Below are 56,998 nucleotides of genomic sequence, written 5' to 3'. Positions count from 1 at the left end.
GCTGCTGCTGATCGGGCAGGATTCTGGTTTGGTCAGTGCCACGGCGGACTATCTTCTGTGGATGGCGCCGGGCATGTTCCCTTGTTTCTGGTTCTATTGTTACCGGGGGATCTCGGTGGGGGAACGCCAGACCGGCATTTTGCTCACGATCACCCTGGTCTCCGTGCTGGTGAATGGCGTGCTGAACTATGTCTTCATCAAGGGCTTGTTCGGCCTGCCTCCGCTGGGGCTGTCCGGGATTGCCTTTGCCAGCAGCCTGGTTTTCCTGTTCTCCTTTGTTGCCATGGCACTGTTGGTGCATCGAGCCAAGACCATTCATCTCGCACGCGCCTTTGCCGATGGTATCGGCGATCCGATGCGTAAGCTATTGAAACTGGGCTTCCCGACGGCGGCCTCTTATGGATCGGAAGCCGGTTTCTTCGTGGTGGTCGCCCTTTTGATGGGGATGATTGGCACCGAGGCGCTGGCGGCCCATACCCTGGTCAATCAGATCATTTATATCATCTTCATGATCTCAATCGGTCTGTCGCATGCCACATCGGTCGGGATCAGTGAGGCCCGCGGTGGAAAATCAACGGCATCCCTGGCCATAGCCGGACGGACCGGCTTCCTGGTTGGTCTCGTCCTTATGATGGTGATTGGGGTCGCTTATTGGATCCGGCCCGATGTGGCGGTGCATTTGATCATGTTGAAAAGCGGGGATCAAAATCCAGCTGTTTTGACACTGGCGATCCAATTGATGGCTGTGGCGGCCTATCTGCAGATTTTCGATTGTTTGCAGAATATTGGTGTCGGGGCTATGCGTGGTTTGGGCCGGGCCGGGATATCCTTTTGGTTCACGATCGCGGGCTATTGGCTGATTGGTCTGCCGGCGGCCTATGGCATGGGTATCGCCAATGCGGGTGGTGCGGTTGGCATCTGGCAGGGGCTGGCCATAGGATTGGCGGCAACGGCGGTTCTGCAAATGGCCGGATTTGAGTTTTTCCAGCGTCGGATTACCGGGAGGCTGGCTGTTGAATAGCCCTTCCGCCCGACCTCTAATATGGGGGCCGCTGCCGGTTACCGTCGTCATCCTGGCCGTCATGGCCGGGGTGGCGGTGATCAGCCTGGGGGCAGGGGCCCAGCCCATTCCGGTTTCGGATGTGATATCAGTGCTGGCCAGGCCGGATGACAGCCTGGCCAGTATTATTCTCTGGAAACTGCGCCTGCCCCGTATTTGCATCGCGATCTTGGCGGGGGCCGCATTGGCCGCGTCCGGATTTGTTTTGCAATCGGTCACCCGGAACCCGCTGGCCTCTCCCTCGCTGACCGGGGTGACCGCAGGTGCGTCGCTTTTCATTGTCGCCTGTATTGTCCTTTTCCCATCGGTTTCGCCGCTTTTCTATCCGGTTGTCGGATTTGCAGGCGGTGCAGTCGCGGCCCTGATCACGCTGGCCCTGTGCGGAAAGGGCGGGAGATCCCCAATGCGCCTGGCCCTGGCAGGGGTGACGGTTTCTTTCCTGGCGGCGGCTTTGACCACGCTGTTGATGCTGGAAAGCGGTTCCCAGTCCGGCACATTGTTTTTCTGGCTCTCCGGCGGTCTTCAGGGCCGCAGCTGGAACCATTTCTGGATGCTCATGCCCTGGGGGGTGGGTGGCATTTTGGGGGTTTTATGCTGTCTTCGGCCGATGATCCTAATGTCATTGGGGGATGATGCGGCCCAGGCCATGGGGGCACATGTCGGGCTATGGCGCTATCTCCTGGTCGGGCTTTCGGTCTGTTTGGCCGGCGCGGTTGTCTCGGTGGCCGGGCCGATTGGCTTTATCGGGTTATGCATTCCCCATCTGGCCCGCCTGATGGTACCCAACAATGTGTTGTTGTCCCTGATTATGGCAATGGCGTTGGGCGCTTGTTTGCTGTTGGGGGCCGATCTCCTGGCCCGCAGCCTGGCCCCGCCCCGGGAATTGCCGGTGGGAGTGCTGACCGCCCTGATTGGTGGGCCGGTGCTGATCGCCCTGATCTATCGGCAGGCCCGGTAAGATGCGTGAATATGAAACAACAGCGCGGTCCTGGCGCCCCTGGCTGATGCTGGCCGGTCTTCTAACAGCGGTGACACTGGCAGTATTCCTCGGCGCGGCAGGTCTAACCGCCGGTGAGGTTTGGACAGCCCTGATGGGAGAGGGCGATCGGCGTACGGACACGATTATCTCACATATCCGCCTGCCCCGGGTGCTGACGGGTATGGTGATCGGGCTGCATTTCGCACTGTCCGGCGCCCTGCTGCAGGCGGTGACAAGAAACCCTCTGGCCGATCCGACGATCCTGGGTGTATCCCAGGGCGCGACGCTCGCTGTGATGATCTTCTTGTTGATCACCGTTTATTGGGACAGCACAGATGGCAGCATCTTATTCGCCATTCCCGTGGAGTATCTGTCGCTGGTAGGCTGTGCCGGTGGTCTGGTCGCGGGCCTGGCGGTCTTTCTGCTATCCATGAGAGGGGGCCTGTCTCCCATGCGGCTCACCTTAATGGGGATTGCGTTGGGGGCGGTATTGCATGCGCTGGCGCTTGGCATCCTGGCGGGCTGGGGGTCCACACGGGTGGAAAGCCTTTTGATGTGGATGTCCGGCAGTCTTTACGCGAGGGGCTGGCAGCATCTGCTTTATCTGTTGCCCTGGACGGTTTTGGCTTTTGGTTGCCTGCCCCTTCTGCGGCGTCCGATTGGCCTGTTGCAATTGGACGATGCTGCGGCGGCCTCCTTTGGGCTTTCCGTCCAGGCCTATCGCAGCCTGGTGTTGGCAGTGGCCGCCGGGTTGGCAGCCAGCGCGGTCGGTGTCGTGGGACCTGTCGGTTTTGTCGGTCTGGTGGTCCCCCATCTGGCCCGTTTCCTGGCCGGGCCGGACGGTCGATTCTATTTGGCTATGGTGGCCCTGCTGGGGGCCGGACTGACAGTTGGTGCGGATTTGCTGGGCCGGACGATCATGGCGCCGGGCGAGGTGCCGGTCGGGGTCGTGACCACCTTGCTGGGCGCACCGTTTTTTCTCTTTTTGCTACGCCGATACGGATGAGGGAGTTTGCCATGACAATCACCTGTGATGCCCTGGTTGCCGGATACGGAGAGCAAAAGGTGCTCAAAGGGCTTTCTTTGGCACTGAGCCCGGGGGCGATCAATGTTCTGATTGGCCCGAACGGGTGTGGGAAAAGCACTCTGCTGCGCACCGCGGCAGGTTTGCTAAAGCCGGTCAGTGGTGAGGTTCAGCTGGACAACAAGCCGATCGGCCAATGGCCGCGCCGAAAGCTGGCGCGTCAGATTTCCTTTCTGCCCCAGGCTCCGGTCGTGCCGGAAAATATGACGGTTGCACAGTTGGTCGAACAGGGACGCTTTGCCCATCGGGGTTTGCTGGGCGGGATGCGGGGAGAGGATCGGGATGCGGTCGATTGGGCTCTGGAACAGACTGGTTTGACGGCGTTTCGTGCACGGTCCGTGGCTGGCTTATCGGGTGGTGAGCGGCAAAGGGTTTGGATTGCTGCCGCCCTTGCCCAGCAGACACAAATCGTGCTGTTGGATGAGCCAACCACTTATCTGGATATCGGCCATCAGCTGGAGGTTCTGGAGCTGTTGCAGGATTTGAGCCGCAATCGCGCCCTAACGGTTCTGATATCCCTGCATGAAATCAGCCATGCACTGATGTTTGGCGACCGGATTTTCCTGATGGAAAACGGACATCTCCGGTTTGAAGGATCGCCCGCTGCACTGGCGGAGACGGATTTGCTGCAGACCGTGTTTGCGGTGGAAGGCAGTTTCCGCAGGCTTGACCGGGGGGTACTTGCTTTCCTGGGTGAGCGGTCCCGGGGACGGGATGCCCCCGGGGTTACGCTGGCAGCGGAATAATTCGCCAAGATCGGTCATCGGGGCGGGAAGAAACGATCGAGCTCGTCGAACAGACTGTCATTGGTCAGGCCGCGTGCGGCCATCCAGTCATCATCGAAAATAGTGTCGAGATATTTTTCGCCGCCATCGGGAATAATCACCGTGATGCAACCGGTCAGTTCTTCTTTCCGGATCGCGTCAATGGCGGCATAGACCGCGCCACCGGCAGAACCGCCGATTAAAACACCGAACCGGCGGGCCAGATAACGCGCGGTGGCAAAGGCCTCCACATCACCGACCTTGACCCCTTTGTCGATCAGGGAGAAATCTACGCATTCGCCGATCTCGGCACCTTCCGGGGTGCCGGTACCCGATTGGTAATAAGCGCCGCCAGGACCGCCAAACGCGATAGACCCAACCGGCTCAACGCCGATCATTTTTAGTTCGGGGATGCGCCGCTTTAGTATCCTTGCAGTGCCACAGGATGAACCGCCGGTACCAACAGCGGCCACCAGACTAGAGATATTAGGTCCCAATGCGGCGATCAATTCTTCCGCAAGAGCGGTGTAGCCATCATTATTGGCCGGATTGTTATGCTGTTCGGTCCAGAAGGCTTCTGGGTCTTCTTTGGCCAGTGTTTCCGCCAATTCCTCACGCGCGGCGGTGGATAGCTCTTCTCCGTCGCACCCCTCATCAACAAAGATCAATTCAGCGCCAAGGGCCTTCATGGCCCGCAGCTTGTCCTTGGCGGCATGGGAATCGACAATGGCGGTGAAGCGGTAGCCCCGCTCGGCGGCAATGGTGGCCAGGCCGAGACCCGTATTGCCGGAGGTGGATTCAATGATCCGCCCGCCGGGTTTTAACAATCCGTCACGCTCTGCGGCATCCACCATCGAGAGCGCCATGCGGAATTTCATATTCCCCATGGGGTTGAACGGTTCCAGTTTTAAAAACAGTGAAGCGTCATAGCCATTCGTTGGCAATTGCATCAACGGGGTGTATCCGACCGTATGGGTGTAATGATACACGATGGCCGGTCGGTTTGGCAGGGTTTGGTGTTCCATGATTAATCTCATCCTTGAATGTCGATGCCGGCGGTGGCGGCACAATAGGTTTCATCCAGGCACCAGGTGAAATCCGGTGCATTCAGTCCCACGGCAATTTTCCGGGGCAGGGGCAGTCCGTGAAATTCGCTTTCGTTGGAATCCATTTGATAACCGGCGGTGTTCGGGTAACAGAGGATGTCGCCGCGCCGTGGTTTTTGCGGAAAGGAAATTTTGCGCCAGGTCAGCATGTCGGAATCCAGGCAACTGACACCCCCGATCGAGGCCGGGTACGGTGATGGCGCCTCTGGTCTGGCAGGCAGCAGCAGCGGGTCGGGCAGAAACTCACTGTCGAACCATTGTTCGGACAGGCTAAAGCTGGTGCCATCGGCGGTGATGATGCCGTAATCGCCCCGATCCTTGACGCCCTGGACAGAGAATAGCGTGATCCCAGCCTGGTCGAGCAGCGCCCGGCCCGGTTCCAGCAATAGCTCGATCCCGGTTTCTTTCAAAAGCGCGGCCAGGCTATGGGTTTGACCGGACGGCTTTGTATCGAGGATGGCGGCCAGGGCGGATGGGCCATCATGGGGCTGGTGGTAGGGGTAATAGCCTGAGAAACGTTTGTTGCCGTGGAAATCCCCGGGCTGTTCCCGATCCAGGAAGGTCTGCCAGTCAGTTTCACGACAGTAGGAAACCGGCAATCCGCCGCCGATATCAAGTTTGCGGCAGTTTGGGAAATCCTGCCGGAGTTTTAGAAGCAACCGGGCTGTGGTAAAAGCCGCCTCGGCACGTTCCGGGATGGAATAGCCGGATAGATGGAAAGACAAGCCTTCCAGTTGAATCCCATCATCCAGTCTGTCCAGCATAAGGGACAGCCGAGCGGCGGCGATGCCGAAACGGGATTTTTCCTGGCTTTCGGGAGTCAGCCTTATGAGCGCGCGCAGCGGCCTGCCAACCCGCCTGGCGATAAACGAGGCCCGGTCCAGTTCATCCGGACTGTCTAGGGCGATGAGAAATCCCTGCTGGGCGGCCAGCGCCAGCAGGATATCACTTTTGGCCGGACCGCTGATGCCGATATGGTCGGGACGGATCCCGTTGGCCATGGCATTGGCGGCTTCTTCCACAGTCGCTGCATCCAGGCCAATCCCGGCCAGGGCGCTTTCCTGGACAAAGCTTTCGGCCTTGTTGGCCTTCTTGGCGAACATCAGATGATAGTGAAGGGCTCGCTGGTCCAGCACGTCTTCGAAGCGGGAAATGGTGTCCCTGAAAATTTCCGGGAAGAGCAAATGGACCGGTCCGCCAAAGCCCGATTTCAGGGCCCGGATAAAGCCTGTCTCCCGGAGCAGCCGGGTGATCCGCGGATCAATCTGGGCGGGGAGGGAGAGAGGCTCTCCCTCCGCTGGGCTTGATTGCGCCAGATTTACCATAAGGAAATCTTCCGTCCCAGGCCCTGCGCCACAGCGGCGTTGTAAAGCGCGCGGCCAACGGCCACATCGGTGATCACCAGGCCGCTGTTATAGGCAAAGACCTTCTGTTCATCATGGATCCGCGCTGGTTTGTTCCCAGCCAGGATATCCGGCAGTTCCGCATTGATCTTGGGGAAAGAACCGTCAGGCAGCGCGAAATCGGTGCCGGTCACGTGCATCTGTTCTTCCGATGTGGCGATCCGGTAATCAGCCTTGTGGAAGCAATCTGCGTTTAACCCATATCCAACCAACAGGCTCAGCGCGCCGGGTTTCAGCCAATCGGCCTGGACCTGATCCAGGGAGGCCGGGCCGGAAACCCCGATGAGGATGTCGGCCTCGCGGGCCGCCATTTCCAGATCCGGTGCGATTTTCAGGCTTTGGCCCGGATGGCATTGAGTGAAAAAGGCCTGAGCCTTTTCCAAACCGGTTTCATAGCGGCCAAAAAGGGCGATTTCCTCCAGCTGTGGAATCGCTTCCAGCAGCATCGGGCCGGCATATTGCGCTTGCATGCCCGACCCGACGATCAAGGCTTTTTTCGCATGGCGGGGCATGGCGGCCCTTGCCATCAGCGCGGATACGGCGGGAGTCCTGGCGGCGGTGATCCAGGAACAATCCGCCAAAGCCAGCGGTTGGCCGGTGGCATCATCAAATATCAGCAGGGTGGTGTAATAGCGCTGCATCTGGCGCTTGGGCCCACCGAAGAATTTGTAAGACAGTTTCATGCCCACCGTTGCGGGGTCGCTTTGCGCGCCCAGCATGGCATAAGCCATGGCTTTCTGGCCTGGGGATTCCATTTCGATCTTGGTCGGGTTCAACGCCTGGCCGCGACCAAGATCACCAAGGGCCGTTTCAATGGTGGAGAGCAGGGTTTTGTGGTCGAGCGCGATCTTGGCAATATCCTCGCGGCTGAGCAGGGTGACGGAATGATCGAGATCGTCTGCTTTATGCAGGTCTTCGGGGATGACAACAGTGGTCATGGGGTAAGCCTCTTTGATTTTTGTTTGGGAATTCTGACAGCGCGATCAATAAAGCTGTCGCGAACGCGTATTGGCGCGGTAATCCTGGGTCTTGCGGATATCTGCGGTGACATTCACCCGGCGGATCCAACGCTGGCGGGGGCCGTAATTGGGCTTGTATTTCGAGCGGCCGTGAACAGCTTTGTCATTGTCGATGATGACAAGATCGCCCGGCTGCATGACGATTTCAGCCTTATGCCGGTCGAATTTCTCATAAAGCCCGTCGATGGCCGCCTTTGTGGCGGGGTCATTGTCCACCACCTCCATAAAGGCCTGGTCCACCTGGATGAAACGTTCCCAGGCGGGACCGTAGATGGCCGGAATCACTGGCGGGTTTTCCATATGGGATTTAATCAGGGAGAATTGCTCGTCACTCAGCTGCCAATGCTGGCTGTCATTCTGCTCCGGCAGGTGGGCCTTGTCCGGCTGGATGACAAAACGCTTCTGGCGCAGGAGGTTTTCCTGGCTGGGATCAAGCTCGAAATCATCGATGGAACAGGTAATGGTCCGGGCCTGTTCCTCATTGCGGTAACAAAGCAGCGAGAGGAAGGTGGCGCGCCGCTCATGGAAGGCCTCTTCATTATGCCAGACCAGATCGACCGCACTGCCCGCGCCCAGTTGTTCATAGGCATCTTTCTTGATCGGTACGATATGGCGCATGAAGCGGCCATTTTCCTGGGTGACCCAACCGAAGATGTCGCCCACCAGGGCGGTGATCAAGCATTGATAGATTTCTTCGCGCAGAACCTTGGGGTTTTCCCAGGGCATGTCCCAATGGGACGGGGTGTCACCGATGCGGTGATCCTGCATCTGATAACCCCGGATCAGAGCGGTTCCCTTGCGTAACTGCAAGGTTTTGAAATGATACAGGAAGCGCCGCAGGCCAATGGGCAGTTCCTGGGCATGAATGGCGCATTCCTCGGCAAAATCCGAACTTTCCACCATGGAAAACCGGGGGGCCAGCATGTCGATCAATCGTTCGATCGCGGCTTTTTCAGACCGGTCCAGTTCATAGAGGGCAACGGTCTGAGGGACCGGTGCTTCAACAGGATAGTGAGGGGCGAGTGTGTTTTCTTCCAAGGCCAACATGGCATACCTCTGGGCTTTTTAATGGAAAACTCAACATTGTCCCCTCAACCGGTCACGGCCCGCATTTTTCTATGTTCTGGGCGCAGCAAACGGTTTGAATAATTCTGGTCGAATTTTGTGATGTGGATTAGGCGGCTTGCCGGATGGTGTCGGCTGGCTGGCGAAGAAGGGTGATTGGGACCTGGCAGGCGACAAGCCCTGCTGGAAACAGATGCCGGGTGGTTTTGTAGGGATAGAGCAGACCTTTGGCTGCGCGTTCCCGCAGTTGGTCCGGGGTGACGTTGAAACCGCTTTTTCGGCTGATCACTGGAATATCGTTATAGCTGAGGCGCAGCACCGGCACCCGCAACAGACCCAGCATTTTTGCCACCTCCAGCCGATGATGACCATCCATGACAAACAGGCTTTCCGCTTCAATGCAGATCGGACATCGCCAGATACCGGACGATTCTATTGTATGGGCCAAGCGCGCCGCACGGCGTTTCTTGATCCATTCTGTAGGCCGTAGATCATCGACGGCCATAAGCTCAACGGAAGACAAAGTAACCTCCTCTTTAAAATCTTGGCAGATCGTTTACTTCCGGTAGTTGTTAATATTGAGAATCATTCTCACCGTCAATGGGATTTCATTGCTGAAATGTGATTTTTTGAGGCAGTATAATTAGTTACAAAAATATTGATTATGGTTGCGATAGAAATTGGACTGTCGGGAAAAGAGACGATTGCGCCGGTCCGGGCTTTTGTCTATCGGTTCAAAAGGTCGCAATGTTGATACCTTGATCGCGTCGGATCATGGTAAGAAATATTGTTTCCGGGCCTTGTCAAATATCTGACACCAAATCACGGCATAACGGGGCGCGACAGGCAAAAGGATATTCCAGATGAAACGGGTATTGTTGATCACCATCGACCAGACGCGGGCGGATAGTCTGGCCTGCATGGGCCATCCTGCTGTGAAGACGCCGCATATGGATGCGCTGGCCGCTGATGGGGTTCTGTTCCGGAAACATTACAATAATGCGGTACCTTGCGGGCCGTCGCGGGCCAGCCTGCTGACGGGTATGTATCCGACCAATCACCGGATGATCACCAATGGTACGCCGTTGGACGCATCTTTCACCAATATTGCGTTGGAAATGCGCAAGGCGGGCTATGACCCGATGTTGTTTGGCTATACGGATACCACACCCGATCCGCGCTATCTGCCGCCCGATGATCCGAGCCTGACCACCTATGAAGGGCCGCTACCGGGTTTTACCGTGGCACAGGCCTTTCCGGAACATAGCCTGGACTGGGCGGCTTATTTGAAGCGCATGGGCTATGATGTGACGGAACCGGGCTATGGCATTTACGCGCCGGCAAACCCTGATGACGGCAAGGGGCTTTCCGCCCAGCCTTCGGTGTTCAAAGCCGAGGATAGCGAGACCGCCTGGTTGATGGATAAGGTGATCGATCATCTGGAATTTGCAGGCGATGCCCCGTTTTTTGTGCATGCCAGTTTCCTTCGCCCTCATCCGCCTTTTATCGCGCCGGAGCCTTATTGTGACCTTTATAGGGATGTGACGCTGCCAAAGCCAGTTGGCGCGAAGACGGTGGCCGATGAACGGGCGCAGCATCCGGCTATCGGTTTCTTCCAGGAATATGTCAGCCTGTCGAATTTCCTGAAAGGGGTCGAGGACCGGCCCCTGCGTGACCTGACGGAAGAGGATTTCCAGCAGATCAAGGCAACCTATCTGGCCCTGATCACGGAGGTGGATCATCATATCGGACGCCTTGTTCAATCCCTCAAAGAGAAAGGGATTTACGAAGATACCACCATTATCCTGACCTCGGACCATGGCGAGCAGATGGGCGATCACGGGCTTTTGGGCAAGGCCAGCATTTTCGAAAAGAGCTTCCATATCCCGCTGATGATCAAGGGCGGGCGGCGTGCTGCCCGGGGCGTGCAGGTGGATCACTTCACCGAGGCTGTGGATATCATGCCGACGATCCTGGATCTCTGCGGCCTTGAAATTCCGCATCAATGTGACGGGCGTTCCCTGGTGCCATTCCTCAAAGGGGTAGAGGCTGATGGCTGGCGCGATCATGCCTGCGGCCAGATTGATTTCCGCAATGTGATCACCAAGAAGGCGGAACGGAAGTTTGGCCTGCGTTCGGATCAATGCGCGGCATTATGGATCCGGGATGAACACTATAAATACATACATTTCAGCGGCCTTACAGCCATTCTTTATGATTTGGTTGAGGACCCGGATGAGACCAGGAATCTTGCCGGTGATCCGGCTTATGCACCGGTGATGCTGAAATATGCGCAGAAATTGCTGACCTGGCGGATGGTGCATGCTTATGGCGCGCTTGATGGGATGATGGTGTCGCTAGGCGGCGTGGTAGTCGACCCTGACCGCTGACAGGGGCGGCTAGAGAAGACAGCCGACGGTGAGGTTGGGGCTGACCCGGATGTTGGGCATGCGCAGGCGGGTTGCCCCCTCCATATCCGTGCGGAGATTGTCGCCGATCATGACCGCATTGGCCGGTGCTACATTTTCCAACGCGGCCAGGAATAAATCCGGTTCCGGTTTACCGATTACGGCTTTTGGTTTCAGGGCGGTTGCCATCTGTACCATCTGCAGGATCAGGCCGGTTTCAATGACTGGCAGGCCGTCCCTGCCGGGATGGGTCAAATCCGGATTGGCGGCGTAATAAGGAATGCCCCGGCTGACCAGTTCGATCACTGTCTGCACACTTTCATAGCTGAAGGCGGTATCCCGGCAGATCAGCACCAAGTCCGGCAATTCATCGGCATCGGCAGGTGCAATTGGTCTCAACCCTTGTTTTTTTGCGTAATCTTCAATGGCCGGGCTGGCCAGCAATAAAATGCGCGCACCTGGATAATCCTTTGCCAACAGATCTACGGCAGCGCTACCGGCCAGGATGATCTGGACCGGATCGATCTCAATGCCATAACCGTCCAGCTTTCGGGCCAGAGTTTGCGGCGTGTCGGTAGAATTATTGGAAAGAATGCGGAATTTCTGGCGGTAACGATCCACCAATGCCGCAGCACCGTCTATGGCTTTTCCGTCCTGGATCAGGCAACCGTCCAAGTCACACAGGATGCGTTCCTGACGGTCCAGGAGAAGACGGTAATCCTCAAGCTTGTCGGGTCTTATGCCCATGGGGCTCGGTTGATTGTCATTCATGGTGATCGAACCCGGTGGTGGCATAGTCATATTCGCTCAGCCCTTCCGGCGGGTCGCCCAGGTAAATCTCGTCATCATAGAGATAGTCATGCTCGTGTATCAGGGTGATTGTCTGATCTATGAGAACCACGCCATAAGCCGGCCGCTCGTAGGACATGGGCAGGTTGCCATCGGCCCGCCCTTCCAGATCCATCCAGACCTGATGGTTGGTGCCGCGCAGGGTGCTGAACGGGATGCCGAGCCATTCGCCGTGAATTGGCCGGTGGATATGGCCGAAGAAAATCTGACGGATGCGGGATTTGTACGGATGGATCACCGCTTTAAATTCCTCCTTCTGGATCAAGCCATATTGGTCCATGCCGGGCATGCCGATATCAAAGGGGGGATGGTGCATGAAGAGATAGACCGGCCCGCCGGTTTCTTTCAGGCGCGCACCAAGCCAATTGAGTCTTTCTTCGCAGAGCCAGCCCGCATGAGTGCCTTCCATCAGGGTATCCAGAAAAATCATCCGGCCGAAATCTGTGTCTGTCACGTCTTGGACATAGCCGTTTTCATCAGCCATGGCGTCTGGAAAGGCATTTCGGAACCGGGCGCGATGATCATGATTGCCAAGGATTAAGCGAACCGGCAGGCGCGATAACGCCAGGGCATCGGCCAGGGCCTGATATTCGTCTTCCCCGCCCCAATTGGTGAGATCCCCGGTAATCACGATGGAATGGGCATCCCCGTGATGTTTATTGATATCCGCCAGTGCCTGTTTCAGGCGCTGATGCGGATCCAGGCCATAGAGGCGGACTCCTTGCCCCACCAGATGGGTATCGGTCAGATGGATGAATTTCAACATGGTTCGGTTCCGGATTTGCCTTCTCTTCCTGTCTTTCTTATATCAATATTCGTTTCAGTTTGACTTATCATTCTAAGAATTTCTTATACCGCCATTGGATTTTGCATCATCCTGGTGGTCAGCAAGCGGGATTGGGCAGTTATGGCCAAGTTTAATTATTCCCAGATCCGGGCCTTCAATGCGGTAGCCAGGCTCTCCAATATTTCCGCGGCGGCCAATCGGCTGGGGGTGACTCAGCCGGCAATCACCGCGCAGATCCGCACCCTGGAAAAATCCTATGGAGTGATGCTGTTTGAACGGTCCAATACCGGCGTGCGCCTGACCAAGCTCGGCCGGCAGCTTTATCGTGAGACCGCCAGCCTGGATGAGCAGGAAGAGGTGATCGATCATATCCTGGGGGAATCGGCGGAGTTGAAAACCGGAGAATTGCGCATTGTTTCCGGTGCGCCGTCGCTTTGTGTGGAGCTGCTGTCTGAGTTTAATCGGCTTTATCCACAGGTCCGTCTGGATGTGCGTTTCGGCAATTGGGGGCGGGTGACTAGTGCGATTTTTGAGCGCCAGGCCGATTTGGCGATCCTGACCAACCCACCGGAAGATGAGAAGCTGCATATGGTGCACCTCATTGATCAACGGCTGGACTGCCTGGTGCCGGAACATCATCCGCTGGCGCAACAGGCAAGTGTCAGTTTTCGGGAGTTAGCTGATTATCCTGTGATTTTCCGCAATGGGGCGTCAATTACGCAAAGGACGGTCGATGATTGTCTGGCGCGGGCGGGATTGCGTTTGGAGCCGATGGTATCCCTGGAAACCCGTGAAGCCGTTTATGAGGCGGTCGCCGAAGGCATGGGGGTTGGGTTCATGCTTTCCGCCGCCAGCAAGCGCCAGGAAAAAGTGCGCCGAGTGCCCATTCTGGAAGCCCCGGAAAACCATCCTGAAAAGCTGTTTTGCCTGAGGCCTAATCTGCGTCGCCGGGTGGTGCAGGCGTTTTTTGATGTGGCTGAGGAATGGGCCCACGGGCAAAGGCCCGTTTAAGAACTATTGGCATCAATTGCCCTCATATTTATGCCACATTCCAGTGGGAGTTTGGTGCCATGAAATGGTTGGGATTTTTGATCCATGCGGCGGTTTTTCTGGCCCTGACCCTGCTGACCCAGATTGGCGGGCTGGTCTATCTGTTGGCATGGGCGCTAACCTTCAATATCCGGCGCTTCCTGCCCCGCCAATTCTGGCGGGTGGTTTTGTTCCTGACACTCTATGTCGGGGCATTATTTGCGGCGCGTGAAATGGCACCCGTTTACGGCCGCGTGCCATTGCCCTGCCTGGAGGGTGAGCAGCGGGAATTCCGGATGCAATCGCCGATTTACTGTTTGTTGAACCGGAATTACGTCCGGCCGGAAGTCCGGTCGATGATTCTCGATCTGGCCATCCATATGAACCGGGAATTTCCAGGGACCATCACCCTGGGACTGGATGCAAACTTCCCGTTCTTTGACGGTTTTCCGCTGTTTCCCCATCTGAGTCATGATGATGGCCGCAAGCTGGATCTCGCTTTCTATTACCGCGATGACAAAGGGTATCTGCCCGGTGTTAGCGCATCGCCGGTCGGATATTGGGCTTTTGCGGCAGCACCTGATCATTTGCTCTGCCCGGCACAGCGCCCTTGGCATTCTCCGCGCTGGGATATGGCATGGTTTCAGCAGTACAACCGGGGTCTTTCTGTTGATCTAGACCGGACTAAGGCAGCGTTGAACTGGCTGTTGGCAGCTGGAGAGGCGCATGGGCTTGAAAAGATTTTCCTGGAGCCGTCGTTGCAAAAAAAATGGGGTATCTCGGGAGGGGTTGTCCGGTTTCAGGGTTGCAATGCCGCGCGGCATGATGACCATATTCACCTACAGTTGGGCGACTGACAGAAAGCGGAAATCTGTCAAAACTGAAAGGCTGCGTTACACTCCCGATACTTCAGGGATCTTTAACGGCTTTTCGGGATAATGGGATTGCCCGGAATAACACGGGGTGACGGATCAAATGGTGCATGATGGAAAATATGCCGGTGAGGTGAGCGAGATCGCGGATGTGCTGCGCGTTGAATTCGCGGATGAGGCGCGCGACCGGCTACAATCCATAGATCTTCAAATGACCGAAATACGCCGTGGCGAGGGCGAACTGGCCGACCTGATCAAGACGGTGCGGGAAATGGCCTTGCGGTTTCGCGGCAGCGCCTCAAATTTTGGTCTCTGGCAACTGGGGTTGATCGCGCATCGTCTCGAAGATTTCCTGGCCAATGTGAAAAAACCGCCGCTCGCCATCATCGATGACATCCAGAAATTCATTGACGCCATGGTAGATGTGGTCGACGGCCGGACTGACCAGGATGCTGATGCAACCTTGCTGGTGCGGGGGTTACCGGCCAAGGTGCGCCTTGATGCCGGGGCGATTGAGGTGCGCGATGTGGAGGTCCTGTTGGTTATGCTGCATGGCACTGGGACCCATTTTGTCGAACGGGAGATGCAGGCCTGCGGTTATCGGGTGTCCACCTGCACATCGGCGTTTGAGGCGCTGCCGATGATTGTCCGGACCCAGCCGGATATGGTGATCATATCGGCAGTCATGCCGGAATTGTCGGGGATTGATCTGGCGGCGGCGTTGATTGCCATGCCGGCCACGCGCAATGTGCCGTGTGCCTTGATTACCAGTCTGGATCCGAATGATGATTATCTGGCTTTCCTGCCGGATCGGGTGCCGGTCATTCACAAGGGGCCGTCTTTTGCTGATGATCTGGCCGAGGCTTTGAGCAGCCTATTCCTGATTTAGCCCCTCTTCCTCGGATGCCCCATAGTGTTTTCGCGGGCATCCATACAGATATACTATCGATATAAATGGCTTTGCTGCCCGCTTTGTGAGAAGACCTCCTAAAAAACAGGCGGTCGTCGGTGTTTTATCCGTGTCCAGTCCAATGGGATGGGATGCGGGGGCCGTGGTCCGTTAAGACTATCTTTGGGAAAAAAGAATAGACTGTCGTGAAGTTACCGGACGCGGACCGGCCATGGCAGATGTTGACGGGAAAACGGTATTCATGAACGGGTCAAGAGTCGCGAGAGCATGTCTCGTCATTCTGGGGATGATTTACGGCATGGCCGCGCAGGCGGCGGATCAATCCATTCTTATAGGAACCGGCGGGCAAACTGGGGTTTATTACCGGGTTGGCGGCGCGCTCTGCCGGTTGATCAATAAATCCCCGCTGGGCGCGCAGGTGAAATGCTCCTATGCCACCAGTGGCGGGTCGGTCGCCAATATCGATGATTTGCGGGCGGGACGCATTCAGGTCGGGATCGTGCAGTCGGACTGGCAGTATCACGCTTTTCATGGCAGCGCCCCAGAGGTATTGGGGGCCGGTGAATTCGGCAATATGCGGGCGTTATTCTCGCTCTATTCCGAGCCTTTCACGGTGCTGGCCCGGCGTGATGCAGGGATCGAACGGTTTGAGGATCTCAAAGGGCATGTGGTGAATGTGGGGAATCCGGGATCTGGACAGCGCGCCACCTTGGAAATCCTGATGCGGCGCATGGGCTGGACCATGGCGGATTTTTCCGAAATCCGCGAATTGAAATCGGCGGAACAATCAAGCGCCCTATGCGCCGGCCTGGTGGATGCCATCGTTTTTACCGTCGGCCATCCCAACCCGTCTATTTCCGAGGCGACCACGGCCTGTGACACCAATCTGGTTTCGGTCGAAAATCAGGCGGTGGATGCATTGGTTAGAACCACGGACTATTATGCCCGTGCCGTGATCCCGGGCGGGACCTATAAAGGCAATCCGGATGATATTGGCACCTTCGGGGTCGGTGCGACTGTTGTGACGGTTAAGGGTCTGGACCCGGATCTGGTCTATGGTTTGATGCAGGCGGTGTTTGGCAATCTGGGGCGGTTCAAGAAGATGCATCCCTCCTTCGGGCGCCTGAATCCCTTGACGATGCTGGGCAATAACAGCGCGCCGTTTCATGAAGGCGCGCTTCGTTATTACCGCAAACATGGTTGGATGTGATGATGTTTGCCTTTTTTCTTGGTCACGATCCCAAAAAGTTTGTGCAAGGTTTCGTCATCCTTTTGTCTTTGGTGCCCTGGGCGGCCAAAGCTCAGGAGCCGCTCTCGATCACGGCCTTTGATCTGCCGCCTTACATCTCTTCTCAGGCAGAAGGTGGTGGGCCGGTGCTGGATGTTCTTGACCGGATTCTGAGGCGGCTGAATATAGCTTACAGCATTGACTTCCTGCCCAATAACCGCGCGGTACGCTCGGTGATGGAAGGCAGCCATGATATGATCGCCTTGGTTCCCATGGTCGGACCCCATGCGGTGGATCTGGATTTCACCGATGTTTTGGTCGTATCAAAAAACTATGTTTTCTTTCGCGCCGATGGGCCGGTTTACAGCGGTAATCTCAAGCAACTGGCGGCCAAACGGGTCGGTGGATTGCAGGCCTGGCGCCATGACCGGGATTTCCAGGAATTCGCCGCAGCCAACAATGTCACCCTGCTGGAGAGCCGCAGCCCGCTCACTATTGTAAAGCTGCTGCAATTGCAGAGGGTCGATGCCGCCATCATGCCGGAAGATGTCGGCCGCTGGGCCGCAGTGGCCGGGCCCGGCGAATTTCGCGCCATCGCCCGGTCCCAGCATTATATGGATATCTCGCATCTGGCCATGGGGATGAATTGGGATTCGCCCTTTGCGGAATATCTATGGGATATCAATGCGGAGATCGACAATCTGAAGCGCAGCGGTGAATTGCGGCTGATCCTGGAAACGGGGATGGCACAGTTTCTCGCGGCACAATCCGATGATTGAACAGCGGGCCTTGCCAATGTCTTGCGGGAACTGGCAAAACGGGGCTGAAGCCAGTCGGGGTCCTTGGATTTTGGCGGATAAGTGTAAGGATTAAATGCATATGTCAGATATTCACCAGCGCCGTGTGCTGATCATCTATACCGGCGGCACGATCGGCATGCGCAAGACCGCCCAGGGATTTGCGCCGGCAGCCAGTGTTCTTGAAGAATTTCTGGAAGATAGTCTGGCGAAATTTTCGGAGCAATTGCCGCAATGTGATATCGAAGCCGTTCTACCCTTGATCGACAGTTCCAACATCACCATTGATGACTGGAACGGGATCATTGAGCGGATTGCACGCAACTATGAACGGTATGACGGTTTTGTGGTGGTGCATGGCACGGATACCATGGCGTATACGGCCTCCGCTTTGTCCTTTGCGCTGGAAGGATTGAGCAAGCCGGTGGTTTTGACCGGATCCCAGGTGCCGCTGAGTGAAGTTCCCAGCGATGGGCCTTCGAACCTGTTGGGGGCGGTGAAAGCCGCGGGTGAGGGGCGCTATGGTGAGGTGTCTCTTTTCTTCAATGGCAAGCTGATGCGTGGCAACCGGGTTTCCAAGACCTCGATGGATTCCTTTGATGCTTTTGAAACCCCCAATTACCGGCCATTCGGGGCGAACAATATCCTCGGGCCGGTGCTAAATGACCCGGCCTTCGTGGCGCGGCCTTACAAGCAATCAAAGATTGCCGTCCTGTCTCTGGTGCCGGGTCTGTCAGCGGATATCATGCGCAACCTGCTAAGCCCGCCGCTGCAGGCTGCGGTGATCCAATGTTACGGTGCGGGTAATGCGCCCCATCTGGATGAGGGGCTGATGGAGGCTTTCCGCAAGGTCAATGGCGACGGTGTTATCCTGGTTGGGGTCAGCCAATGCCGGGAAGGCTCCACCAGTTTCACCCGATATGAAGCGGGTGGCCTGCTGCAGGAGGCGGGATTTGTCTCGGGCCTGGATATGACCTTGGAGGCCTGCGTGACCAAACTCTATTACCTGTTGGGTCTGGGATTGCCGAAGCAGGAGGTGAAACGGCTTTTCCAGGAAAGCCTGCGCGGGGAGCTGACCCTGTCAATCTAGTCATGCCGGCGGCCGGCAATATTTTTTGGAATAATCGTTCAAATATCTTAACATCGGTGCCGGGCATGCCCATATGGGGGTGAATTCAATCAATCCCACCGGAGGCTCACGATGAACAAACCCCTATTTGCCACGCATTGGCCTGCCGCCAATCCGGACATTTTGCAGCTCTATTCCTTGGCTACACCAAATGGCCAGAAAGTCTCTGTGATGCTGGAGGAGCTGGGGCTCGAGTATGAGCCTCATACCGTTAATATCCTGCAGGATGACCAATTCACGGAAGAGTTCAAACAATATAACCCTAACAGCAAGATCCCTGCGATCAAGGACCCCAATGGTCCCGGCGGTCAAACAGTGGTTATGATGGAGTCCGGGGCGATCCTGTTGTATCTGGCGGAGAAAACCGGGAAGTTCATCCCCGCTGACCCGGTTGCACGGAACGAGTGTATCCAATGGCTGTTCTTCCAGATGGCATCGATCGGCCCGATGTTCGGACAGTTCGGGCATTTTCACAAATTTGCGCGTGAGGCCTGCCTGGATCCCTATCCTCTGGAACGCTACAGCAAGGAAGCAAGGCGCCTGCTTGGGGTGCTTGAGACCCGCCTGGCGGATCATGATTACATCATGGGATCTGACTATTCTATTGCTGATATCGCGACTTTTCCCTGGGTACGCATTCTGGGCGGCTATTATGAAGGGGCAGAGCAACTGCAGCTGTCCGAATTTAAGGTGGTGAATAGCTGGCTGGAGCGCTGTCTCGCCCGACCGGCGGTGCAGCGCGGCCTGGTGGTTTGCGGCCTGGATTGACAACAATATCCGGGCCGGCCTGCGGATATGTGTGATTTATGGTACTCTGGGCTTGTTTGTAAAAATGAGTCCAGGTGCCGGTTCTATGCACGTTCGCCAGTTCTTACAGCCGATATCTCTGATCCTGTTGGCCATTGCCAGTCTGGCCTGGGCGGTGACGGGGCGGTCAGAGACCTTGATTGTCGGGATTGACCATTCTTTTCCACCATTCACCTACCAGGATGATCAAGGCGCTTATAGGGGGCTGCATGTGGAAATTATTTCCAGGGCGCTGGAAGATGCCGGGATGGCATATGAAGTGCGAGGCTATCCTTGGAAGCGCCTGGTATTGTTGGCGGATCTGGCGGAATTGGATTTGGCGCTGCCCTTCAGACATAAGCCGGAACGGTTTGAGAAATACTATATGGTCGGGCCTTTTACCGAAACTGGTAGCCGCACGTTTTTCTTCGGATTGAATGATACATCGATCAAATGGAAGGTCCTGCCGGACCTGACCGGCTATGTGATCGGCTTGATCGATGGGTTTGCCTACCCGGAAAGTATCGAGCAGGCGGTGTATCTGGACTATTACCGTTTCAATGGCTCGACACAGAAGCTGGCATTGATGTTGCGGCTGCAGCGCATTGACCTGTTGGTCTCGGATGAAACCGTGTTCTGGGATTCGGTTGAGCGGGGTGAAATGGTCCGGGCTTTCCAGCCGGTTGGTGCACCGTTGGACCGGGTGATGCGCTATGTCGTCGTGCCCAGGCCAAAAGAGGCTTTGGCGTCAAAAGTGCAGGCGGCGTTGGACCGGTTTAAGAGGGACGACGCCTATCGGGCTATCCTGGAACGGTATGGTGTTGCCCTGTAGCCGGCTTAGTCCGCGCCGCAGGCATGAAACCTGGTCGTGATGGACCAGTCGTTCTCTGGAAAGCGCATATTGAGTTTTTCCATGAAGCGCGCCACGCCCATCTTGGGCAGGTTCATGCATTTGACGGGTTCGCCGTCGCGCTTGATCAGAAATTCCTCAAAACGATTTTCATTGCTGCTCATTGTCTCAATCCTTCTGATTGATGTTCTGCCGCCCCATGCGGTGGCGGGGTGGGTCTGCGCTTGCCTATGCAAGGGGCAAAGCCCGTTTTCACCGCCACGCAATGGGAAGCAGATTCCGTGCCATGACACGAAATGGCAGAAATCCTGGACTTCCAGGTTCAATGTTATCCAGGAAGTGATTAAATATTATGCACCAAATAAAAATGCATAAACATTAATCAAAACTCAATATCCATTCCTCTTTTTCGGCAGCATTTCGCCATTCCTGGAAGGTGGGAAGCGTCCAAATGGCCTCCATATAGGTGCTGCATACCGGATCGGTTTCAATGCCATAACCCTTAAACCTGGCAACAACCGGGGCAAAGGCTGCATCCGCTAAAGAGAGTGTGCCAAACAGATACGGGCCGTCATCCTGATATGCCATTCTGCAGTCATTCCAGATGGCTAGGATCCTGGCAATGTCGTTTTTGGCGCCGGTTGAGACAGGTTTCGGAACGCCGATGCGCCCCAGATCCATTGGCATCTCGTTCCTGAGGTCGGGAAAACCGGCATGCATTTCCGCGCTGATCGACCTGGCATGTGCACGCCGCACAGCGTCTGCCGGCCATAGATTTTTCTCCGGCGCCTTCTCGGCGGCAAATTCCATCAATGCCAGGGAATCCCAGATGGCATGCCCGTCTTTTAACAATGTCGGTACTTTGGCGGGATAGCCGCTCCCGAAAGAAAGGATGCGTTCGCTTGTATCGGACTTTTGCAACGGAATTACGGCTTCCTCAAACGGGATTTCCGCCCAGCGTAAGGTGAGCCAGCCGCGCAAACTCCAGCTGGAATATCGTTTGTTGCCCAAGATAAGAAGATTGGCTGTCATTTCTCTACCTGCTATTAGAAATGTTATCAATGCAGTAGAGATATGTTGATGTTTGTACTGCATCAATATTAGGAAAATTCACAGTGCTATGATGCGAGGCAAGATGAACAAGCCGCCGATAAATTGGGTGCGCAGCTTCGAAGTTGCGGCCCGGCACCGGAATTTAAGCCATGCCGCACGGGAGTTGGGGGTGACCCACGGTGCGGTGTCGCGGCAGGTCGCACAGCTGGAGGCGTTTTTGGAACTGACTCTGGTGGAACGATCCAATGCGGGGCTGGAATTGACAGCGCATGGCGCGCGTGTGGCGGAAAGCCTGCATGAGGCATTCGGGCAGATCGATCGTGCTTTTGAAGAGCTGAAGCCCGGCCTGCGGCAGCTGACGGTGACGATCCTGCCTTCTTTTGCTGTTCATTGGCTGGTTTCCCGCCTGGGGCGATTTTATGCGGCTCATCCCGATTTTGAAATTCGACTGCTGACCACAAGGCGCCTTGTGGACCTGAACCGGGAAGAGGTGGATCTGGGGTTGCGTTATGGCCGGGGCGGCTGGCCTGGCCTCGAAGATGAACTATTGCTGGAAGACCGGCTTTATCCCGTCACCGCGCCGGACTTGGCCCGGCGGTTGGATATGCGCGCTCTTGATGGTTTTGCGCGTCATATCGTTCATTCCGATGCGGTCATCGATCACGAGAACTGGTTGAGTTGGCTGGATGCGGCGGGATATGGCCGGGCCGATCTGTCGCGCCAGCCGGTGTATGATGATACAGGCATTGCCATGCAGGCCGCCCTGCAGGGCCAGGCGGTTATTCTCGGGCGATCAAGCCTGGTGGAAACGCATATTGCCGCCGGACGTTTGGTTCGTTTGTCCGATGTTGAAATCCAAAGTCCGATGGCCATGTATCTGGCCTATCGAAAGGGGGGGCGCCGACGTCGCGAATTGGCGGCTTTTTGCAATTGGATCCGGTCTGAAGCAGCCGGAAGCCAGGATCAAAACCTCGTCTCCGGCTGCTTGTGATGCTCAGGCCGGTATGGGGCGTGCGCTTTCAAAGCCTGAGAAGCTGATGCCTGATAGATCCGCCATATCCCGGTGGAAAGTGGCGATGTCCTGCCTGTTAAAACCGCTGAGGTGGCGATGGCCGCAGGCCCGCGCCATCACTTGCATCAATTCCACTGAAGATTCGAGGAAGTTTGCCAGTTGACGGGCGGCGGGTTCCACCAAAAGCTTTTCCCGTAATGCCGGTTTCTGGGTGGCGATGCCGACCGGACAATTGTTGGTATTGCACATCCTTGCCGCGATGCATCCCACGGCCTGCATGGCTGAATTTGCCAATGCCACTCCATCGGCTCCCAGGGCCATGGCCTTGATGAAATCGGGTGCCGTGCGCAGCCCACCGGTTATGATCAGGGTGACATCCGGCCGGCCGACGTGATCCAGATAATGCCGGGCGCGGGCCAGCGCTGGAATAGTCGGGACGGAAATATGGTCACGGAACAACAAAGGGGCTGCACCGGTACCGCCGCCTCGGCCGTCCAGGATGATATAGTCAGCGCTCGCTTTCAGGGCGAAAGCGATATCCGCTTCGATATGGTTGGCTGAAAGTTTGAATCCGATTGGTATTCCGCCAGTGGTTTCACGGACTTCATCCGCCAGTTTTCTGAAATCGGCGGGTGTGTGAAGATCCCGGAAGGTTGGTGGCGAAATGGCGTCCTGGCCAGCTTTTAGGCCACGCACCTGGGCAATTTTCTCCGTTACTTTCGCGCCTGGTAAATGGCCACCGGTGCCGGTCTTGGCACCCTGGCCGCCCTTGAAGTGGAAGGCCTGTACATTGGCTAGCTTTTCCATATCAAATCCGAATTGCGCAGAAGCCAGTTCATAAAAGTAGCGGCTGTTGGCTCTCTGTTCTTCAGCCAGCATCCCGCCCTCACCGGAGCAGATCCCCGTCCCTGCCAGCTCAGCCCCTTTGGCCAGGGCGGTTTTGGCCTCTTCTGAAAGGGCGCCGAAACTCATGTCCGAAACGAACAGCGGGATCTTCAGCTCCATAGGTTTTCGGGCGTTTGGGCCGATGACAAGGCCGGTGCCGACATCGGCTTCTTCCATCAATGGTTTGGTGGCCATTTGGGCCGTTATAATCTGGATGTCATTCCAGTCCGGAAGCAGGTTTCGAGGGACCCCCATGGCAGCCATTTCTCCATGATGGCCCAGGTTCTTTAAGCCGTTTTTCGCAAGTTCGTGGATTTCCGCCACCGTAGGCTCTTCTGCAGTCGGAATCGCTTCGCTGTTGCTCGTCGCGGTTTGCGGGAGCGCGTCGATCTCCTTTGGCAGCTTTGCATGGGTGCCGTCGCAAAACGGCTGGTTCTTACTATGTTTGCACATACAGAGATGGGCCTTGCCATCTTCATCAACGGAAAATTTTTGAGGGGTGAAACTGGTGCCGCGATGTGAGCCGTCGCAAAAAGGCTGGTTTGACGAGCGCCCACATCGGCAAAAGAAATAGTCTTCTCCGGCGTTGAGTGTAACCGCTTTTGGTTTGCGGTCTGCGATTACGGGTTTGTCCATGTCCTGATCCTGTTCTGGTGTAAGGCGGGGCAGGCCCCGGTTTCTCGACAGGATCATTGTAGATTAACCGAATGTCGGAAATAAATCGGTCAAAAAGAAACCGATTGTTTCCGATTGGTTCTTAATAAAGGTGTCCGCGTCAGCCGATGATGCTGTCTTCGCGCATCTTGCTCGGGCTCTGGCCATACATCATCTTGAAATGCTTGGAAAAGAGCGATGCTGAGCTAAAACCCGTGGCATAGGATATCTGGGTGATCGACATAGAGGTGTTAACCAGCAAGTCATAGGCGCGCCATAGCTGGGTTTCGACCACATAATTGCGCAATGTCTTGCCCAGATGCTTGGCGAACAGGCGCTCCAAATGGCGTCGGGAGACGCCGACCCGCTTGCTGAGTTCGGTCAGGGTGGGTGGATTGCCAATCTCTTCATTGATGATATTGATCGCGCGCTGGATCTTCACATTGGGGTAGCTGGCCGTGACATTGTGGGGCAGGCGCTGGGGCTCCGAGCCGCTGCGGATCCGGTCGTGATTGAAGAAATTGGCACAGCGCCGGGCGATGTCGCTGTCGAGATCCTCCCGGATGATGGATAACATCAGGTCAAAGGTGGCAACGCCACCCGCACAGGAAAACCGATTGCGGTCAAACACAAAGAGATCCGGCACCACATCCACCTCTTCGAACCGTTCCACCACGCTGGCATGCTGGCTCCAATGGGCGGTGCATTTATGGCCGTTGTAAAGTCCGGCTTCGGCCAAGGTCATGACGGCATAACCGATGGCGCCGATCCGAATGTCCTGGCGGCCGAGGAAGCGCAGCCAGGATTGCAGTTGGGCCTGGGAATAATGGGTGAGGTTGGATTCGCCAATGACAATCAGGCTGTCCAGTTTGGGGGCATCCCAGATGGAATATTGAACGGGAGTGTCGAACCCGTGCCAGCTTGTGACCGCGCTGCCATTGAAGGAGATCAGGGCGGTTTTATATTCATAGCGGTTGAATAATTTGTTCACCCAGACAATGGGATCAAGAATCCCCTGCAAGACCGACCCCTGGAAATGGGGCAGCATCAAAATGCCCACACGCTTGCGGCCCTGGGCACCGCTCTCTTCGCGGTGTTTGTTGACGATCACCATTGGAACATATCCCCATCCGTGACAACTACCTGTTTTTATGGACGCTTCTAGGGTTTGCCGCGCAATATGGTCGGATCGGGGAGCGCGACCGGGAAAGCACTGGATGCTTTCGGGTGGAAATGGCGGAAAACGGCGTCTTGTGAGCCAAATTTTCGCGAAAAAGCGGAAAAATTCCTATCTTCTGTCCGACCTTATATGCCACCGATACGACATTACGATTTTGTCAAAGGCCGTTTTTTCTGTAAATAATTATATTTTTACTGGTCTGTGTTAATGATTGGTCTAAAGTTCTCCGCGGGGAGGTGTTGTACCAGGGCATGGAAAATCCAATCGTTGCGGAAGATATCGCACTGCCGCCGACATTTGCACATCGGGGCGTGTCGTTGTCCTTGACCACGCGGGTGGTGTATTTTGCCCGGGTGCGGGTGACCGAAGAAGGGGTTCGCGAAGCATTGCTTCCAGGCCTGTCCGGCAGCCGCGGCACCTATGTTGTTCCGTGGCCTGCTTTTCCCGAGGTGATCAGCCTCTCACTGCATGACCGGTCTTTGCTTGAAAAACTGGACCGTGTTCGCCGCCCCAATCCCTTCAATATCCGCGACATCTGCCTATTGCTGCAAAAAGAGGGGTTCGACGGGCCTGTGGCAGCCAAACGTGCGGCCCGCTTGATCATGGAGGATGAGGAAACCGCCACCATGACCCATCTGTCGCTGATTGTGGAGGCGCTTAAGCAACTGGCGGGGGATGCAACGCGCAATATGTCCCTGGTGGATCTGATCCGGCCCGGCGCCTTGGACCGGGCCAAGAATGGACTGTCGTCTTTCGCGCGTGAGGCCAATGCCAGCCCGGGTGATGTCATCAAACGTCTGGAGACCTGGGGTCAGCTGGCATTGTCGCTCGGCACGCCGGATGGGTCCCGGAAAGGTTTTCTGGCCCGGCGGATACAGGGGCTGGGGGACCTTATCCAGGATCTCAACGAATGGATGGCGGAGGAGCCCGCCTATACGGCTTCCATGGCGATGCAGATTGCCGATGCGGCGGCGATGACCAGGCGTTTTGCCTTAAAAGAGGTGAAGGCGGCCATGGGCCGTGCCAACCGGATGGAGGAAATGCTGATTAACTGGCGGGATCAGGAAGACGAGATCCGCAAGGAAATTGACCGGATCAGCTGGATCCTGGATGGTTGGGAGCGCATTCTCACATTGTGGGAGGAGGTTTGGGGAGATACCCGCAGTCGCCAGCGCGCGGTGGTGGCGACCCTGGTACAGAGCCTGCCGATCCTGCCGGAGGAGGTTTTAAACCCGGAACAGAAACATGTCTGGCATGAATATCGCCGGCAACAGCGGATCTGGTCGGACAGCGCGACCATGGTCCGCAAGGAAAATGTGGATAAGGAGCTTCTTGATAAGCTGGATGGCATGCAGGTGGAAGAGGGATAGCCGGGTTTGAGCCGTGTTTCGGGAAAAATGGCGGCGCTGCAGGAGATGCTCTCCGGCTTGAGTGATGCGCAAAAGGCCGAACTTGGCAAGGCGCTGGAAGCTTCCGACAGCCTGAACGAAGAGGATGCGCTGGTCCTGTCTCTGCTGCGGCGGGAAATGGTCGGCAAGAAAAAGCGTGAGCATCGCGATCGGGTGATCCAGGGATTTTGCGATCCGTTCGAGGATCTGCTCACTGATCGCGATCCTGATGTCAAGGAACCGGCGCGCATTTCGCGCAAGTCCATCCGGCCGGTTTGGAACTGGTTGCGAGAGGTCGGCGGTGAGGATCATTCCCGGGTCTGCCTGCGGTATGAAGAGGCCCTGGAATATGGGCCGCCGGAAGAGGCGGAAAAAGCCCGTGCCGCCCTTTGGCGGGCAGCGGTGCGGCTGACCGAGGATAAACTTGAAGAAGCCTTTGCCGACAAACAGGCAGGCCAGGCACTGGCGAAACATCTGGGCGGCACGCGTCGCCTGGAGGATATCCGCGAAATGTTGGTTCTTGTGGCGATTGCACCGGAGATTGAGGCCCTGAAGATGGCGATCGCGCCGGCCCCGGCCTTGACCCTGACCCGTGACCAGGCCTCCCTAATCCTGGAGGCATATCATCGGATTGCAGAGCAACGGCCCGGCCATGAATCCTGGCTGATCATTGCCATGATGCGCCGTCTGCTGCATGAGGCGGATATTCTGAAGGTGGTGCGATCACTGTGCCGGGATGGCCAGGATACGCTGGCCAGCCTCACGGATTTGGCCATTGTCGGAGACGAAATCCTCAACGATCTGGACCGCTATGCGACGGATATGGAGGCGGCCTGCGGCACGGAAGGCGGTGCGGCAGAGATTGTGAAACTGACCCGGGAATTTTCTGAGGCCTATCTGGCCGTCGTGGAAAGTCTGGATATCAAGCGGGAAGGCAGTTGGGGCCAGCGGATGCTGGAGACCAAGCGGCGCGTCAGCGCGGCCATCGACAATGGCCTGTTGAGGTCCGCGAGGCGCGATATCTTTACAGCGCTCAAATCCAGGAAGGTTCAAAGCGGTCGTACAATGGTCTCGAAGGCGGATCTGCGCGAGGATCCGGATATGGACGCTTATGAATTTGCCGAGGCGCGGGCCATGGCCATCCGTGATGTTGCCCGCCTGGGCGAGCGGATCGGGGTCAATGCCGCGATCCAGGCAGTGACCAAAGACATTGTTGACGAAATCCATCTTTACAGTGACAGCCTGTTATCGCAGATCACCAATGTGCCGGATGAATATATTGCACGGGCCAGGTCCCATGTGATTATGATCGCACGATTGATGGAATTGTTGGCCGGTCCCGATCCGGCGGAAACCTTCCTCAAGCGCGCCATGCGTCGCATTGATGAGGCCTCGTCATAACTGATAAGCCCTGCTGTCTGGTTGTGCCGTCCATGCAAACTGACTCTAATGGTTATCCTTCGATATACCTTTCTGGAAATCCGTCATGCTCGCCATCGCTGAAAGCCTGTTGCCTGTTTTTGCCCTGATCGGCCTGGGCTTGGTCCTGCGGCGCCAGGGCATTGTGCCGGAAAATCAGTGGGACGGTTTGAACAAGGTCTGTTACTGGCTGTTCTTCCCGATGATGCTGGCCAAGACCATGGTGGGGGCGGATCTGGACAATGTGCCGCTGGGCGGTATGGCGGGTGCGATGCTGACCGCAAGCATCATCATGGGCATCCTAGCCTTCGCGCTGAAGCCGGTTTTCATCCGGGGCATGGGGCTGGATGGCGCGGCCTTCACCTCTGTCTTTCAGACGTCTGTGCGCTGGAACGGTTTCATTGCGCTGGCGATCGTGCTCAAACTGTTTGACGAGCAGGGGATCGCGCTGGTGGCGGTGGCCATGGCGGTGCTGGTGCCGATCATCAATATAGCTTGTATCTTTGTCCTGGCGGCCTATTCCTCCAACGAGCCGCCATCGGCCGGGCGCATTGCGCTCAACATTATCAAAAATCCCATTCTGCTGGGTTGTGTCGGTGGTTTGCTCCTGAACCGCCTGCATATCCCGGTCTGGGACCCGGTTCTGACCCTGATGGATCTGCTGGGCCGGTCGGCCCTGGGGGCGGGGCTGCTTTGTATTGGCGCGGGGCTCAAGGTGCGCCATCTGGTCAATCCGTCGGGCGGCATCTGGGTCAGCAGTCTGATCAAGCTGGGGCTGACCCCACTGGTGGTGGGTGGGGCAGCGGTGTTCTTCGGCCTGCGCGGTGACGCTCTGGAGGTCGCGGTTTTATGCGCGGCGGTGCCGACGGCAATGAATGGCTATGTCCTGGCCCGCCAGATGGGGGGCGATGCGGAGCTTTATGCCGCCTCAACCACCCTGCAAACACTTATCTCGCTGATATCCATCCCGCTTTTTCTAGTCCTGGCGGCCAAGCTTGTTGCCTTTCTTTGAGACCTGACCAAGAATGTTTCGCAAGAAACGGAAAATGGGTGATGGTTGAAAAGCAGGGGGCGGTTAATGGCAGTGGATCTAGGGGATTATGATTACATCATTGCGGGCGCCGGCTCAGCGGGCTGTGTGCTGGCCAATCGGTTGAGCGCCGATCCCGATATCCGGGTGCTGCTGTTGGAGGCGGGCGGGAAAGACGATTATTTCTGGATCGACATCCCGGCCGGTTATCTCTTTACCATCAATAATCCGCGTACCGATTGGATGTTCAAGACCGTAGCGGAAAAGGGGTTGAATGGCCGTGTGCTGACCTATCCGCGAGGCAAGGTGCTGGGCGGCTGCTCTTCCATCAATGGCATGATCTACATGCGCGGTCAGGCGCGCGATTATGACGGCTGGGCCCAGATGGGCAATGCGGGCTGGGGCTGGTCGGATGTGCTGCCCTATTTCAAGCGCCAGGAATATTATCATAAAGGGGCCGATGACCTGCATGGTGCGGAGGGCGAATTACGGGTCGGCCAACAGCGCCTGTCCTGGGAGGTCCTTGATACCTTCATGGAAGCGGCCCGGGAGGCGGGCCTGCCCCATGCGCCGGATTTCAACCGGGGCAATAACGAAGGGGTCGGCTATTTCGAGGTCAATCAGCATCAGGGCAGGAGATGGAGTGCGGCGCGCGCTTTCCTGGATCCGGTGCGTCATCGGCCCAACCTGACCATCCAGACCGGGGCCCATGTTCACAATATCCTGTTTGATGATGCGGGCCGGCGCGCCACCGGCGTCAGCCTTTCAATCAAGGGGGCACAAGCCAGGGCACAGGCCAAGGGGGAATTGATCCTGTCGGCCGGAGCTGTGGCTTCGCCGGTGATATTGATGCGCTCCGGCATTGGTCCCGGCGATCATCTTCAGGCCATGGGCATAGAGCCGCGGCATGATCTGCCGGGGGTCGGGGCGAATTTGCAAGATCACTTGCAGATTCGGTCCGTCTTTAAGGTCAAGAATGTGCGCACCTTGAATGAAATGACCCATAATCCGCTGACAAAGGCGGGGATCGGGCTGAACTATTTTCTGTTCAAACGCGGGCCACTGACTATGGCGCCCAGCCAGATGGGGGCCTTTGCCAAGAGTGATCCCGGGCTGGAAACGCCGGATCTGGAGTTTCATGTTCAGCCTCTTTCCACCGATAAACTGGGGGATCCGCTACATAAATTCCCGGCGATCACGGCCTCTGTCTGCAACCTGCGCCCGGAATCGCGCGGCACCGTGCGGTTGGCTGATAAGGATCCATTCAGCGCCCCGGAAATCGCGCCCAACTATCTCGCCACGCCCGGTGACCGGCGGGTTGCGGCGGAAGCGATCCGATGGGCCAGGCGGATCTGCGCACGCCCGGCGTTCCAGCGCTATGCGCCGGAAGAATATCTGCCGGGTTCTGCCCTCCAGACCGAGGAGGAGCTGGCCCAGGCGGCAGGGGACATCGGCACCACAATCTTCCACCCCACCTGCACCTGTAAGATGGGCTCAGACCCCATGGCCGTGGTCGGGGCCGACTTGAAACTGCATGGGGTGGAAGGCCTGCGGGTGGTGGATGCCTCTGTTATGCCGACGATCACGTCGGGCAATACCAATGCGCCGACCATGATGATCGCGGAAAAGGCCAGCGATATGATCCTGGCCGACCGAAAGGGCTGATCGGATGGCGATGATGCCGAAAATCCTGACAGGTTTGATGGTTCTGTCCCTTGTGCTGGCGGTACTATTCGGGCGTGAGCGGCTGTTGGATCTGGTTTTTGCAAAACCGGTGACGGCATCCATTGATTTCAGAACCCTGGAGCGATCCGACAGACCCAATCAATTCCTGGTCTGCCCGGCGGGGCTTTGTTCGGCACCGGTCGATCTGGAAAGTCCGGTGTTTGAGATGACGGCGACAGCCCTGCGTGACCGATGGCTGGCGATGATTAAGGACCAGCCAAGGGTGGAAACGATCGCGGCGGATCCGGAAAACCTGCTCTATCATTTTGTTCAGCGATCCTATTGGATGCGTTTCCCAGACAGTATCACAGTTTGCTTTTTCGACCTGGCAGACGGGAAATCGACATTGGCCATTTATAGCCGCTCCCATTACGGGCGCAGTGATTTTGGCGTGAATGAAAACCGCATCCGCCATTGGTTGGATCTGCTATCCCAGTGACACAGCGGGTTACAGCATTATGACAAGCCATGCGTTTTCTGCATGCCGGGGCTGATTTTTTAGCGCGTTTCTTTTTTTTCATCCGGGACTACATAGAGGTCAACAGACAACGACATGCCGAGAGGCGAGGCCCTTGAGACCTCAAGAGAGGCCCCCCGGCGATAGAGCCCAGATGGAGTTAAGATCATGGCTGCTTTTACTTATGAAAACTACGGTTCCGCTTCCCCGGTTGCAGAACAGCTGCAGCGTTTTGGCCTGATGGTCGGCAATGCCGCACTGAAAATCGCTGACAAAGTTTCCCTTGCTTACCAGCGTCACCAGACCCGTCGTCAGCTGCAAGCGCTGAGCGATCGTCAGCTGGAAGATATCGGCCTCAGCCGCGGTGACATCGAAGGTTTCGTTGCCCGCATCTGATGCCTTCCGGGCTTGGCCCGGAAAACCTGCGCATTATGAAAATGGCCCCGGCTTCCCCGCCGGGGCTGTTTTTGTTTCTAGGTTCCTTGCATGCCGAAACGGAATGACCTGGTGAGAAAACACCGTTATCGTTGAGCCTGATCCTCTGCTAGAGCCTTGGGCTTCATTGATCACCGGATTTCTGGGAAGGCACAGATGACCGCAGCCCGCTATATCGATACCTATTATCGGCGCACCATCACCGAAGATGCGCCGCGTCCGGCTTTATCCGATGACATCCAGGCCGAGATCTGTGTGATCGGCGGCGGCCTTGCCGGTCTGACGACCGCGCTGGAGCTGGCGCGCAAGGGCCATGACGTGGTGGTCTTGGAAGCCAGGCGTGTAGCTTGGGGCGCGTCGGGGCGCAATGGCGGCTCGGTTTCCAACGGTTATTCGCTCGGCAATACGGGGATCGTTGACAAGGTTGGCCTGAAGGACGGCAAGGAACTGTTCCAGATTTCCTGCGACGGCGTTGAGATTGTACGCGATAATATCCGCAATCTGGGTCTCGACGATGCCCAGGTGGTGGAAGCGGGCAAGTTGGGGGTGATCCGCTATGATGATGCGGATGGCCTGAAACAGTCCCAGGCACTGGAAGCAGAAAAATTCGGCTATGAAAGCGAATTTTGGGACCGGGCCAAATTGCAGGAAAATCTGCTGACTGATCGGTATCATTATGCACTGTTCGATTCAAAAGGCTTTCACTTTCACCCGCTGAATTATGCGCTGGGTCTGGCCCGCGAATTTGAGCGGCTGGGCGGCCGGATTTTTGAGGATTCCCCGATGCTGTCGGTGAATTATGACCGGGCACCGGTGACCGTGAAGGCCGGCGGCGGGAAGGTTACGGCGGAACAGATCGTTTTTTGTTGTGGCGGTTATACCGATGACAGCATTCCCACCTTGCGCCGGGCATTGTTGCCCATTGCCACCTATGTCATCCTGACCGAGCCTCTGGATGACCGGCTGGAAACGGCGGTGCGGACCAATGCCCAGGTGGGTGACGACCGGCGGGCGGCGGATTATTATCATGCGACCAGAGACGGGCGCCTGTTGTGGGGATCGCGCATCACGACCCGCATCCAGGATCCGGCCAACCTGGCCGGTCTGCTGATGGGGGATCTGCTGGATGTTTACCCGCAGCTCGAAGGGGTCGAGGTGGATGTCGCCTGGTCCGGCCTGATGGGCTATCCCATTCATAAAATGCCCCAGCTGGGCCGGTTGAAACCCCATGCCTGGTATTGCACCGGCTTTGGCGGCCATGGCATGAACACGACCGCCTCTTGCGGTCAGCTGATCGCCAATGCCATCGATCATGGTGATGACCGGTACAAACTATTTGCGCCTTTTGGCCTGTCTTGGAATTTCGGGCCGCTGGGACCGGTCGGCGTGCAGATGACCTATTGGAAATACCGGTTTGATGACTGGCGCCAGGAACGGGCCGGCTAAAAAATTACTGGTGGTTTTTAAGCCTTCCGGTTTATGACAAAATGAGGGTCATGAACCGGAAGGACTTCCGATGAAATTAAAACCACTGCCGCCGCTGAAAAGCCTTGTGGTGTTTGAAGCCGCTGCCAGGCTGCAGAGCTTTTCTGCAGCGGCGGAGGAATTGAACGTGACACAGGGGGCGGTCAGCCGCCAGATCCGTGCGCTGGAAACCGCACTGGGCAAGGCCTTGTTTGCCCGGTCTACAAGGCGCGTGGATCTGACCCCGACCGGACGGCAGTATTATCAAGGAATCCTGCCCGGCCTGGAAAGCATTGTTGGGGCCACCAAGGAAATCGTGCAATGGCAGGGCGAAAACCGGCTGACGGTGGCCACCACCAATGCATTGGCCTCGCTCTGGCTGTTACCGCGCATTCCCCGTTTCCAGAAAAGTCACCCCGATCTGGATATTCGGATCCTGGCCTCCGACCATGTACGCCAGTTGAGCAGCGCGGATTATGATATCGCGGTCGATTATTGCGGGCAGCCGCCCGCCATTGTTGCGGCCACCCCGCTTTTTCCGGAACAGGTCTTTCCCGTCTGCAGCCCTGAATATTTGGCAGAAAACAAGCCGTTTGACGGGCCGCAGGCGTTGTTGGGCAAAACCCTGTTGATGTTGGAAGGGGTTTATGAGGGCTGGATCAACTGGCCGGATTGGTTTGAACGGCTGGGCCTGAATTACAGCGAGCCGCTTCACCGGGTGAATATCAACAACTATCCCATGGTGGTGCAGGCCGCGGCCAACGGGCAGGGAATCGCCCTGGCCTGGAGCCGCCTGGTCGATGATTATCTGGATAACGGCACCCTGGTCCGGCCGCTGGGTGACAGCCTGACCACGGGCGCGCATTTCTACCTGCTGGAACCGCTGGATTTGATCCGGCCAAAGAAGGCTGCTGGGCTGTTCCGGGACTGGCTGTTGCGGGAATTGGAACTTCATTAATGAGGAAATCTCATTAATCGAAGGCCTAAAAATCGCTTGTCGGCTGGCCATTTCAGCGTGATGATCAGACCATCAGTTGGGAGACTGCAGAAAGACTGCCTGTAAAGGGCTGCTGGAAAACAGGGCGCCCGATCCGACCGGAAAACCGGCGGGGCGCCCTCAGTGGCCGGGTAAGGTTCTTCGGATAAATATCCCGCTGCCAGTATCATAAAAGTGCAGATACACCGAACAGGGTGTGATGGAGACGGACATGGAAAAGAAAACAGTTTTTCATGAAGGCGCGCTTGCGTCCATATTGGCCCCGATCGAGGCGGCGACCGGCCTGCCCAATGAAGCCTATATCAGCCGGGATTATTTCATTCATGAACGTGACACCGTCATGGCGGACAGCTGGGCGGCCATTGGCTTTGCCGCTGACCTGCCGGAAAAAGGCTATGCGAAGCCGGTGACATTCATGGGCCTGCCGTTGTTGATCCTGCGCGACCGCCATGGTGAAATGAAAGTCTTTCACAATGTTTGCAGCCATCGCGGCATGATCCTGGTGGCCGAACCCGGTCCGGTCAAGACGACCCTGACCTGCCCCTATCATGCCTGGACCTATGATCTGGAAGGTAACTTGCGCGGGACCCCGCATATCGGCGGTGTCGGCCAGCATAAATCCGAGAAATTCCAGTGCAAGGGTAAGGGCCTTCGTGAAGTGCGCTCTGCCGTCTGGATGAACATGGTCTTTATCAACCTGTCCGGCGATGCGGTGCCGTTTGAGGATTATGTAAAACCGGTAACCGACCGCTGGAAACCGTTTTGGGGTGAAAACGGTTTGGACCAACTGCGCCCGTCCGAGCATGGCGGCAAGCTCCGGGTTGAGGTCAATTGCAACTGGAAGCTCGCCATTGAAAATTATTGCGAGGCCTATCACCTGCCTTGGGTTCATCCGGAATTGAACAAATATTCCAGGCTGGAGGATCACTATAATATCATGGTTGGCGATAGCCTCGCGGGCCAGGGCACCTGGGTCTATAACCTGTCCGAAGTGGCTGGCACCAAACTGCCGCAGTTTCCGGACTGGCAGCCGGACAAGATCCGCCAGGCGGAATATCTGGCCTTTTACCCCAATGTGTTGATCGGCCTGCAGGCGGACCATGCCTTTGCCATGATCGTCGAGCCGGTCAGCGAGGAAAAAACTGTCGAGCATCTGCGCCTGTTCTATGTCGGCGATGAGGCGTTAGGCGATGGTTTTGCACCCAGCCGCGAAGCGGTGCTGGAAAGCTGGCGCGTGGTTTTCGGCGAGGATGTCTTTGCGGTGGAGGGCATGCAGAAGGGCCGCCATTCGCCTGGTTATGCGGGCGGTCATTTTTCACCTGAAATGGACCTGCCAACCCACCATTTCCACGCCTGGGTCGCCAGCCGTTTAAGTGGGGGCCACGGGTCGCCTTATCGCTAGTGCAGCAATGGTTTTGTGGCTCAGCGCGACCTCACTTCGCGCTGCCGCCAACCTTGGTTTTTACTTCCAACGCAGAGGTTTATCAGGTTTTCAAAAAACGCTATTGACCAAATTTTAGTTTCGCGTACCGTAAAAGCACCTCAAGTCGGCAGGCAGTGAGTGGAAACGGTGTGTGCCAGATGTTGTTTTCAGCATTTGGAGCCCGTGAGATGACCGACCAGAGTCTTCAAAAAATCCCGTCAGGAAACCATCAGGCGCATTTATGTGCGCCTGCACATGAATTTGATCAGCGCGCGTTTCGTGATGCGTTGGGCTGCTTTGCCACCGGGGTGACGGTGGTTACTGCCGGGCCGGATATGGCCCGGTGCAGCGGCACCACGGTCAGTGCCTTTAGCGCGCTTTCCCTGGACCCGGCCCTGGTGCTGATTTGTTTGAAAAATGAGTCAAACATCCTGTCCCTGATCCGCGAAAACCGCAGTCTGGCAATCCATGTCATGGCCGAGGGGCAGCAAGAAACCGTAATGGCCTGTGCGGGCAAGGCCCCTGGCAAGATGGCCGGGATGGAGTTGGAAATGACCGAATTCGGCATTCCGGCGCTGAGCGACTATCTGACTCGGTTTGAATGTGCGCTGCATGCGGAGCTGGAGGGCGGGGATCACCGGATCATCATCGGCCGGGTGCTGGATTTTTCATCCACCGATGCCGTCCGGCCCATGACCTTTTACCGGGGCGGTCTGAACAGCCTTACCCCCGCATCGCCGCCCGGCTGAGCAAACGCGCTCAAGTCGGCAGGCAGTGAGCATAAACGGTGTGTGCCTTTTGATTGATCAACCTTGTTGGATTTATCGAGAGGTGAATTATGAAATTCGGCTATTTCCTCAACCAGAATAACCGCCATCTGAAAAAGCCCTTTTACGAAGTGGTCCAAGAAGGCCGTGATATTGCGGAATATTGTGACCAAAATGGCTGGCATTCGATCTGGACCACAGAACATCATTTCGGCCATGAAGGCTTCGAGGTCTGCCCGAACCCGGGCCTGATGAGTGTTGATCTGGCGGCCCGGACCAAACAGATCCGTCTGGGTCAGGCCGCCAATATCGTGACCTTTTATCATCCGCTGCGCCTGGCGGAGGATCTGGCCATGCTGGACCATATGTCCGGCGGGCGGCTCGAGGTGGCGGTTGGGCGCGGCATTTACCCGCGCGAGACTATCAACCTCAATCCATTGGCCGACGTGGCCAACCAGGAACAGAACCAGGAGATTTTCGAGGAAACGGTTGAGATCATGCGGCGCGCCTGGTCGCAGGAATATTTCGAGTTTCAGGGCAAGCATTATCAATTCCCCCATCCGGGCGTGAAGTTTGACCATGCCATGAGCCCGCCGGAAGAGCATTTCCAGGATCCCGAGACCAAGGAAATTCGCAAGCTGGCCCTGGTGCCGCGCACCCTGCAGCAGCCGACCCCGCCCATGTGGCAGGTGATCGACAGTCCGCGCTCGATCAAATTTTCCGCGCAAAACAATCTGAACGGCATGTTCTGGATCCCGCCGACGGATTCCATGGTGCCCCGTTTCGAAATGTATCAGGAAGAAGCCTCTAAGGCGCGCGGGACAGATGTCCCCTATGGCCATGGCCTAGCGTTGGTCCGGGATATGTTCGTCACCGAAACCATGGCTGAGGCCGAAAAACTGGCGGGCGGCGGCATCATCGATTACCTGAAATGGGTCTGTCATTACCGAGGGCTGGGCAACCATGTCTTCCCGGGCGAAACCCTGGAACAGACCGCGGGCAAGCTCGATCTGCTGTCCTATGAATGGCTGCATCCGCGCAATCTTCTGTTCGGGACGCCGGATTATATCGCCGAGAAGATCCACGAGATGAAGGAAAAGCTGAACCTGCAGCATCTGTTGGTCTGGTCCAACTTTCCGGGTGTCGAACATGAGGCGGTGATGAACAGCGTGAAACTGTTCACCCAGGAGGTCATGCCGCAATTCGCCGAGGATGCCCCGGCGGTCGCCGCAGCAGATTAATCAATCAACCAAAAATTGGATGGAACAGACAGATGTCATTGGAAATTCGTAAAATCGTCACCGCCATTGATGAAACCTTCATTGAAGGCGGCAAGGCTGCGGAAAAGCCGTTGAAAATGATCGCGGTGGCTGCCGTGGTCAAAAACCCCTGGGCCGGAGAATTCTATGAGGACATGCAGCCGGTGATCCGTGCCCATGCGCCGCAATTGGGCGAACGATTGGTGGCGGAACTGGCCAAACATACGGATCTGGACGCGGTCGAGGCCTATGGCAAGGCGGCGGCGGTCGGCATGAATGGTGAAGTGGAGCATGCGTCGGGCTTCATCCATACCCTGCGCTTTGGCAATAAATACCGCGAGGCCGTGGGCGGGACCAGCTATCTGGCCTTCACCAACAAGCGCGGTGGGCCGGGCTGTGTCATCTCAATCCCGATGATGCATAAGGAAGATGAAGGCCAGCGCAGCCATTATCTGACCCATGAATTCACCGTTGGCGACGCGCCGGGGCCGGATGAAATCCTGGTCGCCATCGGCGCGGCTACCGCCGGGCGGCCCCATGCCCGCACCGGTAACCGCTATCAGGATATGGAAGAGATGAAGGCCGAGCGCGAATCCGCCGGCCTGGTCGACGCGTAGGGACAGGGCGATGCCGGTTGTGCAGGAAAAACCGGTGTCGGCCCCTTCCACCGGCTGGCGGGAACCACAGCGCCAGCCGGTGGAACGCCATGGCACCGAACGGGACTGGATTGAGGCGGGCACCCATTTCCGCATGGAAGGACAGGGGCCTGCGGTGATTCTGATCCATGGTGTCGGGCTGGATCTCACCATGTGGGCGGCACAGGTCGCGGCACTGAAAGACCGTTATACGGTGATCCGTTATGACATGATTGGGCATGGTTTATCCGCGAAACCGCCGGGCGCGCGGCGGCTGAAAGATTATGTCATTCAATTGGAGAACCTGGTCCGCTATCTGGAACTGGATCAGGTGGCCTTGGTCGGTTTTTCCATGGGGGGGCTGGTGGCGCGTGGCTATGCGGAGCGCCATCCGGCCCGCATGGCACGTCTCGTGATCATGAATTCTGTTTATCAGCGCAGCGATGATCAGCAGGCAGCCGTGATGGTGCGATATCGGCAGGCGGAGGATGAAGGGCCGCAGAAGCTGATCGAAGCTGCGTTGGATCGCTGGTTTTCCCCGGCCTATGCCAAGGCCAATCCCGATGTGCTGGCTGCTGTACGCGCACGGCTGGAAAGCAATGATCGGCAAGGGTTCCTGGCCGCATATCGTTTGTTTGCCAAGGCGGATCAGGCGGATGCGGGCCGGATCAGCGCCATTAACTGTCCGACCCTGGTTTGCACCGGCGCATCGGATGGCGGCTCTTCGCCGGAAATGGCGAGCCGCATGGCAGCGGCGATACCGGGCGCGCGATGCCATATCTGGCCGGGGCTGCGCCATATGGCACCCGTTGAAGGGGCAAAAGAGGTCAGCGAAACGCTGCTGGATTTTCTGGGAGAGGGCGAATGAGTGATCTGAGGCAGTTTAGCCTGTTTATCAATGGTGCTTTTTGCGCGCCTGTCGATGGAATCTTCTTTGACAGTATTGATCCCGCGACCGGTCATCCCTGGGCACGGATACCGGCGGCGGGAGAGCAAGACGTGAACCGGGCGGTGGCGGCGGCTAGGTCTGCCTTTGAACAGGGCGACTGGGCGTCGATGACCCGGTCGCAGCGCGGGAGGCTGTTATACAGGCTGGCCGACCTGATCGAACAGCATGCGCCGGAATTGGCAGAGCTTGAAACCAGGGATACTGGCAAGATCATTCGGGAAACGACGGCGCAGACCGCCTATGCCGCCGAATTTTACCGCTATTACGCTGGACTGGCGGATAAGGAGGAAGGTGCGGTTCTGCCGATCGATAAAGCGGAGATGGAGGTTTTCACCAGGCGCGAACCCTTAGGTGTGGTCGCGGCCATTGTCCCCTGGAACAGTCAGCTGTTTTTAAGTGCGGTTAAACTGGGGCCGGCGCTGGCGGCCGGAAACACGGTTGTCCTGAAGGCGTCTGAAGAAGGACCGGCACCATTATTGAAATTTGCCGAATTGATCCGGGAAGTGGGCTTTCCGCCGGGCGTGGTCAATATCATCACCGGCTTTGGGGAGCCCTGCGGGCGGGCCTTGACCAGTCATCCGGATATTGCCCGTGTTGCCTTCACCGGCGGCCCGGAGGCTGCGCGACATGTGGTCGCCAATACCGCCAATAATTTCGCGGTCACGACCCTGGAGCTGGGTGGAAAATCGCCGGTTCTGGTGTTTGAGGACGCGGACCAGACCAATGCGCTTAATGCCGTGATGGCGGGGATTTTCGGCGCCAGCGGCCAAAGCTGTGTCGCGGGATCGCGCCTGTTTGTCCAGAAGCCATTATTTGAGTCCTTTACAGCGAAACTGGCGGATCGGGCGAACCGAATCCGGATCGGTGATCCGATGGCGATGGAAACTGAAATGGGGCCTCTGGCGACGGAGCGCCAGCGTGCAAAAATAGAGGCGGCCGTGGCGGCCACGGTGTCGGCGGGCGGGCGGCTCCTTGTTGGCGGTTCCCGCCCGTCGGGGCGGGAAAAAGGCTGGTATTACCAGCCGACCATCCTTGCCTGTGATGACCCGGCGTTGCCGACCATGGCGGAAGAGATGTTCGGCCCGGTTCTGTCGGTCATGCCTTTCACGGATGAGGCGGATGCCGTTGCCAAGGCCAATGACAGCAAATTTGGCCTGGCGGCGGGGCTTTTCACCAATTCGGTGGGCCGGACCCACCGTTTGAGCCGGAAAATCCGCTCGGGCATCTTGTGGGTGAATACTTACCGGGCGGTCTCACCGGTGGCGCCTTTTGGCGGGTTCGGCCATAGCGGCTTTGGCCGGGAAGGTGGCATGGAAGCCATGCGCGATTACACCCGGCCGAAAACCGTCTGGATCAATTGCTCTGACGAGCCCATGCCGGACCCGTTCGTGATGCGCTGAAGCTATCTCCGGGTCAGCGACCCGATGATGGTCTTTGCCGGTTGTGGCGGGCTCGCTGGCGGGTGAAAGTGCCGTAGATCATCAGATAGATGGTTGCGGTCAAAAAGGATAACAATGTGCCGAAAGTAATGCCGACGCTCCCGTAACTGTAATGAATGGTCAGGCAATAAACCACCAAAGCCCCCAGCCCGCGCGGGAAGTTCCGGACAAATGCGGCAATGGGGTCCGAGCCGTATTGCGCGTGGATAATAAGGAAAAGAGGGAAAACGGTGATGGGAAAGGCCGCAAACAGGCCGGACCATTCCGGCCCAACCGAGGCGGCGACACCGGTAATGGTGATCACGGTGCCGGCCGCCATGAACGCCCGGAAGGCGAGCACGCGCCATCCCAGCCGGACGGGGTTATCGATCCTTTTGTCCGGGATATGGCGGAACAGCCAACTGAAAAACAAAATAGCCAAGATCGGGGAGAGGATTGCTATCAACGGCTGATCGGGCAAATGCCGCAACAACAGACAGGCGGTGAAGAAAGCGATATTGCCGCAAAGCGCTGACAGGAAAACCCCGGGCCAGCCGGCCCATCTCCGTGAGGCATAATAATATCCCACCACAAAGGCCAGGGTCGCGCTTAACCCGGCCAATGTATAGACCGCACCGTCTACCGCAAATGCGGCACCTTGTTCATAGCCGATGAAGTAAAGCGCGATCGCCGTGCCGATGGGATAGCCGGATAAAAGCCCGGCCATGCGCGGGCTGACCCGTTCCGTGAGCCAGGACAGCCCCAGAATGGTGAAGATGGAGATAACGGTTTTTGTAATGATCAAACTGAGCATGCGGACTCCCCGAGCCAGTCTATCCAATTGCTCCGATGGGCAAAGCCCTTTTACGAACGCTCTTACGAAATATTAAACCTGCCTTGCTATGGTCATGCATGGGTGAACCGGTAACCGGTAGATGGAGGTGATTATGCGTAATGTTCCAATGATAATCGGGCTGTTGTTGATCCTTGCCGGATGCCAGGCGGGGCGCGGTGTCAGCTATACCGACCAGGTTGCGGATGCCCGGCCTGAGGAAGGCGCGGTCCAGGTCAAGATCCTTGCCAATGCGGCGGCCTGGCGGGATACCGGCGTGACTGTCCAGCCTGGGAAGGTCTATCGGGTGACGGCCACCGGCAGTTGGCGCTCGCATCCGGTATGCCGGTTTGTCGGGCCGGATGGTCAGAATGCTTATGGCGGTTTTTGTATGGCAATTGCAGCCAACCGGGTTATCCCCGAAGCCTCCCACCCGACCCTGATCGGGCGCATCGGCAACGGGCGTGGTTTTGTCGTGGGAAGCTCCCTTGAAATCAGGCCGTCGGAAGCGGGGCGTTTGTTCCTGCGTATGAATGATGTGGATGGATCCACGGTCAACAATGAAGGTGAGGTTCTGGCGACGATCCGGTCGGACGGGGCTGTGATTGCAAGCACCGCCCCATCGGCAACGGCAAGCTCTAAGGCGCCAGTCCCTCAAACCGCCAGCCGTGGTTTTCCTTCTCGGGCACTGCCCCTTGAATTCAAGGCTAGTGGTCGTGCTTCGGATGATATAGCCGTCATTATCGGTAATGCCGATTATGGCAAGGCCGGCCGTGATATTCCCGATGTCGTGCCGGCTTATGCGGACGCGGAGAGCTTCCGGCATTATGCAAAAACGGCCTTAGGGATCCGTGAAGGCAACATCATCTTCATCAAGGATGCGACCACGGCGGACATGGCGTCGCTGTTTGGAACCGAGAGCAATCACCGTGGCAGGCTCTATAACTGGACCAAGCCAGGTCAATCCAGGATTTATGTTTATTATTCCGGGCATGGTGCGCCCGCAGGCGAGGAAGGCAGTGCCTATTTGGTGCCCTCTAATGCGGACGCCGATACAATTGAGCTAACCGGCTATCGGCTGGCCACCCTCTATCAAAACCTGGGCAAGATCCCGGCAAAATCGGTGACGGTGGTTCTGGAGGCCTGTTTTTCGGGCCGGTCGGAGGCGGGCAGCCTGATATCCAATGCCTCGCCGGTTTTCCTGTCGGAGGAAAATCTGGAGATCCCAAGAAATGTCCGGGTGATCAGTGCTGGCGGGCCACGTCAAATCGCGTCCTGGGAAGAGGATAAGTCCAACAGCCTGTTCACGAAATACTACCTGACGGGGCTTAGTGGTGCCGCAGACAAGGCACCGTTTGGCAACGGGGATGGCAAGGTCACTGACGGTGAATTGCAGCAATATCTGGATCAGACCCTGACCTATTGGGCCCGTCGCTATTATGGCCGGGACCAGCGTGCGCAATTCACCCATATGAATTGATCAAGGGCGATTATCCTTGACTTGGGACGCAAAACAGGCGAGAAGGCGCGCGGCGATTTGCAGCCATGAGAGAATGATTAGGCGGAGCGCGATGACGGCCCGCCGATGGATCTCCCGGTTCATATGAACGAAATTTCCGCCATGAGTGTCATGGCGCCCGGTCGAGTAGTGTTTTGGCCCCGGTTTGTTGACGGGCTTTTGAATATCCTTTTACCGGTTTATGGGAAGAGCGTTCCCGCCACCCGAAAATGATTTGCAAGACCGGTCCCGGAATCCGTTCGTGGCCGGTTTGAACCTGTGAAAGGATAGAAGTCCATGGCGCCATTTTCCGCGCTGAACCTGAACGCGTCCCTGTTGCGTTCGATCGAAACCGAAGGGTTTGAAAGCCCGACCGAAGTCCAGGCCCAGACCATTCCGGCCCTGATGGACGGCAAAGACCTGATGGGCGTTGCCCAGACCGGTGGCGGCAAGACCGCAGCCTTTACCTTGCCATTGTTGCACCGCCTGGCAGAAGACCGCCAGCGCCCGAACCGCAACGCACCGCGTGCGGTCATCCTGGCCCCGACTCGCGAACTGGCAATCCAGATCGGTGAGTGTATTCGCACCTTTTCCAAGGGGCTGCGCATTTATCATACCGTTGTCTACGGTGGCGCGCCGTTCCGCCCGCAGTTCAATGCGTTGAACCGTGGCGTTGATATTCTGGTCGCGACACCGGGTCGCCTGCTGGATCATGTGCGCCGAAACTCCGTGCGCTTTGATGAAACCACCACCTTCATCCTGGACGAAGCTGACCGGATGCTGGATATGGGCTTTGTTGATGACGTGATGGAAGTGGCCAAGGCCCTGCCGGAAGATCATCAGACCGTTCTTTTCTCGGCAACCATGGGTAAGAATGTGCGCAAGCTTGCGGACAAGCTGTTGAATGATCCGGTCCATGTGGAAGTCGCGCGCGAATCCACCGTTGCCAATACCATCGACCATAAAGTGATGTTTGTATCCCGCCATAACAAGCGTCCGCTGTTGCACAAGATCTTGCAGGATAACGAGGTTGATTGCGGCCTGGTCTTCACCCGGACCAAGGCGGATGCCGACCGTGTTGCCGATGAGTTGGAAGAGATCGGCATCAAGGCCGGTGCGATCCATGGCGACAAACCCCAGCATACCCGCCAGCGCACCCTGCAGGCGTTCCGCAAGGGCAAGTTCTCGATCCTGGTGGCAACCGATGTTGCGGCGCGCGGCATTGATGTGCCGGGCATCACCCATGTGGTGAATTACGATATTCCGCTGGATCCGGAATCCTATGTTCACCGTGTTGGCCGGACCGGCCGTGCCGGTGCGGAAGGTAACGCCATTTCATTTTGCGACAATACTGAAAAAGGCCTGCTGCGAAACGTGGAGCGGATCATCAAGCAGCGGATCGAGATTGATGGCGATCACCCCTATGTGCTGGCCCCGCGTGCAAATGACGGCAAGCGTAAGCCGGGTGGCAAGAATTTCCGGAAATTCCCGGGTAAGGGCGGCTTTGGTAAAAAATCTGGCGGTGGTGAACGTCGCGAGGAAGGTGGTTTCCGTGCCGACAAATCCGGCAAACCGTTCCGCAAGCCGCGCAGTGGCGCTAACGATGGCGGTGATAAACCCTACTTCAAAAAACGCCGAGATTTCAAACAGGCGAGCTGATCTGCCTGCGGTGAAGACCAAAGAAAAAGGCCGCCTCCTTGGGCGGCCTTTTTGTGCCTTACTTAGCCGAAAATAAACCAGGCAAGAAACGCCCAAATCAGTAAGCCGAACGTGATTGCGGCCAAAAGTCCGCCAATCGTCGCAAAGCCATCATAGGCATTTAGATTTGACCGGTTTGTCGGGCCTTTTCGGATGAACCGGTTCAACCGGCTCTCTGTCCTCGATGGGCTTTCCAGGAAGGATAAAATCCCTGCTCCCATAAGGGCGAGGCTGCCTGAACCCATCATCTTCATATCATCTAAAACTCCTGCCTGTCCGGTCCCCGTTTATTGTTTTTTTACACCTGGATCCGCGGCATTTTCTTTCGCTGCTCAGGGATCAAAGATAATCCATGATGCTCATGCTCAGGCTCTTGGACAGGGCGGTATAAGAGGCCTGCAACTGGGTCTGCAAGGCCTGCATCTCAGCGGTTGCTTCCGCCGCATCCACATCGGTCAGGTCGCTCAGCAATGTTTCCACGAACAACTCATATTCGGTGTGCATATCGAGCGCCTCGTCGATTGATGTCGCATTGGCCGATGTCTTGGCCAGCAATTCCGCGTTCGCATCAATGGCGTTGCTGGTCAGGTCATAGGCTTCCTGCAGGGCATTTTGGTCATAGGTGCCAAGGTTGGCGATCATATTCATGGCGCGCAGCGCCTGTTCAAATGCCTCATTATCGGCGGTGATACCGTATGAAACATCGTAATCCGTATCGGCAGTAAAACTCAGGATCTTATCATTGCCACCGTAATAGCTGGTATTGGCAGAACTCGGATACGTCTGGACCGGGTAGGCAGACATGTCGACCGGAGCCCGGTCGGTCACGGTGCCGCCAAACACATAGTTCCCGGCCACATTGGCATTCAGCAATGCGACCATCTTTTCCTGGGCGGCCTGTGCGGTGACCGCGATGCCGGAGATGCTGTTTGGATCGCCATTGAAACCGCTGGCCAGGGTGGCGCGGAAGCTGGAGAGAATATCGGCCGCCTGGGTCAGGGAGGAATACATGGTATCCAATTGCGGCATGACCTGGTTGGCATTTTCGGCATATTGCGTGGACAGGGCCAGATCCTGCTGCAAATCGAGTACCAATTTGGTGGAATCGGCGATCTCGCTGTATTTGTCGGTTTTTTTGCCGGACCCTGCGCGGATCTGCTGTTGGGCGACGTCGGCCTGCAGTTTCACGCTGTGATCAATCAGGGTTTGGAAATTGCCGAAGCTGGATACGCGCTGCATAAGGTTCTCCTTGGGCATTACGAAACGGAGTTGAGAAGGGTGTCGAACAGCTCCTGAACCGACTTCAGCACATAGGCGCCGGCTTCGTAGGATTGCTGATAGGTGTTCATCCGGGCGATTTCTTCGTCCAGATTCACACCGGTTTCCGATGACATGGTGTCAGCCAGATCACCAAAAAGGGTTGTTTTCAGGCTTTTATCGCTGGCGGCGTCGGAAACAGAGAGCGACATTGCTGATTGGATCGAGGATGCATATTCCGCGAAACTGCTGCTTTTTGCACCGAGATTGCCCGCAGCCGCAAAGGATTGATCGGTACTGAACAGGTTGGTTAGAGTCTGGGCATTACTGGCGTCCCCGCTGCTGATGCCAATATCGCCGACAGCCAGGCCTGCATCGTCGCTGAGCCTGCCGCCGGGCAACCGTCCCGGATCCGCTGTCAGGCTGCTGTTCAACTGCAGGGAACTGGCGTCGGTGCCGGTGAAAATATCGTTCAGGCCGAAATAGCCGGAAAAACTCTCGCCGCCAACATCGCTGGTCATCTGATTGATTGCGATGCCGTCGGTGGCACCGGTCGCGGTGATTTCCAAGACGCCGTCGGCATTGACCGATGCGCTGGCCCCCGGGATCAGGTTGATTTCATCGATGACGTCCTGGACCGTCGCAAGCGCCCCCAGATTGATATCGGAAAATCCCGAGACGGTGCCGTCTGATGCCGTGACCGCGATCCGGACCGTGCCGGTGCCGGAAAACGGATCGGCGGCGGTGACAGTCTCTGTTCCGCTCAGGTTGTTGGGGGCGGGGTAGGCACTGCCTTGGTTGGCAATTTCATTAACCGCGCTGATCAAACCCGTTGCCAATTCATCCAGCTCTGCCTGTAGCGCGGGCAATTCCTGGTCGCGTAGATCGACCAATGCTCCCAATTCCCCCCCACGAATTTCTTCGGTGATATTCTTCCCGGCCACTGAAATATCGTCAAAGCCGCCCGGATAGGTGACGCTGGCGGTGACGGATGTGGTGGCGGTGTAGCTCAGCAGATGGGCGTTGGAGGTAACCAATGCCGTGCCGCTCTTGGTATAGACATTGAGCCGTCCGTTGCTGTCGGTGAAATGGGCGACATCCATTTTTTCCGAGAGTTTCAGCAAAGCGGTGTTGCGCTGGTCTTCCAGATCCGCGGTCGGGCTGCCCACTGCTTTTGCCACGTTGATCTGTTCATTGAGATCGTCAATATCGCTCAGAAGCTCGTTGATGGAACCGACGGTTTTTTCGATATCCTCGTCCGCATCCGCGCGCTGCGACTGGATGCTGCTGCTCAGGCTGTGCAGGCCGTCGACCATGGCCGCCATTTTCTGGACCGTGTCATACTGGTACGAGCTGCTGCTGGGGTCGACCGCCCATTGGCTGAGGGCCGTCTCCAGTCCGGAGATGAACTCGGAAAGTGTGTTGTCGCCGGAAACAGAGCCGAAATACTGATCGGTCAGCTGAAAATATCCGTTAAGCTGGCTGGCATAGCCCAATTCCGTGGCGGATGTGACCAGGCTTTCAAACAACCGTTGATCAATGGCGCTTGTTAGGTTGCCGGATTGAACGCCAACCGCCTTGCCACCAATGATTTGAGCCTGATTCTGGGCGGACTTGGTGGTATAGCCATCCGTATCGGCGTTGGCGATATTGGCCGAGGAGACCGCGATATTATATTGCGCGGTCATCATGGCGGTGAGGCTGGCATTCAAGGAAATGCTCAAAGACATGGCTTCATTCCTTCCTTGTTTCCGGACCGGATATCGCGCGCCACGGGAAAGCAGCACAAACCATCGGGCTACCGAAAGGAAGCTGGAAGATCTGGTTCATGTTCATGCTGCGGCTCCGGGAAAAGGGCGGGTGATCAGGCCGTCGTGCCGGTCACCAGGGACAGATGGCGATGCTCGTTCGCGGGCTTGGCCTCTGCCTGTTTGCTGTAGGTGCCAACATTTTCCTGTTTGTTGTTCAACGCATCCATGACCGCTGAAACGCGGCGCGAGGTAGCAGAATGACGGGCAGCCAGCAGGCGGCGGTTTTCATTCAGATTGATGGTGAGATCACGCAGCCGGTCAGCCACGAGGCCTTCATCGAGCGAACGCCGCTCCGCGCTGTTGGCCGGCAGGGCGTTCAGAATCTTGCATTTTGCATAATAGCTGTTGGCAAGTTCCATCTTACGGCCGACCAGTTCTTCCAGTTCTTCGGTATCGCGGTTACCGGCCCGCAAAAAGGCGTTTTCCGTCATCACCAGATCAATCAGCTGATCAACGGTTTCCATCAGCCCGTTCAATTCTTCAGGGGCATTGGTCTGGGAGGTCTGGATTTCCATGGCTCTCTCTCCTCTCTCTTCTCTCGCGTCGGTTCAGCCCCGGCCTTTGCCGGGTGTATTCTGATAGGCTTGGGCGGCTTTCAGCCGGTTTATCTGCCCCCGGATTTCGTCACCGATATGGGCACGCTGATCCGCCAGGCGGTCTTGCAGCCGCAGCAGGTCATCCGCCAGGCCAATCAATTCCGCCGGGTCGTCGGGGCCCTCTTCCGCCGAGATTTTATCCAAACGGCTTCGGCAGCGATCCAGGATCCTTTGATCCGGGGAGGTGCCGGGTTTAGCGGGCATCCTGATGATATTGTCGGCGGTGTTGGTCATGGCGGTTGGGTCCTTCGTCACATTCTGTTCAAGCTAGGATCAGCGCGCGGCACTGATCAGCGTGTCGAACATGTCATCGGTGGTGGAGACGATTTCCGCACAAGCCGAATAGGCCTGTTGCGCGACGATCAGTTTGGTTAGCTGATCGGCCGTATCCACGGTGGATCCCTCCAGGGCAGAGCCCTTCAGCTCACCGGCACCACCATCGCCGGGATCATGCAGGGTGTAGGTGCCGGAATCATTGGTGGCGGAATAGACATTTCCCGATTCCAGCGCCAGGCCGTTGGGGTTGGAGAATGTGGCGACCGGAATCTGATAAACGGGATAGCTGGTGCCGTTTTCAAAGGTGGCGGTCACGAGGCCGTCGGACCCAATGGAAACCGCTTTCAGCTCACCATATTCCAATCCGTCCTGATTGATCTTGTCGATCTCGATATCCAGGGTCTGTTCGTCTTTGGTGAATTGGGTTAGGCCGGCGAAGTTCATGGTGATGGCGCTGTTGCTGGCACCTGTGGTCCAACCGTTGATCGCCAGGTTGTTGGACGTGCTGGAAACAAAGTTGCCGTCACTGTCAAAAGTAATGGTGCTGCTGCCGGTGACGGTACCGGTCGTGGTGGTGGAATCCGCGCTCAACACTGGATCGGCATAGGTGATATCCCATGTGTTGGCGGCAGTTTTGGTCCAGGTCGCGGTGACATAATGGCTGGTGCCCAGGCTGTCGAACATCTCGATATCAGTATTGAAACTGTCACCGATTGCGGCATTAGCCGGGATATTGGCGCGGATATCGATATTTTCGGTGGCCGCGGCATTGCCGCCGATGGAACCCAGATCAATGGTCTCAAGGGTGGATGTCGAGCCGGTTCCAACCGTCGGGTTCCCGGAGGCATCGGTCGGATAACCCTGCAGATAAAAACCGTTCAGGTTGACCAGCTTGTCATCCTTGTCGGGATAAAAACTGCCCACGCGGCTGAAATAGAGTTCGTCGCCGGCGGCATCATCGGACACCACCAAAAAACCGCTGCCGGTCAGGGCGATGTTGGTTGAAATGGCGGTGTCGGACACATTGCCCAGATGGCTGATCGATTGATTGACGCCGGCGTAAACGCCGCTGCCATTGAAATTGGATGAGCGATTATTACCGGTGGAGCCGCTCACCAGGGTCGAAAAGCTGACGCTGGCTTCTTTATAGGCAGTGGTACCCACATTGGACAGGTTGGTGGAAATGGCCGAGATGCTGGTGCTCTGGGCAAACAGGCCGCTTACGGCTGCGGACAGGGCACTATTCAGGGAACTCATGATTAAATTCCTCCTTTATTGCGCCGACGCGATGGCGCCGACCTTACTGGACCCGACAAGCTGTCCATCCACGGTCAGAATGTGGCTGCCACTGGACCAGTCGACCTTTTCGACAATTCCGGTGGTGCTGATGCTGCTGATGGCTTTGGTTGTGTCGCCAACGGTTTCTTCAAGGCTGATGGTGAAAAGATCGCCATTTGTGTATTCGGTGCCGTCGGTACCAACACCGTCCCAGGTGAAATCGTTCATGCCGGCCTCGGCACTGGTCACGGTTTCCGAATAAACCTTGTTGCCGTCGGCATCCTTGATCACCACGGCGACCTCATCGACATCGGTAGAGGCGCTGTAGGTCCATTTAGCCGCGCCATCTTTCAGGGCGGCGGTGCTGCTGAAGAAGGTGACCTCTTTGCCGAGATATTCGGTCGGGTTCCCGTTTTGCAGATCCTCGATCATGCTCAACATGGAAGAGAGCATGCTATTGGCCTGGACCTGTTGTTCGATACTGGAATAATTCAGGAACTGTTCTGTGATCTTGTCCGAATCCATCGGTTCGGTCGGGTTCTGGTTCTGCAACTGCGTGGTCAGCAGCGACAGGAACATGTCGTAGCTGTCGTCAATGCTCGATTGATAGGCACTGGTGTCGTAAGCGCTGCTGCCGCTGGAAACTGAATAGACATCCATATTCCGGGGATCCCGTGCTTAGACCGGTGCGTCTTTCTAAACGAGCCGATCGGTTGAAAACTGGTGCACTTTTCGTTGTGCAAACCTGTTACGGGCGGGACGCGGGAAAACTGGCGCAAAAAAAATGAAGAAAAATTTTCTTAGAATTTTTTGCGCCAGTATCGGGGCCGGATATCCGTAGAAGGGGTGTGAGTAGCGCGGAAGAATTCGCACTAAACTCGGCTCAGAAGGAGAAGAAAGATGCCATCAATTGCGACTAATATTGCGGCGAATAGTACGCTTCGCTATCTGAACATGAATAGTGCGAACCAAACCGATACTCTGGCGAAAATCGCCAGCGGTTCGCGCATCATTCGTGCGTCTGATGATGCAGCGGGTCTTGCCGTCGCTACCAAACTGTCAGCAACCTCGGTGACATTGGGTCAAGCTGCCACCAATGCGGCCCATGGTATTTCGATTTTGGAGACCGCCGATGGCGGTCTTTCCAACATCAGTGATATCCTGGTTCGTATGAAGACCCTGACCGCACAATCCCTGTCGGGCGCGGTCACTAACACGGAACGCGCCTTCGTTGACGCGGAATTTCAGTCTCTGATCGCGGAAATCGATTCCATTGCCACCTCCACCCAATTCAACGGGGAATCCCTGTTGGACGGAAATACGGACTGGAGTGACGGTACGGGTGTCAATTTCCTGTTGGGGACCAGTACAACCAACGACACATTGACGATCAATCTGACCGATGTCTCCGCGGACAATCTGGGCGGTGACCTTACCGGCCTGGATGTCGTTGACCAGACCAATGCCGCTGCGGCGGCATCGGCCTTGGAGACCGCTATCGGTGAGATTGCAGAAGCCCGTGCCACAGTGGGTGCGGCCATGTCACGGTTTGAATTCCGGGCCAACAATATTGACGTTTCAAATGAAAATGTCGACGCAGCCAAATCGGCGATTGCCGATGCGGATGTCGCGGAAGAGCAGGCGACCCTGTCGTCTTATGAGGTCCTGACCAACGCGGCTATTTCCGCGTTGTCCAAGGCCAATGCGATGCCGCAACAATTGTTGAGCCTGTTCCAATAACAGATAGTCGATACCAAAATTTGGGGCCGCAGGAATGCGGCCCCTTTTTTTTGTTCTGCCTGACCCGTTCATCTTTTGGGCGATATGAAAACGCGTTTCATCCAGCCGTTGAATTTTTTTTGCGCCAGTTTCCCGGAGGCTGATTCGTAAAGGTTACGTGTGTAGTGCGGAAGAATCCGCAAATCCAAAACTCAGAAGGAGAGATAAGATGCCATCCATTGCAACGAATATTGCGGCGAACAGCACCTTGCGTTACCTGAACATGAACAGTGCGAACCAGACCGATACACTGGCCAAGATTGCCAGCGGTTCCCGTATTGTCCGTGCGTCTGATGACGCGGCGGGTCTGGCCGTCTCAACCAAATTGTCTGCAACGTCGGGTACTCTTGACCAGGCTGCCACAAACGCGGCCCATGGTATCTCGATTTTGGAAACCGCCGACGGCGGTCTTTCCAACATCAGCGATATCCTGGTTCGTATGAAGTCCCTGGCGGCTCAGTCCCTGTCCGGGGCTGTGACCGTTACCGAACGCGCTTATATCGACGCGGAATTCCAGGAATTGGTTGCGGAAATTGATTCCATTGCGACCTCCACCCAGTTCAACGGTGAATCCCTGATCGACGGGACCACGGACTGGAGTGACGGTACCAATGTCAACTTCCTGCTGGGAACCAGCACAACCAACGATACCCTGGCCATTGGCCTGACCGACGTGTCGGCTGATGCCTTGGGCGGTGACTTGACCGCTTTGGATGTGACTGACCAGACAAATGCTACGGCGGCGGCCGGTGCGATTGACACCGCCATCGGGCAGGTGGCTGCGGCACGTGCATCTGTTGGTGCGGCCATGTCCCGGTTTGAATTCCGTGCCGATAACATTGATGTGTCTAAGGAAAATGTCGATTCTGCAAATTCTGCCATTGCCGATGCGGATGTGGCGGAAGAGCAGGCAAAACTGTCTTCCTACGAGGTTTTGACCAATGCGGCGATTTCCGCGTTGTCCAAGGCTAACTCTATGTCACAGCAATTGTTGAGCCTGTTCAACTAAGTCGTATTGAGGGGAGGCCGGTCAGGCCGGTCTCCCCCCAAACGCTTTGAAAATTTTTTTAGGACGATCGGGAAGGCAAAAAGATGTCTGATATCAATAGTTCGGTTTCGCTGAACACCAATTCCTCGACGATGTATGTGTCGGGGACCAGTGGTTATGACTATTCCGCCCTGATCGAAGCCCAATATCAGGCAAAGCTGCAGCCCGCTTATGACCTCGATACGGAGGTTAAGGAGCATAATCTTCAAATCGCCGCCTATACGGAGATGCAGAGTCTGCTCCAGGGTTTGCAGACATCCATGAACCAACTGACCACGTCGGGCAGCTATGGCGAAACCGACATATTTGATAACAAAGCTGGTTTTTTCAGCTCCAGTTCTTCGACATCCGCCGACAGCCTGATTGGCGCGTCGGTAACATCTGATGCGACGGCAGGTACCTATGAAATTGAGGTATCCCAAGTTGCCGAAGCCCATAAGATTGCATCCGGCACAGTCGCGGACAGTACGGCGGATTTAGGATATTCCGGTGATTTCACGATTGCGTCAGGCAGCGGGGCGGCCACGACCATTTCGGTGGATGCCACGACAAGTCTTTCTGAGCTGGCGACCATGATCAATGCAGAAACGGGGACCACTGGTGTGGTTGCATCCGTGCTGCAGGTTGGCACGAATGACTATCGTTTGATCCTGACCGCCCAAAACACCAATGAAGAGATCGCGATCACCAGTACCTCCGGTGACGATCTCATGCAGTCGATTGGTGTGACCGACGGTTTGGGCGGTTTCACGAACGAGCTTCAGGCGGCCGAACCGGCCATCTTGGTCGTGGATGGCATCACGGTCACACGTGATGACAACGATATTGACGACCTGATTGAAGGCGTGACCTTCAGCCTCTATGGCGAGGAGCCGGGCACCAAGATTACTTTTGAAATCGAGGAAGACCTGGGTGGGGTCTCAAACGCGATCACTGCTTTTGTGGAAGCCTATAACAGTTATCGCGATTTTGCCCTGACCCATCAGGCAACCACGGAAGACGGTATTGCGTCGGAAAGTGCCGTGCTGTTCGGTGATGCCACTTTGCGAACGGTCAACGCGCAGGTTTACGAATATCTCTCGCAAGTGGTCGAAGTGGACGGCGAGAGCTATTCCCTTGGTAACCTCGGGATCACTTTTGACAGTTCCAACAAGCTGGTGGTGGATTCGAGCAAGCTGGAAAATGCGCTTTTGACCAATATGGACGCGGTTAAGGGGCTGTTCCGGTTTGAGGCCAGCAGTTCCTCCTCTGAACTCGCAGTGACCGGTCATGCGGGCAAATTCGGAGACATGGATTTCACGCTTAATGTGACTGTTGACGGCAGCGGGAACCTGACGGGTGCCGATATCGATGGCGATAGTGCGATGGTCACGGTCAATGGCAGCGTGATCAAAGGCGCGGCCGGTTCCGCCTATGAAGGGTTGCAATTCACCTATGTGGGCAACAGTTCCCAGGCGATTTCGGTAAGCATTTCCCAGGGCATTGCGGACAGTATTTCCTATCTGATGGATCTGCTGGCGGATTCACAAACCGGCATGCTGGCAGAGCAGGTGGATGAACTTGAGGAAACGGTCGCGGAGAAGACAGAGGAAAGCCAGGAATTACAGACCAAAGCGCAGTCATATTACACTGATCTGATTGATAAATATGCGAAAATCGAAGCGCGAATCAAAGCTTCCGAACTGATGATCAATCAAATTCAGGCACTGCTTGATGCGTCGAACAATAATTGAATGGGGTCTGCATGAACCAATGCAAGGACGCCGGAGCGTGAGCGAATTCGACAGGTGAGTTTCAGCTCAGAAGATTGAAGGGAGACAAGAATATGATTGACCGAAATCATTCGCATAATTATTTTTTGTCGTTGAGTGGACGACATTGTTCCGGGCTGGATGGGATATCCGGAGCAATGGATTTAGCTAAGAGATGCGGGGGCACCTCATGAACAGCGCTTATATTCAAGCGGCGTCAGCCTATGGACGCGCGCAATTCACACGCAGTGAATTGTCCGTGGTGATAGAGCTGTATGACCGTTCCGTAATCAATCTGCAAAAAGCCAAAGAGGCGCGATTGGAAAAACGGTTCGATCAGGAATTTGAACTGGTTGAAACAGTGATCAAAGTTTTCTCGGCCATGAGCAGCCGTTTGAACCACAAACAGGGTGGCTCCATCGCCAAAACTCTGGAAAACTATTACGAACGTCTCATACGTCAATTACGCTTGCGGCACAGGGCAGAAGACCGCACAGCGCTGTATGACAGTTTAGCAAAGCAAATCTCGGTCATGCGAGATGCCTGGTCTCAGGTGAATGCAGGCGCGCAAGCGCCAGCGAATTGATACCAAAGAGACAGGCGAATGAAGGCTTGGGGATATCAGCGGCGTAGAAGCGTCCTGGGTTACATGAATAGGCAAGAAACTGGCCGTGTCACTCGGGGAGGATGGACCGATGCGTAACGTGGCTGAAGAGGGTATGCGAGGTCCGGGCGAAGGCTCGGCGCGGGAAACGGAGCAGCCAACCGCGCCGACAGGCGGCGGGCAGGGGCGCCGATTGCGCGACCGGATCGCTCAGGTCCGGAACTTGAAACTCTCCCTGCGCGGCCAGTCGCCGGTGGCGGAAGAGCAAGCGGCGCAACAAGACGGCGAAAAAATCGTCAATCACATCGACGCGCAGGATGAGCAGTTGATGCGGGCGGTTCAATCCGGGGATAAAAGAGCCTATCGGCAGCTGGTGGAGCGTTATATCAACCGGACCGTGGCGTTGGCCCGGCGTTTTGTCGCGAACCAGTCGGATGCCGAAGATATCGCGCAAGATGTCTTTCTGACATTGTGGAAGAACGCTCAGCAGTGGCAGCCAGGCAAAGCGGCTTTTTCGACCTGGCTTTATCGGATCACTGTGAATCGGTCGATCGATTACAAGCGCAAGATGAGTTTCGATCCCCTGGATGAGGTGGCTGAGCCGGAGGATGGGGGTCTGGATGCGGTTTCCCAGATTCATACCCGTCAGGTCTCGCAGAAATTGCGCAGCGCCATCGGACGGCTATCGGAGCCGCAGCAGGTGGCCATGGCGCTCTATTATCATGAGGGCTTAAGTGCGGCGCGCTGTGCGGAAGTGATGGAAATCAAGGTCAATGCCCTGGAGTCCCTCTTGAAAAGAGGCCGACAAAAATTGCGGGAACAGATGGCGGGCCGTTCGGATTCCAAGCTGAGCGATCGGGAATTGAAGGATATGAGCCTTTATTAGACCGTGAACCACGGTGGCTTCCCGGACCCGCAACGGTGAATTTGCGGTATCATTATATTAGAAAAAAAATCTACAAGAGTATCGCGTGGCGATTCACTCTACCGGTGGTGTTTATCACAAACACTTTAGTTGCGGTTGTTAAACTGCAAATATATATTAAATTTTAATTATAGAAACGTTGGCAGAAGCTGACACGACCATGAATCGAAATGAGTTTGAAGACCTTGTGGATACCTACGGGGGGCGGCTTCAGCGCTGGCCTGTCGATGAACGTGGTCGCGCCGAACGTTTTCTGGAAGAGAATCCGGATGCCTGGGAAAGTTTAAATGAAATGCAGGCGGTGGAGCGTGTGCTCGCTGCCAGTCGTTATGAAAAAGGCCCGGCAGTCGAAGAAGGGGATTATTCCGGGCTTGTTGACAAAATTATGGCGGATATCGACGAAATCGAACCGGATGGAGCCGCCTGTGCCAATGACCTGTCGGTTAGCCATGAAATTGAAGAACAGGCAAAAATCAGATCACAATCCAGGCAACAGGGTATATCCGCCATGGTGATGGCGGGGGTGCTGGCAGCCAGTTTGTTTTTGGGAGTATTTACCGGAGGGGGACTGTCATTGATGAATGTGCATTTTGGCGATGCGCAGGCGGATTTGACACAGGTGGCTGGTAACGATGAGGGTTTTACCCTGCTCGATTTGCTGGGGCTTTAAGCGCCTTGCGAATGAGTGTTGTTTGGGAGGACAGTCCATAATGTCTCAAATCGTGTTGGGCAAGCGCATGTTGCTCATGCTTTTGCTTTCCTTCAGCCTGAATCTGTTTTTGCTTGGGGCGGTTACCTCCTACGTGCTGTTCGGGGCAGGGGAACATTCCAAGGTTGAGGGTGCGGTTGGAACACATGTGCCGCCACCGATCCGGGCTTTGAATCTAATGCTCGATACGGCCTATCCGGATCTTTCGGAAAATGGCCGTATGGTTGTCACCCGGATCAAAATGCGTTTGAGTGAAGACCTGGCCCAATTCCAGCCGTCTTTTCGCGATCACCATCTGCGCTTGCTTGATCTTCTCACCAGGGAGACAGTTGATCGCGCTGAGTTGGAAGCATTGCTGGAGGGTTTGAAGGCCAAACGGAATGAGCTGGATCCTTACCTGATCAACAGCGTGAAGGATATTGCAAGTCAAATGGGCCAGGATGATCGGCGGATTCTGGTGAACGCCATTGAAAAAGTCCTTCACCATCGGGTTGGTTCAGAGCAACAACAAGGCGGTGCGGGCAGTTGACGGATGGGTACTGAGGATGCGGCCAGTATTCTTCAGCTGAAGTAGTTGCGATCTGATCTGACACCGCTTCCTTGAAGGAGTGAGAGTTACCGGTTTTGATGACGGTGCGAACCAAACCATCAAAACACACGA

At 56.4% G+C, this 56,998-nt stretch carries 55 protein-coding genes (1 of these 55 cut by a window edge); 37 read left to right on the top strand and 18 right to left on the bottom strand.

Annotated elements, in window-relative coordinates; all coding sequences use genetic code 11:
• The 4 genes in view from DFP90_RS20185 to DFP90_RS20170 are tightly spaced (at most 11 nt apart) and all read left to right on the top strand, a layout consistent with a single transcriptional unit that may run on beyond the window.
• Positions 1-1,021 carry the 3' portion of an MATE family efflux transporter gene (locus DFP90_RS20185; RefSeq protein WP_115938855.1) on the top strand. The gene continues 362 nt to the left of window position 1, outside the view, so 1,021 of the gene's 1,383 nt are visible here — the last part of the coding sequence; its start codon lies off the left edge, out of view; it ends in the stop codon at positions 1,019-1,021.
• Positions 1,014-2,018, top strand: coding sequence for a FecCD family ABC transporter permease (locus tag DFP90_RS20180; protein WP_218044758.1), 1,005 nt, complete (start codon positions 1,014-1,016; stop codon positions 2,016-2,018). The genes DFP90_RS20185 and DFP90_RS20180 overlap by 8 nt, the downstream gene beginning before the upstream one ends.
• 1 nt (position 2,019) lies before the next feature.
• On the top strand, positions 2,020-3,045 hold the full coding sequence (locus DFP90_RS20175) for a FecCD family ABC transporter permease (protein WP_218044757.1): 1,026 nt from the start codon (positions 2,020-2,022) through the stop codon (positions 3,043-3,045).
• 11 nt (positions 3,046-3,056) lie between these two features.
• Positions 3,057-3,869: an ABC transporter ATP-binding protein gene (locus tag DFP90_RS20170; RefSeq protein ID WP_218044756.1), complete on the top strand. Its 813-nt coding sequence runs from the start codon at positions 3,057-3,059 to the stop codon at positions 3,867-3,869.
• A gap of 14 nt (positions 3,870-3,883) precedes the next feature.
• On the opposite strand, the gene DFP90_RS20165 is transcribed toward DFP90_RS20170, so the two are convergent.
• The 5 genes from DFP90_RS20165 to DFP90_RS20145 all read right to left on the bottom strand — a co-directional run bounded on the left by DFP90_RS20165 (position 3,884) and on the right by DFP90_RS20145 (position 9,003).
• On the bottom strand, positions 3,884-4,912 hold the full coding sequence (locus tag DFP90_RS20165; protein WP_218044755.1) for a PLP-dependent cysteine synthase family protein: 1,029 nt from the start codon (positions 4,910-4,912) through the stop codon (positions 3,884-3,886).
• A gap of 8 nt (positions 4,913-4,920) precedes the next feature.
• On the bottom strand, positions 4,921-6,318 hold the full coding sequence (locus tag DFP90_RS20160; protein ID WP_115938846.1) for an alanine racemase: 1,398 nt from the start codon (positions 6,316-6,318) through the stop codon (positions 4,921-4,923).
• Complete coding sequence (locus DFP90_RS20155; protein WP_115938844.1) at positions 6,312-7,334, bottom strand: ornithine cyclodeaminase family protein; 1,023 nt, start codon at positions 7,332-7,334, stop codon at positions 6,312-6,314. The genes DFP90_RS20160 and DFP90_RS20155 overlap by 7 nt, the downstream gene beginning before the upstream one ends.
• A 45-nt stretch (positions 7,335-7,379) precedes the next feature.
• A complete protein-coding gene (locus DFP90_RS20150) occupies positions 7,380-8,462 on the bottom strand; it encodes a TauD/TfdA family dioxygenase (RefSeq protein ID WP_115938842.1) in 1,083 nt (360 codons plus the stop codon).
• Between the two features lie 127 nt (positions 8,463-8,589).
• Entirely contained in the window at positions 8,590-9,003 is a 414-nt protein-coding gene (locus DFP90_RS20145; protein WP_147301074.1) for a ParB N-terminal domain-containing protein, read from the bottom strand.
• A 340-nt stretch (positions 9,004-9,343) separates the two neighbouring features.
• Between DFP90_RS20145 and DFP90_RS20140 the strand changes: the two genes are divergently transcribed.
• The gene (locus DFP90_RS20140) at positions 9,344-10,870 is read left to right on the top strand and encodes an alkaline phosphatase family protein (RefSeq protein ID WP_115938838.1); all 1,527 of its coding nucleotides are present in this window, start codon (positions 9,344-9,346) and stop codon (positions 10,868-10,870) included.
• A 9-nt stretch (positions 10,871-10,879) separates the two neighbouring features.
• Here the strand turns inward: DFP90_RS20140 and DFP90_RS20135 are convergent, their stop codons facing one another.
• Complete coding sequence (locus DFP90_RS20135) at positions 10,880-11,659, bottom strand: HAD-IIA family hydrolase (RefSeq protein ID WP_181905478.1); 780 nt, start codon at positions 11,657-11,659, stop codon at positions 10,880-10,882.
• Positions 11,652-12,503, bottom strand: a complete 852-nt coding sequence (locus DFP90_RS20130; protein WP_115938834.1) for a phosphodiesterase — start codon at positions 12,501-12,503, stop codon at positions 11,652-11,654. Before DFP90_RS20130 ends, DFP90_RS20135 begins: the two co-directional genes overlap by 8 nt.
• A 141-nt stretch (positions 12,504-12,644) precedes the next feature.
• Between DFP90_RS20130 and DFP90_RS20125 the strand changes: the two genes are divergently transcribed.
• From DFP90_RS20125 to DFP90_RS20090, 8 genes are all read left to right on the top strand, one after another.
• Positions 12,645-13,535: a LysR substrate-binding domain-containing protein gene (locus DFP90_RS20125; protein WP_115938832.1), complete on the top strand. Its 891-nt coding sequence runs from the start codon at positions 12,645-12,647 to the stop codon at positions 13,533-13,535.
• 59 nt (positions 13,536-13,594) lie between these two features.
• A complete protein-coding gene (locus DFP90_RS20120) occupies positions 13,595-14,410 on the top strand; it encodes a hypothetical protein (RefSeq protein WP_115938830.1) in 816 nt (271 codons plus the stop codon).
• Positions 14,411-14,516: 106 nt separating this feature from the next.
• Positions 14,517-15,314, top strand: coding sequence for an Hpt domain-containing protein (locus DFP90_RS20115; protein ID WP_245957132.1), 798 nt, complete (start codon positions 14,517-14,519; stop codon positions 15,312-15,314).
• A gap of 262 nt (positions 15,315-15,576) precedes the next feature.
• Positions 15,577-16,545 carry a TAXI family TRAP transporter solute-binding subunit gene (locus DFP90_RS20110; RefSeq protein WP_115938920.1) on the top strand — a complete coding sequence of 323 codons (969 nt, stop codon included), beginning with the start codon at positions 15,577-15,579 and terminating at the stop codon, positions 16,543-16,545.
• A complete protein-coding gene (locus tag DFP90_RS20105; protein WP_115938826.1) occupies positions 16,545-17,342 on the top strand; it encodes a substrate-binding periplasmic protein in 798 nt (265 codons plus the stop codon). The genes DFP90_RS20110 and DFP90_RS20105 overlap by 1 nt, the downstream gene beginning before the upstream one ends.
• A 100-nt stretch (positions 17,343-17,442) precedes the next feature.
• Positions 17,443-18,450, top strand: coding sequence for an asparaginase (locus tag DFP90_RS20100; protein ID WP_218044754.1), 1,008 nt, complete (start codon positions 17,443-17,445; stop codon positions 18,448-18,450).
• Positions 18,451-18,561: 111 nt separating this feature from the next.
• Positions 18,562-19,257, top strand: coding sequence for a glutathione S-transferase N-terminal domain-containing protein (locus DFP90_RS20095; RefSeq protein ID WP_115938824.1), 696 nt, complete (start codon positions 18,562-18,564; stop codon positions 19,255-19,257).
• Between the two features lie 85 nt (positions 19,258-19,342).
• Positions 19,343-20,107, top strand: a complete 765-nt coding sequence (locus DFP90_RS20090; RefSeq protein ID WP_181905477.1) for a substrate-binding periplasmic protein — start codon at positions 19,343-19,345, stop codon at positions 20,105-20,107.
• 5 nt (positions 20,108-20,112) lie between these two features.
• Here DFP90_RS20090 and DFP90_RS22980 read toward each other — a convergent pair whose 3' ends face one another.
• A complete protein-coding gene (locus DFP90_RS22980) occupies positions 20,113-20,289 on the bottom strand; it encodes a hypothetical protein (RefSeq protein ID WP_181905476.1) in 177 nt (58 codons plus the stop codon).
• 214 nt (positions 20,290-20,503) lie between these two features.
• Positions 20,504-21,157 carry a glutathione S-transferase gene (locus DFP90_RS20085; RefSeq protein ID WP_115938819.1) on the bottom strand — a complete coding sequence of 218 codons (654 nt, stop codon included), beginning with the start codon at positions 21,155-21,157 and terminating at the stop codon, positions 20,504-20,506.
• A gap of 88 nt (positions 21,158-21,245) precedes the next feature.
• Between DFP90_RS20085 and DFP90_RS20080 the strand changes: the two genes are divergently transcribed.
• Positions 21,246-22,169, top strand: coding sequence for a LysR substrate-binding domain-containing protein (locus tag DFP90_RS20080; RefSeq protein WP_115938817.1), 924 nt, complete (start codon positions 21,246-21,248; stop codon positions 22,167-22,169).
• Between the two features lie 3 nt (positions 22,170-22,172).
• Here DFP90_RS20080 and DFP90_RS20075 read toward each other — a convergent pair whose 3' ends face one another.
• Both DFP90_RS20075 and DFP90_RS20070 read right to left on the bottom strand, forming a co-directional pair.
• A complete protein-coding gene (locus DFP90_RS20075) occupies positions 22,173-23,711 on the bottom strand; it encodes a glutamate synthase-related protein (protein WP_115938815.1) in 1,539 nt (512 codons plus the stop codon).
• Between the two features lie 139 nt (positions 23,712-23,850).
• The gene (locus DFP90_RS20070) at positions 23,851-24,843 is read right to left on the bottom strand and encodes a GlxA family transcriptional regulator (RefSeq protein ID WP_115938813.1); all 993 of its coding nucleotides are present in this window, start codon (positions 24,841-24,843) and stop codon (positions 23,851-23,853) included.
• Between the two features lie 317 nt (positions 24,844-25,160).
• Between DFP90_RS20070 and DFP90_RS20065 the strand changes: the two genes are divergently transcribed.
• The 14 genes from DFP90_RS20065 (at position 25,161) to DFP90_RS20000 (ending at position 40,257) form a co-directional block, all read left to right on the top strand.
• Positions 25,161-26,279, top strand: coding sequence for a hypothetical protein (locus tag DFP90_RS20065; RefSeq protein ID WP_115938811.1), 1,119 nt, complete (start codon positions 25,161-25,163; stop codon positions 26,277-26,279).
• A 6-nt stretch (positions 26,280-26,285) separates the two neighbouring features.
• Positions 26,286-27,698: a hypothetical protein gene (locus DFP90_RS20060; RefSeq protein ID WP_147301073.1), complete on the top strand. Its 1,413-nt coding sequence runs from the start codon at positions 26,286-26,288 to the stop codon at positions 27,696-27,698.
• 85 nt (positions 27,699-27,783) lie between these two features.
• Entirely contained in the window at positions 27,784-28,728 is a 945-nt protein-coding gene (locus DFP90_RS20055) for an AEC family transporter (RefSeq protein WP_115938807.1), read from the top strand.
• 66 nt (positions 28,729-28,794) lie between these two features.
• Positions 28,795-30,411 (top strand): GMC family oxidoreductase, encoded by a 1,617-nt coding sequence (locus DFP90_RS20050; RefSeq protein ID WP_115938805.1) that lies wholly within the window; start codon positions 28,795-28,797, stop codon positions 30,409-30,411.
• Between the two features lie 10 nt (positions 30,412-30,421).
• Entirely contained in the window at positions 30,422-30,910 is a 489-nt protein-coding gene (locus DFP90_RS22975; protein WP_218044753.1) for a DUF1499 domain-containing protein, read from the top strand.
• Between the two features lie 186 nt (positions 30,911-31,096).
• Positions 31,097-31,324, top strand: coding sequence for a DUF1127 domain-containing protein (locus DFP90_RS20040; RefSeq protein ID WP_218044752.1), 228 nt, complete (start codon positions 31,097-31,099; stop codon positions 31,322-31,324).
• A 195-nt stretch (positions 31,325-31,519) separates the two neighbouring features.
• Positions 31,520-32,809 carry an NAD(P)/FAD-dependent oxidoreductase gene (locus DFP90_RS20035; protein WP_115938803.1) on the top strand — a complete coding sequence of 430 codons (1,290 nt, stop codon included), beginning with the start codon at positions 31,520-31,522 and terminating at the stop codon, positions 32,807-32,809.
• A 70-nt stretch (positions 32,810-32,879) separates the two neighbouring features.
• A complete protein-coding gene (locus DFP90_RS20030) occupies positions 32,880-33,785 on the top strand; it encodes a LysR substrate-binding domain-containing protein (protein ID WP_115938800.1) in 906 nt (301 codons plus the stop codon).
• A 250-nt stretch (positions 33,786-34,035) separates the two neighbouring features.
• Complete coding sequence (locus tag DFP90_RS20025; RefSeq protein WP_115938911.1) at positions 34,036-35,226, top strand: aromatic ring-hydroxylating oxygenase subunit alpha; 1,191 nt, start codon at positions 34,036-34,038, stop codon at positions 35,224-35,226.
• A gap of 209 nt (positions 35,227-35,435) precedes the next feature.
• Entirely contained in the window at positions 35,436-35,996 is a 561-nt protein-coding gene (locus DFP90_RS20020) for a flavin reductase family protein (protein WP_181905475.1), read from the top strand.
• An 89-nt stretch (positions 35,997-36,085) separates the two neighbouring features.
• On the top strand, positions 36,086-37,255 hold the full coding sequence (locus tag DFP90_RS20015) for an LLM class flavin-dependent oxidoreductase (protein ID WP_115938796.1): 1,170 nt from the start codon (positions 36,086-36,088) through the stop codon (positions 37,253-37,255).
• Between the two features lie 32 nt (positions 37,256-37,287).
• Positions 37,288-37,890, top strand: a complete 603-nt coding sequence (locus DFP90_RS20010; protein ID WP_115938794.1) for an amino acid synthesis family protein — start codon at positions 37,288-37,290, stop codon at positions 37,888-37,890.
• 10 nt (positions 37,891-37,900) lie between these two features.
• Positions 37,901-38,776 carry an alpha/beta fold hydrolase gene (locus tag DFP90_RS20005; RefSeq protein WP_115938792.1) on the top strand — a complete coding sequence of 292 codons (876 nt, stop codon included), beginning with the start codon at positions 37,901-37,903 and terminating at the stop codon, positions 38,774-38,776.
• Positions 38,773-40,257 (top strand): aldehyde dehydrogenase, encoded by a 1,485-nt coding sequence (locus DFP90_RS20000; protein ID WP_115938790.1) that lies wholly within the window; start codon positions 38,773-38,775, stop codon positions 40,255-40,257. The genes DFP90_RS20005 and DFP90_RS20000 overlap by 4 nt, the downstream gene beginning before the upstream one ends.
• Before the next feature lie 13 nt (positions 40,258-40,270).
• Here the strand turns inward: DFP90_RS20000 and DFP90_RS19995 are convergent, their stop codons facing one another.
• On the bottom strand, positions 40,271-41,089 hold the full coding sequence (locus DFP90_RS19995) for a hypothetical protein (RefSeq protein ID WP_115938788.1): 819 nt from the start codon (positions 41,087-41,089) through the stop codon (positions 40,271-40,273).
• Positions 41,090-41,222: 133 nt separating this feature from the next.
• On the opposite strand from DFP90_RS19995, the gene DFP90_RS19990 reads away from it, so the two are divergent.
• Both DFP90_RS19990 and DFP90_RS19985 read left to right on the top strand, forming a co-directional pair.
• Positions 41,223-42,587, top strand: coding sequence for a caspase family protein (locus tag DFP90_RS19990; RefSeq protein WP_181905474.1), 1,365 nt, complete (start codon positions 41,223-41,225; stop codon positions 42,585-42,587).
• A 315-nt stretch (positions 42,588-42,902) separates the two neighbouring features.
• The gene (locus tag DFP90_RS19985) at positions 42,903-44,264 is read left to right on the top strand and encodes a DEAD/DEAH box helicase (protein ID WP_115938784.1); all 1,362 of its coding nucleotides are present in this window, start codon (positions 42,903-42,905) and stop codon (positions 44,262-44,264) included.
• 378 nt (positions 44,265-44,642) lie between these two features.
• On the opposite strand, the gene DFP90_RS19975 is transcribed toward DFP90_RS19985, so the two are convergent.
• The 6 genes from DFP90_RS19975 to DFP90_RS19950 form a co-directional block, all read right to left on the bottom strand.
• On the bottom strand, positions 44,643-45,542 hold the full coding sequence (locus tag DFP90_RS19975; RefSeq protein WP_181905473.1) for a flagellin: 900 nt from the start codon (positions 45,540-45,542) through the stop codon (positions 44,643-44,645).
• Positions 45,543-45,559: 17 nt separating this feature from the next.
• Complete coding sequence (gene flgK / locus DFP90_RS19970) at positions 45,560-47,290, bottom strand: flagellar hook-associated protein FlgK (RefSeq protein WP_115938778.1); 1,731 nt, start codon at positions 47,288-47,290, stop codon at positions 45,560-45,562.
• Positions 47,291-47,424: 134 nt separating this feature from the next.
• Positions 47,425-47,886, bottom strand: coding sequence for a hypothetical protein (locus DFP90_RS19965; RefSeq protein ID WP_115938776.1), 462 nt, complete (start codon positions 47,884-47,886; stop codon positions 47,425-47,427).
• A gap of 33 nt (positions 47,887-47,919) precedes the next feature.
• On the bottom strand, positions 47,920-48,201 hold the full coding sequence (locus tag DFP90_RS19960; protein ID WP_115938774.1) for a hypothetical protein: 282 nt from the start codon (positions 48,199-48,201) through the stop codon (positions 47,920-47,922).
• A gap of 39 nt (positions 48,202-48,240) precedes the next feature.
• Positions 48,241-49,500, bottom strand: coding sequence for a flagellar hook protein FlgE (flgE, locus tag DFP90_RS19955; protein ID WP_115938772.1), 1,260 nt, complete (start codon positions 49,498-49,500; stop codon positions 48,241-48,243).
• A gap of 15 nt (positions 49,501-49,515) precedes the next feature.
• The gene (locus DFP90_RS19950; RefSeq protein WP_115938770.1) at positions 49,516-50,181 is read right to left on the bottom strand and encodes a flagellar hook assembly protein FlgD; all 666 of its coding nucleotides are present in this window, start codon (positions 50,179-50,181) and stop codon (positions 49,516-49,518) included.
• A gap of 240 nt (positions 50,182-50,421) precedes the next feature.
• Between DFP90_RS19950 and DFP90_RS19945 the strand changes: the two genes are divergently transcribed.
• The 7 genes from DFP90_RS19945 to DFP90_RS19915 all read left to right on the top strand — a co-directional run bounded on the left by DFP90_RS19945 (position 50,422) and on the right by DFP90_RS19915 (position 56,866).
• On the top strand, positions 50,422-51,261 hold the full coding sequence (locus DFP90_RS19945) for a flagellin (protein WP_115938768.1): 840 nt from the start codon (positions 50,422-50,424) through the stop codon (positions 51,259-51,261).
• 208 nt (positions 51,262-51,469) lie between these two features.
• The gene (locus DFP90_RS19940) at positions 51,470-52,309 is read left to right on the top strand and encodes a flagellin (protein WP_115938766.1); all 840 of its coding nucleotides are present in this window, start codon (positions 51,470-51,472) and stop codon (positions 52,307-52,309) included.
• Between the two features lie 83 nt (positions 52,310-52,392).
• Positions 52,393-54,081, top strand: a complete 1,689-nt coding sequence (fliD, locus tag DFP90_RS19935; RefSeq protein WP_115938764.1) for a flagellar filament capping protein FliD — start codon at positions 52,393-52,395, stop codon at positions 54,079-54,081.
• A 208-nt stretch (positions 54,082-54,289) separates the two neighbouring features.
• A complete protein-coding gene (locus DFP90_RS19930) occupies positions 54,290-54,685 on the top strand; it encodes a flagellar export chaperone FliS (protein WP_181905472.1) in 396 nt (131 codons plus the stop codon).
• Between the two features lie 109 nt (positions 54,686-54,794).
• Positions 54,795-55,589 (top strand): sigma-70 family RNA polymerase sigma factor, encoded by a 795-nt coding sequence (locus DFP90_RS19925; RefSeq protein WP_245957131.1) that lies wholly within the window; start codon positions 54,795-54,797, stop codon positions 55,587-55,589.
• A 199-nt stretch (positions 55,590-55,788) separates the two neighbouring features.
• On the top strand, positions 55,789-56,298 hold the full coding sequence (locus DFP90_RS19920) for a hypothetical protein (protein ID WP_115938760.1): 510 nt from the start codon (positions 55,789-55,791) through the stop codon (positions 56,296-56,298).
• Positions 56,299-56,338: 40 nt separating this feature from the next.
• A complete protein-coding gene (locus DFP90_RS19915) occupies positions 56,339-56,866 on the top strand; it encodes a periplasmic heavy metal sensor (RefSeq protein ID WP_181905471.1) in 528 nt (175 codons plus the stop codon).
• Positions 56,867-56,998: the final 132 nt, after the last annotated feature.

The sequence above is a fragment of the Aestuariispira insulae genome, from assembly GCF_003385955.1.
Classification (GTDB): Bacteria; Pseudomonadota; Alphaproteobacteria; order UBA8366; family Aestuariispiraceae; genus Aestuariispira; species Aestuariispira insulae.
Note: the sequence above shows the minus strand (reverse complement) of the source record. Positions and strands in the feature narration are given on the sequence as shown.

What these genes read in the sequence shown, in the direction of transcription:
- DFP90_RS20100 (WP_218044754.1), top strand. Translation starts at nt 17,443, where the DNA reads ATGTCAGATATTCACCAGCGCCGTGTGCTGATCATCTATACCGGCGGC.
- DFP90_RS19920 (WP_115938760.1), top strand. Translation starts at nt 55,789, where the DNA reads ATGAATCGAAATGAGTTTGAAGACCTTGTGGATACCTACGGGGGGCGG.
- DFP90_RS19915 (WP_181905471.1), top strand. Translation starts at nt 56,339, where the DNA reads ATGTCTCAAATCGTGTTGGGCAAGCGCATGTTGCTCATGCTTTTGCTT.
- DFP90_RS20070 (WP_115938813.1), bottom strand. Translation starts at nt 24,843, where the DNA reads ATGGTGATCGTCAACAAACACCGCGAAGAGAGCGGTGCCCAGGGCCGC.
- DFP90_RS20035 (WP_115938803.1), top strand. Translation starts at nt 31,520, where the DNA reads ATGACCGCAGCCCGCTATATCGATACCTATTATCGGCGCACCATCACC.
- DFP90_RS19995 (WP_115938788.1), bottom strand. Translation starts at nt 41,089, where the DNA reads ATGCTCAGTTTGATCATTACAAAAACCGTTATCTCCATCTTCACCATT.
- DFP90_RS20165 (WP_218044755.1), bottom strand. Translation starts at nt 4,912, where the DNA reads ATGGAACACCAAACCCTGCCAAACCGACCGGCCATCGTGTATCATTAC.
- flgK (WP_115938778.1), bottom strand. Translation starts at nt 47,290, where the DNA reads ATGTCTTTGAGCATTTCCTTGAATGCCAGCCTCACCGCCATGATGACC.
- DFP90_RS19940 (WP_115938766.1), top strand. Translation starts at nt 51,470, where the DNA reads ATGCCATCCATTGCAACGAATATTGCGGCGAACAGCACCTTGCGTTAC.
- DFP90_RS19925 (WP_245957131.1), top strand. Translation starts at nt 54,795, where the DNA reads ATGCGTAACGTGGCTGAAGAGGGTATGCGAGGTCCGGGCGAAGGCTCG.
- DFP90_RS20130 (WP_115938834.1), bottom strand. Translation starts at nt 12,503, where the DNA reads ATGTTGAAATTCATCCATCTGACCGATACCCATCTGGTGGGGCAAGGA.
- DFP90_RS22980 (WP_181905476.1), bottom strand. Translation starts at nt 20,289, where the DNA reads ATGAGCAGCAATGAAAATCGTTTTGAGGAATTTCTGATCAAGCGCGAC.
- DFP90_RS20135 (WP_181905478.1), bottom strand. Translation starts at nt 11,659, where the DNA reads ATGAATGACAATCAACCGAGCCCCATGGGCATAAGACCCGACAAGCTT.
- DFP90_RS20125 (WP_115938832.1), top strand. Translation starts at nt 12,645, where the DNA reads ATGGCCAAGTTTAATTATTCCCAGATCCGGGCCTTCAATGCGGTAGCC.
- DFP90_RS19945 (WP_115938768.1), top strand. Translation starts at nt 50,422, where the DNA reads ATGCCATCAATTGCGACTAATATTGCGGCGAATAGTACGCTTCGCTAT.
- DFP90_RS20015 (WP_115938796.1), top strand. Translation starts at nt 36,086, where the DNA reads ATGAAATTCGGCTATTTCCTCAACCAGAATAACCGCCATCTGAAAAAG.
- DFP90_RS20120 (WP_115938830.1), top strand. Translation starts at nt 13,595, where the DNA reads ATGAAATGGTTGGGATTTTTGATCCATGCGGCGGTTTTTCTGGCCCTG.
- DFP90_RS20170 (WP_218044756.1), top strand. Translation starts at nt 3,057, where the DNA reads ATGACAATCACCTGTGATGCCCTGGTTGCCGGATACGGAGAGCAAAAG.
- DFP90_RS20010 (WP_115938794.1), top strand. Translation starts at nt 37,288, where the DNA reads ATGTCATTGGAAATTCGTAAAATCGTCACCGCCATTGATGAAACCTTC.
- DFP90_RS19985 (WP_115938784.1), top strand. Translation starts at nt 42,903, where the DNA reads ATGGCGCCATTTTCCGCGCTGAACCTGAACGCGTCCCTGTTGCGTTCG.
- flgE (WP_115938772.1), bottom strand. Translation starts at nt 49,500, where the DNA reads ATGAGTTCCCTGAATAGTGCCCTGTCCGCAGCCGTAAGCGGCCTGTTT.
- DFP90_RS20080 (WP_115938817.1), top strand. Translation starts at nt 21,246, where the DNA reads ATGATGCGAGGCAAGATGAACAAGCCGCCGATAAATTGGGTGCGCAGC.
- DFP90_RS20150 (WP_115938842.1), bottom strand. Translation starts at nt 8,462, where the DNA reads ATGTTGGCCTTGGAAGAAAACACACTCGCCCCTCACTATCCTGTTGAA.
- DFP90_RS20090 (WP_181905477.1), top strand. Translation starts at nt 19,343, where the DNA reads ATGCACGTTCGCCAGTTCTTACAGCCGATATCTCTGATCCTGTTGGCC.
- DFP90_RS20105 (WP_115938826.1), top strand. Translation starts at nt 16,545, where the DNA reads ATGATGTTTGCCTTTTTTCTTGGTCACGATCCCAAAAAGTTTGTGCAA.
- DFP90_RS20050 (WP_115938805.1), top strand. Translation starts at nt 28,795, where the DNA reads ATGGCAGTGGATCTAGGGGATTATGATTACATCATTGCGGGCGCCGGC.
- DFP90_RS20065 (WP_115938811.1), top strand. Translation starts at nt 25,161, where the DNA reads ATGGAAAATCCAATCGTTGCGGAAGATATCGCACTGCCGCCGACATTT.
- DFP90_RS19930 (WP_181905472.1), top strand. Translation starts at nt 54,290, where the DNA reads ATGAACAGCGCTTATATTCAAGCGGCGTCAGCCTATGGACGCGCGCAA.
- DFP90_RS20040 (WP_218044752.1), top strand. Translation starts at nt 31,097, where the DNA reads ATGGCTGCTTTTACTTATGAAAACTACGGTTCCGCTTCCCCGGTTGCA.
- DFP90_RS20095 (WP_115938824.1), top strand. Translation starts at nt 18,562, where the DNA reads ATGAACAAACCCCTATTTGCCACGCATTGGCCTGCCGCCAATCCGGAC.
- DFP90_RS20140 (WP_115938838.1), top strand. Translation starts at nt 9,344, where the DNA reads ATGAAACGGGTATTGTTGATCACCATCGACCAGACGCGGGCGGATAGT.
- DFP90_RS19950 (WP_115938770.1), bottom strand. Translation starts at nt 50,181, where the DNA reads ATGGATGTCTATTCAGTTTCCAGCGGCAGCAGCGCTTACGACACCAGT.
- DFP90_RS20005 (WP_115938792.1), top strand. Translation starts at nt 37,901, where the DNA reads ATGCCGGTTGTGCAGGAAAAACCGGTGTCGGCCCCTTCCACCGGCTGG.
- DFP90_RS20175 (WP_218044757.1), top strand. Translation starts at nt 2,020, where the DNA reads ATGCGTGAATATGAAACAACAGCGCGGTCCTGGCGCCCCTGGCTGATG.
- DFP90_RS20055 (WP_115938807.1), top strand. Translation starts at nt 27,784, where the DNA reads ATGCTCGCCATCGCTGAAAGCCTGTTGCCTGTTTTTGCCCTGATCGGC.
- DFP90_RS19960 (WP_115938774.1), bottom strand. Translation starts at nt 48,201, where the DNA reads ATGACCAACACCGCCGACAATATCATCAGGATGCCCGCTAAACCCGGC.
- DFP90_RS20160 (WP_115938846.1), bottom strand. Translation starts at nt 6,318, where the DNA reads ATGGTAAATCTGGCGCAATCAAGCCCAGCGGAGGGAGAGCCTCTCTCC.
- DFP90_RS20155 (WP_115938844.1), bottom strand. Translation starts at nt 7,334, where the DNA reads ATGACCACTGTTGTCATCCCCGAAGACCTGCATAAAGCAGACGATCTC.
- DFP90_RS20025 (WP_115938911.1), top strand. Translation starts at nt 34,036, where the DNA reads ATGGAAAAGAAAACAGTTTTTCATGAAGGCGCGCTTGCGTCCATATTG.
- DFP90_RS19965 (WP_115938776.1), bottom strand. Translation starts at nt 47,886, where the DNA reads ATGGAAATCCAGACCTCCCAGACCAATGCCCCTGAAGAATTGAACGGG.
- DFP90_RS19975 (WP_181905473.1), bottom strand. Translation starts at nt 45,542, where the DNA reads ATGCAGCGCGTATCCAGCTTCGGCAATTTCCAAACCCTGATTGATCAC.
- DFP90_RS20110 (WP_115938920.1), top strand. Translation starts at nt 15,577, where the DNA reads ATGAACGGGTCAAGAGTCGCGAGAGCATGTCTCGTCATTCTGGGGATG.
- DFP90_RS20020 (WP_181905475.1), top strand. Translation starts at nt 35,436, where the DNA reads ATGACCGACCAGAGTCTTCAAAAAATCCCGTCAGGAAACCATCAGGCG.
- DFP90_RS20030 (WP_115938800.1), top strand. Translation starts at nt 32,880, where the DNA reads ATGAAATTAAAACCACTGCCGCCGCTGAAAAGCCTTGTGGTGTTTGAA.
- DFP90_RS20075 (WP_115938815.1), bottom strand. Translation starts at nt 23,711, where the DNA reads ATGGACAAACCCGTAATCGCAGACCGCAAACCAAAAGCGGTTACACTC.
- DFP90_RS20000 (WP_115938790.1), top strand. Translation starts at nt 38,773, where the DNA reads ATGAGTGATCTGAGGCAGTTTAGCCTGTTTATCAATGGTGCTTTTTGC.
- DFP90_RS22975 (WP_218044753.1), top strand. Translation starts at nt 30,422, where the DNA reads ATGATGCCGAAAATCCTGACAGGTTTGATGGTTCTGTCCCTTGTGCTG.
- fliD (WP_115938764.1), top strand. Translation starts at nt 52,393, where the DNA reads ATGTCTGATATCAATAGTTCGGTTTCGCTGAACACCAATTCCTCGACG.
- DFP90_RS19990 (WP_181905474.1), top strand. Translation starts at nt 41,223, where the DNA reads ATGCGTAATGTTCCAATGATAATCGGGCTGTTGTTGATCCTTGCCGGA.
- DFP90_RS20085 (WP_115938819.1), bottom strand. Translation starts at nt 21,157, where the DNA reads ATGACAGCCAATCTTCTTATCTTGGGCAACAAACGATATTCCAGCTGG.